We start from the raw sequence: 57,131 nt of genomic DNA, 5'->3' as shown, positions 1-57,131 counted from the left end.
TTGGCAGCCCCGCTCGCCTGCGGCTCGGACAGGGCACGCTGTACCTCGTGGCTGGAGTCGACGGCCTGGTTGAAGGAGAACAGATCGTTCTCCAGCGCTTCCAGCCCGGTGATTCCTGAGGCAGAGACTGCCGACTTGTTCTCAGCAACGGCGATGACCACCGAAGCGGCAAGCGTCTCGAGTGCATCGCCGATATCCCGGGCCGCTGCCCAGCGTGAACCGGCCAGTCCGCTCGCGATTTCCACAGCATCAGCGGAGACTTTTCCGCCGAAGAGCTGCCTGACCAGCGCGGACTTGTCGTCATTGCTGCGCGACGGGTCAGTCAGGGCGCGGCGCAAGCCGGCCGAGCTGTCCACAGTTGCCAGGATTCCGAAGAGTTCTTTAGCCAACTGCAGCGAAGCGTTGGGAAGCTTGGCTTCCAGCGCCACCAGCGCCGCGGTCAGCGATCCGCTCGATACACCTGCCATTACTTAGCTGCACCTGCGTTCTGGTTCTCCAGATCTGCCAGGAAACGGTCCACCACACGGGCTGAACGGGCGTCATCGCTGAGCGCCTCGCCAACGATGCGGCCGGCCAGGGTGGTGGCAAGCGTGCCAACCTCTGCGCGCAGGGACACAACGGCCGCCTGACGCTCGGACTGGATCGCCGCGTGTGCCTGGGCCGTGATGCGGGCAGACTCGGCGGCTGCCTTCTCCTTCAGGTCCGCAAGGATCTGGGCGCCTTCGGCACGGGCTTCCTCGCGGATGCGGTTGGCCTCGGCGCGGGCGTCGGTCAACTGCTGCTTGTACTCTTCGAGAGCTGCGGAAGCCTCTGCCTGGGCCTTTTCAGCCTTGGCAATGCCACCTTCAATGGCCTCGGCACGCTCTGCAAACGTCTTCTCGAACATCGGGACAACAAACTTGACCACGATGAAGAAGAGGACAGCAAAGCCGACGAGGACGACGCCCATTTCCCAGACGTTGGGAACGAGCGGGTTGGCCGCTTCGGCGCCAGCGGCTGAAATGATCGTTTGATGCATGATTCACCCGTCCTTATCTACTTGGTTCTGGATGTTCGCTAAGTTCTGAAGGTTTACTTGAGAACAAACGCGAAGACCAGGCCGAGGATGGCGAGGGCTTCAGTCAGCGCAAGGCCGAGGAATGCGATCGGCTGCAGGACGCGCTGCGCTTCCGGCTGGCGTGCCACACCGTTGATGTAGGCAGCGAATACGAGACCAACACCGATACCACCGCCGATGGCGGAGAGGCCGTAGCCGATGAGGTTGAGGGAGCCGTTGATGGAGCCTTCCATTTTTTTCCTTTCAAGATGCCACCCATGTGGCAGGTTGTTTGGTTTGCTTCATCCCCGCGAGGGGAAGATTTGTGGGTGCCTAGTGGCTGTCCGCGTGCAGAGCGCCTTCGATGTAGATGGCAGTCAGCAAGGTGAAGACGTAGGCCTGCAGCGCCATGATCAGCGCTTCGAGCATGTACATGGCTACGGAGCCTGCAAGCACGAGTACGGAGGCGCCCTTCAGGAGCACGTTTTCCTGCATGACGAGGAATTCGATTCCGGATCCCGCGATCATGACGATGAGGTGGCCGGCCAGCATCGTGGCAAACAGACGGAGGCTGTGCGTCACGGGACGGACCAGGAAGTTGGAGATGATCTCGATCGGAATGACGATCGGCAGGATGTAGATCGGGACGCCGCTCGGCACGGTGGCCAGCTTGAAGTAGCGGAGACCGTTCTTCTTGATGCCGATCGCGATCCAGGTGACATACACGATCGCTGCGAGGACATAGGCGCCGCCGACGTGGGAGAAGCTCGGGAGCTGGATCACGGGGATGGCGCCGTAGATGTTGTTCACCAGGATGAAGAAGAAGAGGCTGAACAGCAGCGGGACGTACTTCATGAAGTCTTTGCCGCCGATGATGTCCTTGGCAATGCCGTTACGGACGAAGCCGTAGGCGGCCTCGCCTGCAAACTGCAGCTTGCCGGGAACCAGCTGCTGCTTCCGCGCAGCCAGCAGAAAGAATGTAGCGATTATAATGACCGACAGGATTACCAGCAGCATCTGCTTGGAGAATCCGTCGGCTGCACCCCACGGCAGGATTGCCGGCAGGTGCAATTGTTCAATTCCAGGAGGAGTGAAATCTCCTGAATCTTGGGCCGGGAGCGCAAGCGCGATCAACGCGTTTCCTCTCTGCAGTGTCCATCATTGGGCGTTGGTCGGAGAACGGCGACATTTCTGCCGACCTTTCCCCCTGTGAAATTGTTTGGCATTACTGTTCCTCGTCCTCGGACGGGCCACGTGCAGCATTGCCCTCGCCAGTTGGTGTTCTGGAACTGGTGAGGCCGTGCATATGAGAAAGATAGAACCCTCCCGCAGCTCCAAGCAGAGCGCCTGCGAGCACAATCCAGCGGGTTCCCCACAGATTATCCAGACCCCACCCTATCAAACTCCAGACGATGATTCCGCCAACAATGTAGCTGAAGACGGCGATCCCGGCGTTGTATCCGCCGTCGTTCCCGTCCTCGGATACACCGGGCGCACCGCCGGTGGTTTTGGGGGTCCTGGGAGTGGTTTTGCGTCCGGCTTTGCGGCTAGACATCGGTGCCGCCTTCCCTGGTTTCGGGGTCGTTGTAGATCTGGAGACGGGCCCGGCTGAAGCCATAGATCTCGGCGGCCTGCCAGAACACCACGGTCACGACGGCACCGAGCAGGAACCAGCGGGCGTGCAGCCAGTCCGGGGCCCCGAGAATAAAAAGAACAACGGCAAAACCGACAACTTTGACGAAATACATAGCAACAAACAGCCCGATTGCTCCGGAGGGGTTGTTCCGGCCGACCAGATGGCCGACCAACAAACTGATGGCGAAAAAGACCATCACCAGGGCTCCCCCGAAAATGCAGGACAGGATGCCGGCCGCCCCGTTGAAGAGGAGTGCGGCCACGCCGGCGAGCAGCAATGCGCCCCCGGCGGCCGCCGAACTCATGCCGAGCAACCTCAGCCACAAAGACTTTGTGGGGCCCGAAACACCAACGGGTCCGGTGCCGGACGAAGGTCCGGGATCGGCGTTGGAGGTCATGGGATCCCAATCGTCGGGGGTGGGGCTGCTTGGAATGGCGCGGCGATCGGCCGCCCCTGAATTCTACAATAGATAGAAATTATTCGGAAAAGGGCGTCATCAGCGCCGCCCCGGTGGAACACACGCTCACTCCGGGGTCCCCGCCGGCCGTCCGGGAGTCCGCCGGCGGAAGTAGGGCCATGCTGTCACGACGGCCATGACGACGGTGGCGGCCAGGTCCAAAGGCAGGACGGTTTGCCACGGGTACACCACGAAGGCCAGGCCGCCGAAGGCCAGCACGCAGGTCCACAGGTACATCAGCACCACGGCGCCCCGGTGCGAGTACCCGATATCCAACAGCTTGTGGTGCAGGTGTCCCCGGTCGGCGGACCACGGCGAACGGCCCAGTGCGGTGCGGCGCACGACGGCCAGGGACAGGTCCAGCAACGGCAGGAAGAGCACCGCGAAAGGCAGCAGGATCGGGATGATCGTGGGGATACCGTTGAGCCGGTCGTAGAGCCCGGACGTGATCTGCCCCGTGGACACGATGCCGGCCGAAGCCATGAGCAGCCCGATCAGCATCGCACCGGAATCGCCCATGAAGATCTTCGAGGGAAACCAGTTGTGCGGCAGGAAGCCGAGGCAGCTGCCCACCACCGCTGCCGTCAGGAGTGTTGCCAGGTCCGAGCGGTCCAGCAGGACGGCGGTCCGGTGCACCCAGTAGGCCGTCAGGAAGAACGCCGCTCCCCCGATGATCGCGACGCCCGCGGCCAGGCCGTCCAGCCCGTCGATGAAGTTGAAGGCGTTCATGGTGGTGACAATGAGTCCGGTCGTCAGGACAATGCTCGTGGCCTCGTCGTGAATAATGAACGGTTCCGGGACGAAGGGAACAATCGTCACGCGCACACCCCAGAGCGCCACCACGAAGGCAGCGGCGCTCTGGCCGATGAGCTTTACCCACCAGCGCAGGTCCAGCAGGTCGTCGGCGAGGCCAACCACAACGATCAGTACCGCCCCGGCAAGGACTCCCCAGGGCGCGGCGTTGTTCCGGAAGATGTCCTTGACGAAGAAGGATTGGCTCGCAACGGCCAGCGCCACCAGCACGCCGGCAAAGATCCCCAGCCCGCCGAGCCGGGAGACCGGCGTGGTGTGCATGTCACGGCTGCGGATCGGGGAAAACAGTTCCAGCCTGTTGCCGACCAGCCGCGCACCCCACGTCGCCGCATAGCTCACGATTGCCGCTGTCAGCATCATGAGCAGGTACATAATCACCGGGAAACCCCCCGCCCGGAGACCCCGGCGCAAGCAGGCCCCGGCGCCACATTCCGCGGCCAGGGGGTCCGTTGCGGGCTGTGGGAGCGGGGTGGACTAAATTGCCGTGGAACTGACTTTCGATAAATGAAACTTCTCCGTCGCCGTGCGCAGGGCAGGCAGTGCGTAGTGCCTGACAGGGCTGTATTACAGTGGACTCTAGTCAAGATACTAATGCCAACGGCCACCTGTCTTCGCGTCACACGGCCCATCGCCGGCGGGAAAATCACTGACGGCCGTGCTGAAAGGACCCCCGCGATGACCCTGTCGGTTGCAGTTGCTGCCGTGACGTTTGACCGTCCCCGGGAGCTGGCCGTCCTGCTGGACGCCATCAACAACCAGACCGCGCCGGTCCGCTCCATCTGCCTTGTCGACAGCGGCACGGTGCCCGCCAAAGACGTTGCGGACCAGCACGGAAACGTGGACTATGTCCGGTCCGAGGCGAACCTTGGCGGTGCGGGCGGTTTTTCCCTGGCGATCCTCAAGGCGGTGGCCAGCGGGGCGGACTGGATCTGGATGATGGACGACGACGCCGAACCCGGCGACCCGGAATGCCTCGCCACCCTGCTGCGCGAGGCGCAGGCCCGCGGCCTCGACGCCGTCGTCCCCCTCGTGGTGGCCCCCGGCCACCCGGAGCAGCTGTCCTTCTTCTTCCGCCTCGACGGGAAGGTCACCCACGACCGCGCCGCTGTGGAGAAGCTGGAATTCCTGCCGGACGACGGGCACTTCTTTAATGGCGCCCTGATCCGCTCCGACGTCTTCTTTAAGGTCGGCCTGCCCGACATGCGTCTCTTCATCCGCGGTGACGAGGTTGACTTCACCCTCCGCCTGCGGAAGGCCGGCATCCGTTTCGGCACAGTGACGACGGCCGCCATCACCCATCCGCACGCCTTTTCCGAGACCAAGCATGTTTATGGCGCCAGGTGGCACGTGATCGTGCCGGACAGCGCGTTCAAGCGCTACTTCTACTACCGGAACCGCGGTTACATGATCCGCCGCCATTTCCGGGTCAAGTCCTTCATCGCGGATGTCGGCGGCTATCTGGGGTACTTCCTGCGCCGCGGCGACTTCCGCGGCCTGGCGGACTGGTTCGGCGCGTTTTCGAAAGGTCTCCGCGGCAAGGGATTCGGCCCCCTCAAGGACCAGAAGTTCTAGCCGTTCCCGCCGACGGTTCTCTTTGGCTGTCTTCCCTTGCGCCGTGTCTTAGCCCTTCTGCCTAAGGCGGCGCCGGAGCAGCAGCCCGAGCAGTACCCACGGCTCTCCGAAAACCCGGTAGGCCACCCGCTGCGGATGGAGCATAAGCCGCCACGCCCATTCCAGGCCAAGACGCCCGATCCAGCGCGGTGCCAGTTTCTGCACGCCCGCCATCTGTTCAATGGCCCCGCCCACGGCGCAGTAGACGGCAGGCGGCAGGGTTGCCAGCCTTCGTCCGAGCACCTCTTCCTGCAGCGGCATGCCCAGTCCCAGCAGAACCAGCTGCGGGGCCAGCGCGGACAGCCATGCGACGGCCTTCTCCTCGAGTTCCTCGTTCCAGCCCTCCCCGGGCATCCCGTCGACCCGGGCGTGCGGAACGATGTCCCTGAGCCGGGCCACGGCGCCCGCGTTCGCCAGGGCGCCGGCACCGATCACCGCGATCCGCTCCAGCCCTTCCACGCCGGCCAGCGCAGGAATCCAGTCGGTCGACCCCAGCCGGTAGTCCATCAGCTCCGACGCGGCACCCTTGGCTTCGCCGCCCTTGGCCCAGAGCCACAGCACCGGCGCGCCGTCGATGAGCACCACATCGCTTTGCTCGTAGAATGAACGGAATCCCGGGTCCGAGTGCAGCAGAGTCACGCTGTGAAGGTTGTGGCCCACCACCGTGCGGGTTCCGCCGTCGGCGATGTATCGGTTGAGGACCTCGGTCAGTCCGGGCACAGTCAATGGTGTCGCGTCCACGTCGAGCACGGGGACGCGCTGCCGCTCCAGGGTCATTCGGCGACCGGCCCTGCGGCAGGTTCTGCGGCTGGAGCCGCGCCGTCGGCGTTGCCGTCCAGATCCAGCAGTCCGGGGACCACTTCACGCAGGCGCGCCAGGCTGATGGTGCCCTGGCGGACAATCCGGAGCGGGAGTGCCGTGGCGTCGATGATCGTGGAAGGCAACGAACCTTCGCCGTCAACCGGCCGGTGTCCGTCTTCGAGGTAGACCTCCACGGATTCCGCCAGCTGGGCCTGCGCATCGGCGGCGGTCTGCGCGGCGTCCTGTCCGGTCCGGTTCGCGGACGAAACGGCCAGCGGTCCAGTGAGGGTGAGCAGGTCCTGGGCGATATCGTCGGCCGGGATCCGCAGGGCCACCGTGCCCCGGGTTTCGCCGAGATCCCAGTCGAGGGAGGGCTGGGCATGCAGGATGAGGGTCAGCCCGCCAGGCCAGAAGGCCTCGGCCAGGCGCCGGGCCTCGGCCGGCACGTCGGTAGCGAGGCCGTCGAGGGCATTGAGCCTGGGGATCAGGACCGGCGGCGGCATCTTGCGGCTGCGGCCCTTGGAGGCGAGCAGCAGGGTCACGGCCTGCGGCGAGAAGGCATCGGCCGCGATGCCGTACACAGTGTCCGTGGGGAAAACCACACACTTGTGCTCCCTGATGGCCCGTTGGGCGTGCTCAAGTCCTGCGGCGCGCTGCTCGGCCGCCGTGCAATCGTAGCTGGTCGTCACTGCCCTATTCCTTCGTGCGGTGTTTGTGGGTTTGTCCGTGTCCGGTTTCCGGTGGCCGGTTTTCGGGGTCTCCGGCCTTCCGGACCGCGCTGGTGGCCCGTTCCTTGCCGTTGAGGTCCCGGTGCGTTGTCACGTCGGACCAGAGTCCGGTGCGGTCGAGTATGGACGCGATCCAGGCCGACTGGACTTCCGCGTGTTCCATGATGAAGTAGCCGCCGGGCACCAACAGCCGTGCGGCGGACGCCGCCGCCGCCGTCGGAAGTTCCATGCCGTCCGCCCCCCCGCCGTACAGTGCCTCGGGTGGATCGTGCAGCGCGACTTCGGGTTCGTTCGGGACGGCTTCGGCGGGGATGTAGGGCGGATTGGAGACCACGACGTCGAAGCTGCCGTTGTGTTCAGGCAGCGCGTCGCGCAAGTCACCGCGGACGAGGTGGACGCCGAGCGGCCCGAGGTTCTTCGCCGCCCAGGCATGCGCGAACCCGCTGAACTCCACGGCATGGACCTCGGCGCCGGGGACCTCATGGGCAATCGAACCTGCGATTGCACCGGAACCGGTGCCCAGGTCCACCACCTTGGGGTGCGCCATGCCCTGCAGCCGGTCGATCACCAGCTGCACAACGGACTCGGTTTCCGGGCGGGGAATAAAAACCCCGGGGCCCACCGCCAGTTCCAGGTACCGGAAATGCGCGACGCCGGTGAGGTGCTGCAGCGGGATCCGCTGCGCACGCTCGGCGACGAGATCGGCGTAGCCCTCCGGAGCGGGCGAGTCGCCCAGCAACAGCGCACGAAGCCGGCCAAGTCCCACGCCGAGCAGGTGCTCGGCCAGGAGTTCGGCGTCGACCCGCGGGCTGGGCACGCCGGCCGCGGCCAGCACGGCCGTCGCTTCGCGCACCGCCTCGGCAAGGCTCATCCCTGCGCCCAGTGTCATAACAGCACCAGCCCGGACTACTCGCCGATGGCGTCGAGGCGGGACTGCTCATCCATCTCGATGGCCGACTGGATCACCGGTTCAAGGTCGCCGTTCATGACCTGGTCCAGGTTGTACGCCTTGTAGCCGGTGCGGTGGTCCGCGATCCGGTTTTCCGGGTAGTTATAGGTCCGGATCCGCTCGGAGCGGTCCATGGTGCGGATCTGGGACTTGCGTTGTGCCGAGTTCTCGGCGTCGATCTGCTCCTGCTGGTGCGCCAGGATGCGGGCACGCAGCACGCGCATGCCGGCTTCACGGTTCTGCAGCTGCGACTTCTCGTTCTGCATGGCCACCACGATTCCGGTGGGAAGGTGGGTGATGCGGACGGCTGAGTCGGTCGTGTTGACCGACTGCCCGCCGGGGCCGGAGGAACGGTAGACGTCGATCTTCAGATCGTTCGGGCTGATGTCGAGTTCTTCGGGCTCGTCCACTTCGGGCAGCACCAGCACGCCGGCCGCCGAGGTGTGGATCCGGCCCTGGGACTCGGTTACGGGCACGCGCTGCACGCGGTGCACGCCGCCCTCGAACTTGAGCCGCGCGTAGACGCCCTCCGCCGGGTCGTTCGAATTGCCTTTGACGGCCATCTGGACGTCCTTGTACCCGCCAAGATCGGACTCGTTGGCCGAGATGATCTCGGTCTTCCAGCCGCGGGATTCCGCGTACCGCGAGTACATCCGCAGCAGGTCGGCGGCGAACAGGGCGGCCTCGTCGCCGCCTTCACCGCCCTTGACCTCGAGAATCACGTTGCGGGCATCGTCCGGATCGCGCGGGATCAGCAGCCGGCGCAGCTTCGCGGCCGCCGTATCCAGCGCCGTCTCCAGTTCAGGAACCTCCGCGGCGAACTCAGGATCGTCGGCAGCCATCTCCTTGGCAGCGGCGAGGTCATCCTGGATCGCATGCCACTTGTGGTAGGCCTCCACGATGCCATTCAGCTGAGCCGAACGCCGCCCGAGTTTCCGGGCCAGCCGCTGGTCAGCATAGACAGCAGGATCCCCAAGCTGAGCCTGGATGGCATCATGCTCATCCAGCAGGCCCTGTACGGACTCAAACATTTTCAAAACCTCTTTCGACTCTTACAAGTCTAGTTACTGCAACGCGGGGTCACTTACGGCCCATTCGACCCGCTCTGATGGGCGCTAAGTGACCCCGAGTTGTTTTCGGCGGGCGGCCAATCCGGTTAAACCAGGAACCGCTCGAGAAATTGGCGGCCAGGGAATGGCCGCCAATTTTCGAGCGGTTACGTGACGCTACTTGTCGTTATCGGACTTCGCACCAAGCGTCGTCTTCTGCACCTGCATGAGGAACTCGACGTTGCTCTGGGTCTCCCGGATCTTGTTGGTCAGCAGCTCAAGGCTCTGCTGCGTTTCGAGTCCGGAGAGGACGCGGCGCAGCTTCCACATGATCTTGACTTCCTCGGGGGAAAGCAGGTTCTCTTCGCGGCGGGTACCGGACGCGTTGACGTCCACAGCCGGGAAGATGCGCTTGTCCGCGAGCTGGCGGGACAGGCGGAGCTCCATGTTGCCGGTGCCCTTGAACTCTTCGAAGATGACCTCGTCCATCTTGGAACCAGTCTCGACGAGCGCGGTTGCCAGGATGGTCAGCGAGCCGCCGTTTTCGATGTTGCGGGCTGCACCGAAGAAGCGCTTCGGCGGGTACAGCGCTGCCGAATCGACGCCACCGGACAGGATACGGCCGGAGGCCGGTGCTGCCAGGTTGTAGGCACGGCCCAGGCGGGTCATGGAGTCGAGCAGGACCACAACGTCCATGCCCATTTCCACGAGGCGCTTGGCACGCTCGATGGAAAGTTCGGCCACGGTGGTGTGGTCGTCGGCCGGACGGTCGAAGGTGGAGGCAATGACCTCGCCCTTGACGGTGCGCTGCATGTCCGTGACTTCTTCGGGACGTTCGTCAACAAGCACCATCATGAGGTGGACCTCAGGATTGTTGGTGGTGATGGCGTTGGCGATGGACTGCAGGATGAGCGTCTTGCCGGCCTTCGGCGGCGAAACGATCAGGCCGCGCTGGCCCTTGCCGATCGGGGCAACCAGGTCGATGACGCGGGGGCCGATCTTCTTGGGGTCCGTCTCGAGGCGCAGGCGCTCGGAGGGGTACAGCGGGACCAGCTTCGCGAATTCGACGCGGTCCTTGAGTTCCTCGGGGTTCTTGCCGTTGACCGAGGTGACGCGGACCAGGGCGTTGAACTTCTGGCGGGCGGACTGCTGGCTGCGATCCTCGCCTTCACGCGGTGCACGGATGGCGCCGACGACGGCGTCCCCCTTGCGCAGGTTGTACTTCTTGACCTGGGCGAGGGACACGTACACGTCGTTCGGACCCGGCAGGTAGCCGGAGGTGCGGATGAACGCGTAGTTCTCGAGCACGTCCAGGATGCCTGCGACCGGCAGCAGGACGTCGTCCTCGGTGACCTCGACGTCGTCGACGTCCGGACCCTGGGCGCGTCCCCGACGGCGGTCGTTGCGGTCGCGGAAACGGTCGTTGCGCGAGTCGTTGCGCGAGTCGTTGCGCGAATCGTTGCGCGAGGAGTTGTCGCGGCTGTCCTGCTGACCCGGACGGTCGTTGCGGTCGCGCCGGTTGCGGCGGTTCCGGCGGCTGCCGCCGTCGCTGTCATCAGTGTCGCGGATGTCTTCGCGGCGGTTGCTGTCGCGGGTGACTGTATTTTCGCGGTTCTCGCGGACCTCCGCGGTGTCGCGGCCACCGCGGGTGCGGGTGTTTTCACGGCGGTCGGTGCGCTGGCCGCCTTCTTCACTGCCCTGCTCAGCGGTGCGCTGCTCGGCCTGGCGGTTTTCTGCGCGCTGCTCGGCTGCGGGCTGCTCGGCGGCAGCCTGCTCGGCCTCGCCGGCGCCTGCGCTTTGGCCTGCGGCTTCGCCGCGGCGGCGGTTGCGGGTCCGCGGCTGGCGGGTGCGTTCGCCGCCTTCACCGGCAGCACCGGACTCGGCGCCGGATTCAACCGGGGCTGCCGCTGCCGGAGCCGCTGTGGCGGGAGCCGCCGCGGCGGAAGCCTCAGGGGCCGGCGTCGTGATGACGCCGTCACTGCCGGCACGCCGGCTGCGTCCGCGGCCACGGGCCCGGGGGCTTTCCTGGATCTGGCCGTCGCCTTCCACGGCGGTGGCCACGGCGGCGGCCGCCGGTGCCGCGGCGGGGGCCGCGGCACCGTTCTCGCTCGCCTTGGCGGCAACGCGGGCCGGAGCCTTGGTTACCGGAGTTCCCGCACGGTGGGCGGAAATGGCCGAGACCAGATCACCCTTGCGCATCCGGGAACCGCCGGAGATACCCAGCTGGCTGGCAAGAGCCTGCAGCTGGGCGAGCTTGAGGCCTGCAAGGCCGCTGCTCTTGGCGGGTGCTGCCGTTGACGATCCGGCAGCAGAAGATGATGTTTCCACAGCTGAAGACAGCTCAGTGGTTTCGGTCACGAAGGATCCTTCCCCCTCGACGGCGTCCAGACTGGGAGCTGGACGCGATGATTTGATCTGGGCTGCAGTTCAGATCTGCAGCCGGGATTTCGGCCATGCCGGATGGATATTGGCCAGCAGGACCGGATACTGCAACACCGGCCGCGTTCCGAACATGAGGAGCGGCGGGCTGACACTTCAGGGGTACAGAGAAATTCTGCTGAATCCTGCGTCAGACCGAAAGCAGGTGGCACCGGAGAATATTGCGCAGTGAGAGATGAGAGAGGCAGCTTGGCCAACATCGCGGTCTTATAACGGTTACTGATTTACCGCCTGCGTGATTACCGCCGGTGCACTTCCACTTTAGCACCTTCAACGTCGACGGCCAGCTTCATCACGCGCCAGCCCACCTCCGGCGTGTTGCCGGCCGTGTGGGATCCGATGAAGTCGACGACCGTGGCGGCCTCCGCCTCCCCCTCGGCGAGTACCAGCACGGTGGGCCCGGCGCCGGAGACGACGGCGGCGTACCCCGCCCCCCGCAGCGCGGCGATCAGCTCCGCGCTGGGCCGCATCGCCTCGGCACGGTAGCTCTGGTGCAGGTAGTCCTCGGTGCCGGGCAGCAGGAACTCGGGCTTCGCCGTCAGCGCATGGATCAGCAATGCGGCGCGGCCGGAGTTCATCGCGGCGGCGTGGTGGCCCACGGAGGCGGGAAGCAGGGCGCGCGCGGCTTCGGTGGACAGCTCGAAATCAGGCACGGCGACGACGGGAATGACCGAGTCAACGACCGTCGCGCAGGTGCTCCTGTACTGGTCACTGTCCTGCCATGACAGCGCCAGCCCGCCGAAAATGGCGGGTGCGACGTTGTCCGGGTGGCCTTCCATCTCGGAAGTGAGCTGCAGGATCCAGTCCTTGCCGCGCCGGGCTGCTTCCGGGACCAGGGCATTCGCGGCGGATACGGCCGCGACGACGGCCGAGGCCGATGACCCCAGGCCCCGGCCGTGCGGGTTGACGTTGTCCGCCGTGATCCGCAGGCCATCGTGCCGGAACCCGAGGCGGTGCAGGGCTTCGGTGATGGCCTTGACCACGAGGTGGCTCGCGTCCCGCGGCAAGGTTTCCGCGCCTTCGCCGCTGAGCTCGAATTCAAGCTCACCGCTGGCCAGCGTCTCCACCGTAAGGGTGTCATGCAGCGACAGTGCCAGGCCGAGGCTGTCGTAGCCGGGCCCCAGGTTGGCGCTGGTGGCCGGTACGCGGACCGTCACCAGCTGCCCGGCCGGGACCGCCGGCCAGGCGGCAGCGGAATCGGCCGGGACTTTGAGCGTGGTTTCCAAGGCTATTTTTCTTCCAGTCCCAGGGCGGCCGCAACCGTGACGACGTCATTGGAGACCTTCAGGGGCTGCACTTCGCTGCCGTCCTCGGTGCGCAGGGCCCACTGCGGGTCCTTGAGTCCGTGGCCCGTCACGGTGATGACGATGGTCTTTCCGGCGGGCACCTCACCGGCCGCGTGCTTCTTGATCAGGCCCGCGACGCCGGCGGCGGAGCCCGGCTCCACGAAGACCCCTTCGCGGGCGGAGAGCCAGCGGTGGGCGGACAGGATTTCCTCGTCCGTCACGGCTTCGATCACGCCGCCGGACTCGTCCCGGGCAGCAACGGCGGTGTCCCAGGAGGCGGGATTTCCGATCCGGATGGCCGTCGCGATGGTGTCCGGTTCGCTGATCGGGTGGCCTGCGACAAACGGGGCGGCCCCGGCAGCCTGGAAGCCCCACATGACCGGCGTCTTCGTCGAAACCGGGGGCAGCGTGCCGGCGGTGGCGGACTCGAACGGTGCGGAGTATTCCTTGTAGCCCTTCCAGTAGGCGCTGATGTTGCCGGCGTTGCCGACCGGGAGCACGTGGAAGTCGGGGGCGTCGCCGAGCGCGTCGACGACCTCGAAGGCGCCGGTCTTCTGGCCCTCGATGCGGGCCGGGTTGACCGAGTTCACGAGGAACACCGGGTAGGACTCCCCCAGCTTGCGCGCGATGTCGAGGCAGTCGTCGAAGTTGCCGTCGACCTGCAGCAGCGTGGCGCCGTGCGCAATCGCCTGGCTGAGCTTGCCCATGGAAATCTTGCCCTCGGGCACGAGCACCGCGCACTTCAGGCCCGCCGACGTCGCGTAGGCCGCGGCGGAGGCGGAGGTGTTTCCGGTGGAGGCGCAGACCACGGCCTTGGCGCCGGAGGCGACGGCGGCCGTCATGGCCATGGTCATGCCGCGGTCCTTGAAGGATCCGGTCGGGTTCATGCCTTCGACCTTGAGGTAGACGGCACAGCCGGTCAGCTCGGAAAGGTGCCTGGCGTGCACGAGCGGAGTGCCGCCCTCGCCAAGGGTGATGACCTTCGTGGCCTCGGTGACAGGAAGACGTTCAGCGTATTCGCGGATGACGCCGCGCCATTGGTGAGCCACTTAGACTCCTTCTACCCGCAGTACGGATGTAACGGAATTGATGACGTCCAGGCCCTTGACGGCCTCGACGGTTGCTGCCAGTGCAGCTTCGCGTGCACGGTGCGTGACGATCCGCAGTTCGGCTGATTCCAGCTTGGAATCGGCGCCGCGTTGGATGGTCTGCCGCATGGTTTCAATGGAGACGCCGTGCTCGGCGAAGAGCTGGGCGATCCTGGCCAGGACGCCGGGCTCATCCGCGACGTCGAGCCCGATGTAGTAGCTCGTGGTGGCGGCGTCGATGGGCAGCGCGGGGACCTGCCCGGTGGTGGTTTCGGCGCGGCCGGGACCCCCGAGCACAATGCTGCGGGCCGCCGACACGAGGTCGCCCATCACCGCAGAGGCGGTCGGGGTGCCGCCGGCGCCCTGGCCGTAGAACATCAGCTCACCAGCGTTTTCGGCCTCGATGAACACGGCATTGAATGCACCGTGGACCGCGGCCATCGGGTGTTCACGCGGGAGCAGGGTGGGGTGGACGCGGACGGAGACGCCCGTGCTGCCGTTGGTGTCGGTCAGCTTCTCGGCGATCGCCAGCAGCTTGATCACAAACCCGGCGTCCTTCGCGGCAGCGATGTCCGCGGCCGTGACGGAGCTGATGCCTTCGCAGTACACGTCTTCGAGGGCGAAACGGGTGTGGAAGGACAGCGAGGCGAGGATGGCGGCCTTCGCGGCGGCGTCGTGGCCTTCGACGTCGGCCGTGGGGTCCGCTTCGGCGTAGCCGAGTCGCTGGGCCTCGGCCAGGGCGTCGGCGAACTGCGCGCCGGTCGAGTCCATCTGGTCCAGGATGAAGTTGGTGGTGCCGTTGACGATGCCCAGCACGCGGGTGATCCGGTCGCCGGACAGGCTGTCCCGGATGGGCCGCAGGATCGGGATGGCGCCGGCCACGGCGGCCTCGTAGGACAGCTGCACGCCGGCCTTGTCCGCTTCCTCGTGGAGGGTCGGGCCGTCCTGCGCCAGCAGCGCCTTGTTGCCGGTGACGACGCAGGCGCCGTTCCGCATCGCGGTCAGGATCAGGGTCCGGGCGGGTTCGATCCCGCCCATCAGCTCGATTACCAGGTCGGCGTCCTTGACCAGGGTCTCGGCGTCGGTAGTGAACAGCCCGTGCGGCAGTTCGACGTCGCGGGGGGCATCAACGTTGCGCACGGCGATGCCGCTCAGCTCGAGCCGGGCGCCGGCGCGGGACGCCAGCATGTCGGCATCGTCGAGGAGGATCCGCGCAACCTGGGCCCCGACATTGCCACAGCCCAGCAGGGCTACTTTCAGGGTTCGCAATTCGGTCATTCAGACTCCCATGTCGCGGTTGAGCAAATCTTGTTCGGTTTCCCCGCGGACAATCAGCCGGGATGATCCATCGCGCACAGCGACAACGCCCGGCCGGGCCAGATAGTTGTAGTTGCTTGACAGGGCCCAGCAGTAGGCGCCGGTCCCCGGTACAGCGAGCAGATCACCGGCTGCCACGTCCTCGGGCAGATATACATCTCTAACAACTATGTCGCCGCTCTCGCAATGTTTGCCCACTACTCGGGACAGCTGTGGAGCCGCGGCGGAGGTCCGGGAGGCCAGGATCGCGGAATAATCCGCGTCGTACAGCACCGGACGGGGGTTGTCGCTCATGCCGCCGTCCACCGACACATACCGGCGGGGGTACGTAACGTCTTTCGCCGCCGTTGCGCCGGTTCCGGCTGCCTGGCCGGCGCCGGCTCCTTCTGCCCCTTCGGCGGCCGCGTCGACCCGCACCGTCTTCAGGGTGCCCACCTCGTAGAGCGTGAAGGTGGTGCTGCCCACGATCGCGCGGCCCGGTTCGATCGAAATCCGCGGGGCCGTGATGCCGAGTTCGGCGCATTTGGTGCGGACGACGGCGGCCATCGCCTGCGCGATCTCGGCAGCCGGGCGGGGGGTGTCCACCGGCGTGTAGGCGATGCCGTAGCCGCCGCCCAGGTCCAGTTCGGGCAACACGATGGAGTACTTCGCCTGCATCGCGGCGAGGAAGTCCAGCAGCTTCTCCGCGGCAACGGCGAAGCCGTCAGGCTCAAAGATCTGCGAACCGATGTGGCAGTGCAGGCCCAGCAGTTCGATGCCCGGATGGCCCGCTGCCGCGGCGACCGCTTCCTCGGCCGCGGACAGCCCGGCCTGTTCGGTGGAATCGGGCGCCATGGAGAGGCCGAACTTCTGGTCCTCGTGCGCGGTGGCGATGAACTCGTGGGTGTGGGCGTGCACGCCCGGGGTCAGCCGCAGCATGACCCTGGCGGTTTCGCCGCGGGCCGCGGCGATCGTGGCGACGCGTTCCAGTTCGGCCAGGCTGTCCACGACGATCCGGCCCAGCTGCATGTCCAGGGCCCGGTGGATTTCGGCGTCGGACTTGTTGTTGCCGTGCAGGGCGACGTCGGCGCCGGAAATGCCGGCCAGGGCGGCGACGGCGAGCTCCCCGCCGGAGGCCGTGTCCAGGCGCAGCCCTTCTTCCTCCACCCACCGGACGACGGCGGTGCAGAGGAAGGACTTCCCGGCGTAGTACACATCCACTCCGCCGCAGATGTCCGCGAAGGCATCGTTGAAGGCATCCATGAAGGCCCGTGCACGGGCCCGGAAGTCCGTCTCGCTCATCACGAACAGCGGCGTGCCGTACTCGCGCTGCAGCTCACTGACCGGGATGCCGTCGATGGCGAGTTCGCCGTCGCCGTTGCGGCCGACGCCGTCCGCCCACAGGGGCTCGTGGAGGACGTTCAGGTCCGCGGGGAGCTGCAGCCAGTCCGGGGCAAGCGGGGAAGCGGATCCGGTTGGGGTTTGTGCCGGGGTTACCGGGTTTTCTGGGTTCTGCCACATGGCGGTTACATCCGTTCCGGCGCCGAGACGCCCAGCAGTTCCAGGCCGTTGGCCAGCACCTGGCTCGTGGCGTCGTTGAGCCACAGCCGGGTGCGGTTGAGGTCGGTGATGGCTTCGTCGCCGAGCGGTGCCACGCGGCAGGCGTCATACCAGCGGTGGTAGGCGCCGGCGATGACCTCGAGGTGGCGGGCGACGCGGTGCGGTTCGCGCAGTTCGGCGGCCTTGGCCACGATCGAGGGATAGCTGCCGAGGTAGGACAGCAGCTCGTTTTCCGTCGCGTGATCCAGCAGGGAGGCGTCGAAGCTGTCTTTGCCGTCAACACTGCGCTCCACGCCCGCGGCCACCGCGTTGCGGGCCGTGCCGCGGGAGCGTGCGTGGGCGTACTGGACGTAGAACACCGGGTTCTCGTTGCTGTGCTTCTTCAGCAGCTCGGGGTCCAGCGTCAGCGGCGAATCAGCCGGGAAGCGCGCCAGCGAGTAGCGGACCGCGTCCTTGCCCAGCCAGTCGATGAGGTCCTTGAGTTCGATGATGTTCCCGGCGCGCTTGGACAGCTTGGCGCCGTTGACCGAGACGAGCTGGCCGATCAGGACCTCGATGTTGACCTCGGGGTCGTCCCCGGCGGCGGCCGCGATGGCCTTGAGCCTGTTGATGTAGCCGTGGTGGTCGGCACCGAGCAGGTAGATCTTTTCTGTGTAGCCGCGGTCCTTCTTGGACAGGTAGTACGCGGCATCGGCGGCGAAGTAGGTCGGCTCGCCGTTCGCGCGGATCATCACGCGGTCCTTGTCGTCGCCGAAGTCGGTGGTGCGCAGCCAGACGGCGCCGCCGTCGTCGTAGACGTGTCCCTGTTCGCGGAGGCGCGCGACGGCGTCCTCGATCGCGCCGGCGTCGTGCAGCTCCTGTTCGGAGAAGAAGACGTCGAAGTCGACACCGAACCCGGCCAGGGTCTGCTTGATGTCGTGCATCTGCGCCTTGTAGGCCGCGCCGCGGATCACCGGCAGTGCCGCCACATCGGTGAGTTCGCGGATGTCCGGGTGCTGCGTCAGCACCTCGTGGCCCAGGTCTGCGATGTACTGGCCCGGGTAGCCGCCCTCGGGAACGTCGCGGCCGTGCAGCCGGGAGAGCACGGAGTGGGCGAAGACGTTCATCTGGGATCCGGCGTCGTTGATGTAATACTCCGCCGTGACGTCCGCCCCGGAGGCCCGGAGCACACGCGCGATCGAGTCACCCAGGGCCGCCCAGCGGGTATGGCCGATGTGCAGCGGCCCGGTGGGGTTGGCCGAGACGAATTCCATGTTGACCACGTGGCCGGCGAGCGCGGAGTTGGTGCCGTAGTCCGCGCCGGCTTCGACGATGGCTTTGGCCAGCGTTCCGGCGGCGGCGGCGTCCACTGTGATGTTCAGGAAGCCGGGGCCGGCGATGTCGACCGCGGACACGCCGTCGATCGTCTTCAGCCGGGCGCTGAGGATGGCGGCGAATTCCCGCGGGTTGGTGCGGGCGGCCTTGGCCAGCTGGAGGGCGATGTTGGTGGCCCAGTCGCCGTGTTCCCGATTCTTCGGCCGCTCGACGCGCACCTCATCCGGGAGCTCGGATGCGGAAAGCGCGATGTCACCGGCGGCGACGGCGTCTTTCAGGCAGGCGGATATGGCGAGGGAGAGTTCTTCTGGGGTCACAGTCCCAGCCTACCGGTGGGCCCGCGGTGTGGCGGAATTTGGCCCCCGCCATGACGGCCCGGCTGGCGTCCGGCGCACTTCACGGTTTTCCCGGCTGCGTTTCAGGATGAACCATTACCCTGAAGTCAACGTTGTTATGGGTAGCTGTCCCGAGCCGCTTTCGCCTTGGCTCCGCACCCTCCGTTTTTCTCAATCGAAACGAGTCCCTGCATGAATGCCTCCTTCCGCAAGAGCGTCCTCGTCGGAGTCGCCGGACTGTCCCTGGCCGGGACCGCGGCGGGCTGTGCCCCGGCGGCGCAGTCCACAGCCGCACAGGGTGCCGCACCGGCCCCGGGCACAGCATCTTCCGCCGCCTCTGCCGCCGGGACCGGCGCCTACAAGGACGGTACGTACAGCGCCGACGGCAACTACGTCTCCCCCAACGGCACTGAGACTGTGGGCGTGGAGCTGACGCTGGCCGGCGGGACCGTGTCCGACGTCAGGATCACCCAGCACCCCTCCGATCCCAACACCAAGAAGTTCCAGGGCGAGTTCGCCGGCGGCATCAAGTCCCAGATCGTCGGCAGGAAGCTCGACGAGATCAACGTGTCCAAGGTGGCCGGGTCCTCCCTTACCAGCGGCGGTTTCAACCAGGCCGTGGCCAGGATCAAGTCACAGGCGCAGTAGGCCTGACGGCACCGCAAGCGCAGACGAAGGAGACCACGTGCCGTATCCGGGCTGGACGGATTTCAGCTTCGACGGAATCGGGACCCGTTGGGAGGTTTCCACGCCGTCCCCGCTGTCCGGCGCGCACCGCCGCCGCCTGCTTGACGCCGTGGAAGCCTACGACGCCGCCTGGTCCCGCTTCCGGCCGGACTCCCTCGTGGCGGATGCGGCCAGGGCCCCCGGCCGCTATGAACTTCCTGCCGAAGCCGCCGGCCTGGGGCAGATGTACAGCACCCTGTACCGGCTCAGCGGCGGGGCCATGACCCCGCTGATCGGCGCCAGCCTGGCGCGACTCGGCTACGGCGCGGGCTACTCCCTGCGGCCGGACGGTCCCCCGCTGCCCGCCCCGCGGTGGGAGGAGGTGCTGGCCTGGCAGGGGACTGTCCTGACCACCACGGAACCTGTGAGGATCGACATCGGGGCCGCCGGAAAGGGGCAGCTGGCCGATCTGCTCTCGGCCGAACTCCGCGCGTGCGGCATCGGGGAGCACTTCATCGACGCCAGCGGGGACCTGCTGAACTCCGGCCCGGGCACCGGCCCCATACCGGTCGAGGTCGCGCTGGAACATCCCTACGATCCCGGCCGGGCGATCGGAATCATCCGGCTCGGTTCCGGCGCCCTGTGCGCCTCCGCCGCCAACCGGCGGGCGTGGGGCGACGGGCTCCATCACGTTCTGGATGGCACCACCGGGGCCCCGGTGCGGACCGTCGTCGCAAGCTGGGCCATGGCCGCGACGGCGATGGTGGCCGATGCGCTCGCCACCGCCTTGTTCTTTGTGGAGGGTGCCCGGCTGCAGCAGGAGTTCGATTTCTCCTGGCTCACCGTCTACTCGGACGGGCACGCGGAGTATTCGGCGGATCTTGAAGGGGCGCTGTTCTGATGACTGCCATGGTTTCCACCTCCATCGGCTCGAGGCTGGACACGGCCCTGGGCAGGTTTGCGATGTACCGCCTGGTGCTGTGGGTCCTGGCCGTGCTGGCCGCCTACAGCATGCTGCTCGATGTGCTCGGCTGGCTGACCTTCGGGCTGCCGGAGATGATCGCTCACCTCGCGTTGTGTCTGGGGCTCACGTACGCATCAAACCGGGGACTGGCAGCCCTGTTCCGGGTGCGTCCGCACACCGAGTCCTCCCTGATTACGGGCCTGCTGTTGTACTTCCTCTTCTGGCCCACGCAGCTGACGTCGGGCGTGCAGTGGCTGGAGCTTTCCGGGGTAGCCCTGGCCTGTGTGCTGGCCTCGGCCTCGAAGTACGCCCTGGCCTGGCGCGGCCGGCACGTCTTCAACCCGGCGGCGGCCGGCGCTTTCGTCACCGGGCTGACCGGGCTCAATATTGCCACCTGGTGGGCCGCCACGCCTGCCATGCTCTGGCTCCTGCTGCCGGGGGTACTGCTGGTGTTGTACCGGCTCCGGAAACTGCTGATGGCGGCCGTCTTCACGGGAGTGGCCTTGTCCGTCGTGGCCGCACAGCTGCTGCAGGCGGGGTGGGATCCTGGCGGGGCCCTCTGGCAGCCGCTGGCCCAGCGTCCGGTGTTGTTCTTCGTGGGCCTCATGCTCACCGAGCCGCTCACGCTGCCGCCGCGCCGGTGGCAGCAGCTGGCGCTGGCCGCCGTCGTCGGGCTGCTGTTCGCGGTCCCCTACAACCTGGGTTTCTTGGCCGGTTCACCGGAGCTCGCGCTGCTGGTGGGGAACCTGATCGCTTTCGCCGCCGGGCAGCGCCGCGGCATCCGGCTGCGCTTCGAGGGCTCCCGTCCGTTGACCCGGACGACGACGGAATTCAGCTTCCGCCCGGAGCGTCCCGTCCGCTTCAGCGCGGGCCAGTACCTGGAATTGCACCTGCCGCATGGGAAGGCCGACGAAAAGGGCCAGCGGCGCGTCTTCAGCCTCACGAGTCCTCCCGAGTCCCGCATCCTGACGATCGGGGTGGGAACCGCCGCGCCCGTATCGTCGGCCAAGCGCTCACTGCTGGCCCTGGAGCCCGGCGACGGGCTGACTGCCACGACGGTGGGCGGCGATTTTGTCCTGCCCCGCAAATCCGACGCGCCCGTGCTGCTCATTGCGGCCGGAATCGGTATTACGCCTTTCCTGGCACAGCTGGCCGCCGGCTCGGCACGGGACCGGGATGTGCTCCTGCTCTACCTGGCACGGAATGCCTCCGAGCTGGCTTACGCGGAGGAGCTCGAGCGCTCCGGAGCCCGCGTCGTGGCCCGGCTCGCGGACGGCTCCGTACCGCCGTCGTTCATGCATGATGCGGGCGCGGCGGGACAGGCCCGGCTGGACGGGGCCGCACTGAAGGAGCTGGTTCCTGACATCGCCGGCCGGGAAGTTTACGTCTCCGGTTCGCCGGCCAGCGTCCGCTCCCTCCGGGCCGCGGCACGCGGCGCCGGGGCGCGGCGGGTCCATGTGGATTCCTTCGCGGGCTACTGAGCAGGGCCGCCACCGGCGACCGGAGGCGTGCCGATTTTCCCTTCGGGGCCACCTTCCTGCTAAGCTCTAGGACGTCCCGCCGGTAACGGCAGGATTCCTGACTGCCCTCGTAGCTCAGGGGATAGAGCGTCTGCCTCCGGAGCAGAAGGTCGTTGGTTCGATTCCAATCGAGGGCACCGAGAAACCCCGCCGTTTCAGTGAAACGGCGGGGTTTCTTGCTGTCCTGGCCTCAGGCTTCGGCGATCGGCGTGGCCGGCTCGGGGCCGAAGCCCAGGCTGGGCTCATCGGGGGTCGCGAGGGTCAGCACCGCTTCCTCGACCGTCTCATGGTCCTCAAGTTCCCGCTCTATCCGCCGCAGTGTCACGGCAACCTCGTGCTCGGGGTGGTCGCCCAACAGGTCCACCGCCGCGACGAGGTAGAGCTTGCGCGGGCCCACAAATTCCAGGTGCAGGTAGGTGAGGCGCTCTATCTCACGGTGCTCCAGAACCCGCGCCGCGATGGACTTCTCGATATCCGCGGTGACGCCCTGCCCCACGAGGAAACGCCTGTTCCGGTCAATGAGCACGACGGCGACAACCGCCAGCAGGACGCCCACGACGATCGAGCCGACCGCGTCCGGAACCGGCGATCCGGTGAGCTGACGTAGGCCGATCCCGGCATAGGCAACGACCAGGCCGATCAGGGCTGCGGCGTCCTCGGCAAAAACGGCACGCAAGGTCGGATCGGAGCTGATGAGGACCTGTTCCAGGGTGTGGCGATGCAGGCTTTGCGCGGCTTTCCTGCTCTGGCGGAACGCCTGTGCGAAGGAGAATCCCTCGAGGACGAAGGCAACAGCCAGGACGATGTAGGCGACCATAAAGTCACCGGCCGGCTCCGGGGCCAAGATCTGCTGGATTCCATGCATGACCGACACGACCGCCCCGGCGGTGAACAGGCCGAAGGCAGCAAACATCGACCAGACATAGGCTTCGCGGCCGTAGCCCATGGGGTGGCCCGCGTCGCGTTTCCTGCCCGATTTCCGTTCGGCGATGAACAGGAAGACCTGGTTGCCCGTGTCGGCCCAGGAATGCGCGGCCTCGGCAGTCATGGAGGCAGAGCCCGTGATGAGCGCGGCCACCGTTTTTGCACCGGCGACCGCGGCGTTCGCAACAAAGGCGATGATGACCGTCAGCAATGTGGGTCCTTCCCCTGTGTCCGGGTTGTGCCCGTGTCCCGCCGGCCCGTGGATCCCACCGTATCCAATATCGGCCGTTCCGGCCCGCATGCGCCGGGACAATCCGCGGGGGTTCCGCGGATTGTCCCGTCAGATCCGGATTACTTGACACTTCAACCATTGCGACGCGCGCCCTCGCCGGCGGCCAGACGGTCCAGATCCTTGGGCAGGACGTGGCCAAGGCGCAGGCCCTGGCCAGCGAACTGGGCAGCGGCGTCCTTGTCGGCACCACCGCCGAGGCCCCGCAGGGATCGATCGTTGTCCTGGCTGTCCCGTTCGACGCCGCCAAGTCCATCGTGACCGGGTACGGGAACGCACTCTCGGGCAAGACCATCGTGGACATCACCAACCCGGTGAATTTCGAGACCTTTGACTCCCTCGTGGCGGAACCGGGCACCTCGGCAGCCGAGGAAATCGCCGCGCTCGCCCCCGCCGATGCGCCCGTGGTCAAGGCCTTCAACACGACCTTCGCCGGGACCCTCGTGGCGGGCGAATCCAGCGGACTGCCGCTGGATGTCTTCATCGCCGGCGACGATTCTGCAGCCAACGCTTTCGTGGGCGCCTTCGTGGCTGCCGGCGGCATGCGCCCCCTCGTCGTGGGTCCGCTCAAGCGCGCCCGCGAACTCGAGGGCTTCCAGTTTGTCCTCATGACCATGCAGGCCAACCCGGAATTCGCGGACTTCAACTGGGACACCGGACTCAAGGTCACCAGCTAGCCCCCACCCCGGGGCCGGTGCCGCCGGAGTCCGCCCGCAGCAAATCTGCCGGTGGACTCCGGCGGTTTTCATCGTTGGGGACCGGAAAGCCGGCCCGCCGGACGAACCCTGCCATTTGTCGGCGCCCGATCGTGCGATGTTTCCATCGGCAGCGGGGTCCACCCGGCGGCCGGCCGCCGATGAGGCTTACGACGGGCTGGGAGACACCCACCGGCTTTACGCGGAGGCCTTCGGCCGCGACTCCATCGACGGCAACGGACTCCCGCTCGATGCCACGGTCCACTACGGTGAACGCTATGACAACGCCTTCTGGGACGGTCAGCAGATGGTCTTCGGCGACGGTGACGGCCAGATATTTCAACGGTTCACGAGATCCCTGAGTGTGATCGGCCACGAGCTCACCCACGGCGTCACCCAATATTCGGGGGGCCTGGTCTACCGGAACCACGCCGGCGCCCTCAATGAATCGCTGTCCGACGTCTTCGGGGCGCTTGTGGAGCAGTATGCGAAGCAGCAATCCAGCACCGAGGCGAGCTGGCTCATCGGTGCCGGGCTGTTCACGGACCAGGTCCAGGGCGCCGCATTGCGTTCCATGAAGGCGCCGGGGACTGCCTACGACGACGACGTCCTCGGGAAGGATCCGCAGCCGGACTCGATGGATTCCTATGTGCACACGAGCGCCGACAACGGGGGCGTGCACATCAATTCTGGCATCCCGAACCGGGCGTTCTGCCTGGTTGCCCTGGCTCTTGGCGGCAACGCCTGGGACGCGCCGGCCAGGATCTGGTACGAGACGCTGACGGGCGGATCCTTGAAACCGAACGCCACGTTCGGCGCCTTTGCCAGGGCCACCGCAGCTTCGGCCGGGGAACTCTTCGGGGACGGGTCCGCGGAGCATGACGCCGTGCGGTCGGCGTGGGAAACTGTGAAGGTGAAGCTGTGACCCCAACGCAGCAACCATGCCGTGAGGATCGCAGGCTCATGAAAATCACCGTCCAGCGCAGCGGAGGCGTGGCCGGAACGAAAAAGACGTGGACCATCCGGCCGGAGCCGCCTGAAGACACGGACCGGTGGCAACCGCTGATTGAAGCGTGCCCCTGGGACGCGGCGGCCGCGACCGGCGGGGCAACCGGCCAGCCGGACCGGTTCATGTACAGCATCCGGGCCGATCAACGCCGTGCGGTCCTGCCGGAGCATGAACTGACGGGCCCGTGGCGCGACCTCGTCGAAAGCGCCCGGGCCGCGGCCGAGGAGGAAGCGCCACCCGAGCTCACCTAATGCTTTGACCGTAATGCCCCGACGTTTCCGGCCACCGCGCGGGTTGCCTCAGACCGTGGCCAGATGGCCCCGGAAGGTGCGCCGGTAGGATTGCGGGCTGGTGTCCAGCACCTTGGTGAAGTGGTGCCGCAGCAGCACCGAGTGCCCGAAGCCGGCTTCCCGGGCGATTTCGTCGATGGTGAGTTCCGTGGTCTCCAACAGCTCCTGGGCGCGGAGCACGCGCTGTGAGTTGAGCCAGGCCGCCGGAGTTGCGCCCGTCTCGGACCGGAAGCGCCGGGCGAAGGTCCGGGGCGACATGTGGACGCGGGCGGCCAGTTCGTTGACGGAATAGTCCTCCCCCAGATGCCGCACCATCCACTGCAGCAGTTCCTCCATCGGCTCGGAGCCGCAGGCAGGGATGGGCCGGTCGATGTACTGGGCCTGGCCGCCGTCCCGGTGCGGGGGGACGACCATGTCACGGGCGATGGCGGCCGCTACGCTGGCCCCGAATTCCACCCGGACCAGGTGCAGGCAGGCGTCGATGCCGGCGGCCGTCCCGGCGCTCGTGATGATCCGGCCGTCCTGGACGTAGAGCACGTCCTCATCGACCAGCGCCGCGGGGTACCTGGCCGCCAGTTCCTGTGAGTAGTGCCAGTGCGTGGTGCACCGCCGGCCCTCGAGCAGGCCTGCCCGCGCCAGGGCGAAGGCCCCGGAGCAGATCGACATGACCCAGGCCCCGCGCCCATGCGCCGCCCGGAGCACGTCCAGGACAGCCTCGGAGACGTCATCGTCCCGCCCGAACGGAGCCATGATGACAAGGTCCGCGTCCGCGGCGGCTTCCAGCCCCAGGCCCACATGCATGGACAGGCCCGACTTCATCGGCACATCGCCCGGCTCCGGGGTGCAGACCCGGAAATCGAAGGCGGGGACGCCGTTTCCCCGCGCCGAGCGGTCTATGCCGAACACCTCAAATGCGGTCCCGAACTCGAAGATCGAGAAGTTGGGGACCACGACCATGGCTACTGATGTGATCATGAATCCATTGTGGCAGAAATTAGATCTTTTTGGGCATTTCTGCCACTTCTTTTGGCTCCCGGAACGGAGAACCATGAAGGTATGGAATTCATCGGATTTGCCCTCATCATCCTCATCAGTGCCGCTGTTTCAGCCACCATCTCGGGGCTGCGCAACGATGGACGGGGCCACACCCCGCCGGTCCGCTCGGAAAACGAATGGTCAGCCCTTGACCTGCCCAGCGTCAACTACACCCTGCGGATCTTCTGAACCCCGGACATCCACCCCGGGCCCGGCTCATGCAGCCGGGCCCCCGGCATGTGCCAGGCTCCGCCCCCAGTAGACTGAGTCCAGCCATGACACTGCATATTTCCTACCCCGCCGAGCTGCCGGTCTCCGAGCGCCGCGAAGATCTGATGGCAGCCATCGCGGCCAACCAGGTGACCATCATCGCCGGCGAGACCGGCTCCGGTAAGACCACCCAGATCCCCAAGATGTGCCTGGAACTGGGCCTGGGCGAGAACGGCCTGATCGGGCACACCCAGCCGCGCCGGCTGGCCGCCCGCACCGTCGCCGAACGCATCGCGGAGGAGCTCGGCGTCGAGATCGGCCAGGAGGTCGGCTTCCAGGTCCGCTTCACCGGCGAGGTCGGCCGCAACACCAAGGTCAAGCTCATGACCGACGGCATCCTGCTGGCGGAAATCCGGCGCGACAAGCTGCTGCGCAAATACAACGCCATCATCATTGATGAGGCGCACGAGCGCAGCCTCAACATCGACTTCATCCTCGGCTACCTCAAGCGGATCCTGCCGCAGCGCCCGGATCTGAAGGTCATCATCACCTCGGCGACCATTGATCCGCAGCGCTTCGCCAGGCACTTCGGCACCGAGGAAGAACCCTCGCCGATCATCGAGGTCTCCGGCCGCACCTACCCGGTGGAAATCCGCTACCGCCCGCTCTCCCAGCCCGCGGGCGGCGCGGGCGCTGGCGCCGAAGAGGGAGACGGTGAAGTCGCCGCCTCCGACGACGAGCTGGAGGAGGACCGCGATCCCCTCGACGCCGTGTGCGACGCCGTCGACGAACTCGCGCTCGAAGCCCCCGGCGACGTGCTGATCTTCTTCTCCGGCGAGCGCGAAATCCGGGACGCGGCCGAGGCGCTGGCCGCACGGATCCAGACGAACCGCCGGCTGGCCGGCACCGAGATCCTGCCCCTGTTCGCCCGCCTGAGCCTGCAGGAACAGCACAAGGTCTTCCACCCGGGCAGCAAACGCCGGATCGTGCTCGCCACCAACGTCGCCGAAACCTCGCTCACGGTCCCCGGCATCAAGTACGTGATCGACACCGGCACGGCCCGCATCTCGCGCTACTCGCACCGCACCAAGGTCCAGCGGCTGCCGATCGAGCGGGTCTCGCAGGCCTCCGCCAACCAGCGCTCCGGCCGCTGCGGGCGTGTGTCCGACGGCATCGCCATCCGGCTGTACTCCGAGGAGGACTTTGAGTCCCGGCCGCCGTTCACGGACCCGGAGATCCTGCGCACCAACCTCGCGGCCGTCATCCTGCAGATGACCGCCATGGGCGTGGCCCGCGGCCCCAAGGACGTGGAAAACTTCCCGTTCGTGGAGCCGCCGGACTCCCGCGCCATCAACGACGGCGTCAGCCTCCTCCGCGAGCTCGGCGCCCTGAACGCCGCGGGCGCCGCGGCGGGAAGAAACGCCGGCGGGCTCACCGCCGTCGGGCAGCAGCTTGCCCAGCTGCCCGTGGACCCGCGGCTGGGCCGGATGATCGTCGAGTCCGGCAAGCGCGGCTGCGTCCGCGAGGTCATGATCCTGGCCGCGGCGCTCACCATCCAGGACCCGCGCGAACGCCCGAGCGACAAGCAGCAGCTCGCCGCGGAGAAACACGCCCGCTTCCGGGACGAGAACTCGGATTTCACCGGCTTCCTGAACCTTTGGAACTACCTCCAGGAGAAGCAGCAGGAACTCTCCTCCACCGCGTTCCGCCGGCTCTGCCGGAACGAGTTCATCAACTACCTGCGCGTCCGCGAATGGCAGGACCTCTTCGCCCAGCTCCGCCAGCTCGCCCGGCCGCTGGGCATCAGCCTGGACAACAACCGCCTGACCGACCCGGTGGGCCACCACGAGGGCATCCACATCAGCCTGCTCTCGGGCCTGCTGAGCCACATCGGCATCCTCGATGAGCGCAAACGCGAGTACGCCGGCGCCCGCGGCAGCCGCTTCGCGGTCTTCCCCGGCTCGGCGCTTTTCAAGAAGTCCCCCACCTTCGTGATGGCCGCCGAACTCGTCGAGACGAGCCGGCTCTGGGCCCGCGTCGCGGCGAAGTTCGACCCTCTCTGGGTGGAGCAGGTGGCGCCGGACCTGGTCAAGCGCAGCTACAGCGAACCGCACTGGTCCAAGAAGATGGGCTCGGTGATGGCCCACGAGAAGGTCACCCTGTACGGCGTGCCCGTCATCCCGAGCCGCCGGATCAACTACGGCCGGGTGGATCCGGAGCTGTGCCGCGAACTCTTCATCCGGCATGCCCTGGTCGAGGGCGACTGGCAGACACACCACAAGTTCTTCCACCGCAACCGGGCCCTGCTCCAGGAAGTCGAGGAGCTCGAGGCGCGGATGCGACGCCGCGACATCCTGGTGGACGACGAGACGCTCTTCGAGTTCTACGACGCACGGATCGGGCGGGATGTCGTGTCCGAGCGGCACTTCGACAAATGGTGGAAGGAAGCCCGGCAGCAGGATCCTGCCCTGCTCGACTTCGACCAGGCGCTGCTGATCAGCGAGGATGCGGACGCGCTGGATGATTCGGCGTACCCCAAGACCTGGCTGCACAAAGGCTTCGAGCTGCCGCTGAGTTATGAGTTCCATCCGGTGGCGCCGGGCTCCCCGCCCAACCCCTCCGACGGCGTCACCGCCGAGGTACCGGTGCTGTTCCTGAACCAGCTCGACGACGCCGCCTTCCGCTGGCTGATCCCCGGCCAGCGGGTGGAACTCGTGACCGCGCTGATCAAGTCCCTGCCCAAGCAGGTGCGCAAGAACTTCGTGCCGGCCCCGGACGTGGCGCGGCAGGCGGTGGCAGCCCTCGAGGCCGGCTTCGATCCTGCCACCGATGAGCTCGAGAGCTCGCTCGAACTGGTGCTGCGCCGGATCCGCGGCCAGGTGATCCCGCCGGGTTCCTGGAACTGGGACGCCGTGCCGCCGCATCTGCGGGTCAGCTTCCGCGTGGTGGACTCCCACGGCCGCGTGCTCGATGAGGGCAAGGACCTCGCCGGGCTGCAGGAACGCCTGGCGCCGGCCACGCGCCGCGCGATCGCCGAATCCCTCGGCGCCACCCCGGGGACCACAGCGCCGAAGTCACCGGGGCGGGCAGCCGCCGCCAGAGACGGCCGGGGACGCACCGGGGCGGGTGCTGTCCCGGCAGTGGCACCGGCCGGCTTCGCCGAGAAGTCCGGCCTCACCCAGTGGTCCTTCGGCGCCATCCAGCGCCAGGTCCAGGGCACCGTGACGGGCCACACCGTCACCGGCTACCCTGCCCTCGTGGACGAGGGCAGTTCCGTGGCGCTGCGGCTCTTCCAGACGGCCTCCGAGCAGGAGCAGGCCATGCGCGGCGGCGTCATCCGGCTGCTGGCACTGAAGGTTCCGCCGCCGGACCGCTATGTCCTCGAACACCTGAACAACACCGAGAAGCTGACGTTCAGCCAGAACCCGCACGGTTCCGTCTCGGCCCTGATTGCGGACTGCGCCCTGGCCGCGATCGACAAGCTCACGCCGGCCGAGGTGCCCTGGGACGAGGCGTCCTTCCGGGCCCTCTATGAGCAGGTCCGGGCCGAGCTGATCGACACGGTGTTTACCGTCACCGCCGTCGTCGAGCGCATCCTCGCCAGTACCCGCCGGATCGAAAAGCAGCTCAAGGGCACCACGAGCCTGGCCCTGATCAGCGCGCTCAATGACATCAAAAGCCAGCTGGAGCAGCTTGTGTTCCCCGGTTTTGTGGCCCGCACGGGCTACGCCCAGCTCAGCCAGCTGCCGCGCTACCTGGCCGCGATCGAGAAACGCCTGGAGAAACTGCCCGGCAATGTCCAGCGCGACGCGCAGCACATGGCGGCGGTGCAGGCGCTTGAGGATGAGTACGACGACGCCGTCGCGGCCCTGCTGCCGGGCCGCCGCGCCGGAGCCGAGCTGGCCCAGGTCCGCTGGATGATCGAGGAGCTGCGCGTGAGCCTGTTCGCCGTCGAACTCGGGACCGCCTACTCGGTCTCCGAAAAGCGGATCCGGGCGGCACTTAACAAGGCGCTGGCGCCGGCCTGACCCCCGGGCAGGGCAGCCAGGCCGGCGCCGGCGTTGATCGGCAACGGTTGGGCAGCCCGCCTGGCTCAGGCGTCCGGGACGTGCGCCGCGTGGCCCGCCTTGCGGAGGCCTTCGCGGAGCTTCTCCGCGTTGGCGTCAAGCTTCGCCGGATCGGGGTGCTGGTCCACCGAGCCGAAGTCGAAGTCCGCCATCGAGTTCGAGGGCCACACATGGACATGCATGTGGTTGATTTCGTAGCCCGCCACGATCAGGCCGGCGCGCGCGGCTTCGAATACCTCCACCTGGACGGCGCCGATCTTCCGGGCCACTTCCATCACCCGGGCCAGGACCTCCGGGGGCGCGTCCGTCCAGCGGTCCACTTCCTCGGTGGGCACCACGAGGGTGTGGCCGTCGGCGAGCGGGCCCAGCGTCAGGAACGCCACGACGCCCTCCCCGCGCCAGACGAAACGGCCGGGGATCTCGCCGTTTATGATCCTGGTGAACAGCGTGCTCATACATCGGCCCTTTCCGAAGGTGACCCCAGGGTGCTGGCGTCCAGGACAAAACGGTACTTCACGTCTCCGGCCACCATGCGGTCATAGGCCTCGTTGAGCTGGTCCGCCCCGACCACCTCGACATCGGACGCCACACCGTGTTCGGCGCAGAAGTCCAGCATTTCCTGGGTTTCGGCGATGCCGCCGATCAGCGAGCCTGCGTACGCGATCCGGCGCCGGATCAGCGCGCCCGGGTTCACCGGCGGCATGGCTTCGGAGGGCAGGCCCAGCTGGAACAGGGCCCCGTCCAGGCGCAGGGTGCGGAAGTAGGGGTTGAGGTCGTGCGGCGCGGCGACGGTGTCGATGATGACGTCGATGCTGCGGTCGGCGGCTGCCATGGCGGCCTCGTCGCGGGAAAGGATGACGTCATCCGCGCCGAGTTCCCGGGCGGCGGCGAATTTGGACTCCGAGGTGGTGAAGACCTTCACTTCCGCGCCCATCGCCTTGGCGAGCTTCACGGCCATGTGGCCCAAGCCGCCGAGTCCGATGACGCCCACGACGTCGCCCTCCTCGACTTCGAAGTGCCGCAGCGGGGAGAACGTGGTGATGCCGGCGCAGAGCAGCGGCGCGGCGGCGGCGGGGTCCAGGCTCTCCGGAACGCGCAGCACGTAGCGGCGGTCCACGACGATCGAGGTGGAATAGCCGCCCTGGGTGATGGAACCGCCGTTGCGGGCATCCTTCGAGCCGTAGGTTCCGGTCATGCCGTTCTCGCAGTACTGCTCCAGTCCGTCCAGGCAGCTGTCGCACTCGCGGCAGGAATCCACGAGGCAGCCGACGCCGACGCGGTCACCGGGGGCGAAATCGCCGACGGCGGAGCCCACACGGCTGACGCGGCCCACGATTTCGTGGCCGGGCACCAGCGGGTAGCTCTGGCTCCCCCATTCGCCGCGGGTGGCATGGACGTCCGAGTGGCACAGCCCGCAGAACTCGATGGCGATCTCGACGTCGTCTTCCTTCGGCGCGCGCCGGGCCACGGTCAGGGGAACCAGCCCGCTGTCGGCGGCGGTCGCGCCGTAGGCGGCGGCAAGGGTGGGGCCGGCGGTTCCGGCGTCGGTGACGTCGCCGACGTCGGGGAGCGGCTTGGCAAGGGGCGGCGGTACGGGGCGTCCAGGAGTCATGCCTCGACGCTACCCCCGGTCCCGGAGCATGGCCAATCCTTGGCCCCTCGCGCGCGGATCAGCCGATGCCCGCCTCCAGGGCCTGATGTCCGATCCGGGCTGCCCGGCCGGACATGCGGCGTTCCAGGTACCGCGCCAGATGGGAGATGAGGACGTTGGTGGCCACGTACACCGCGGCGATGACCAAATAGGTCTGGATCAGGTGGTTGGGTGTAGGCCGTGAGATTGTTGGAGGTCTTCATCAGCTCCGGATAACTGACTGCGTAGCCGAGGGTGGTGACTTTGAGCAGGATCACCAGTGGGGCCAGGGACTACGCCGGCGGTGGTTCTGCGTTCGTCGTGTCGGTCGGGGCGTTGGCCTGATCGGCCAGATGGCGTTGCCGGCGGCTCGCCAGCAGGAAGGGAACCGCGATCGAGTCGATCACGCCGCCGATCGCCAGCGAGGCCGGGTAGCCGTACACATCGGCCGCCCGGCCGAGCAGCGGCTGCACGGCCACGCCACCGCTTGAGCCCATGAGGGAGTCGAAGCTGAGCACTGTTGCCCGTTGCTTCGAGGGGATCATGTCGTTCAGGTAGGCCTGCCGCACCGGCGTGCCCGCCGAAGAAACCAGGGCCCAGAGCGCCAACAGCGCCAGGGCCACCGAGAACACTTGAGTGAACCCGAGCATGGCCAGGATCACTGCGCCCATAATGCTGCTCGGAATCAGCGCCGTCGTGCGCTGGCGGACCAGGCGCCGGACGCGGGGCGCCACCCAGCCGCCGAGCACCTGCGCACCGGCCACGATGGCCGCCGCCAGTCCCGCGACGGAATACGCGTGAGGGTCCCCGAACAGCTCAAGCAGGTACGGCTGCAGGGCGTAGAACACATAGATCCCGACACCGGCGCTGAACGGCGCGGCCAGCATCACGTAACGTACCGGCGGGTTCTTCAATCCGTTCCCGATCGAGGCGGAAAGTACGGCACGGATCGCCTGCAGGGGATGGGTCGAGCGTTCGGGCGTGAAACCGACATCGCGCATGAGCCAAAAGGCGACGACGAACATGGCTACCAGCACGCCCACGCGCAGCAGGAACGGCACGCCCAGGTTCGTGGCCTGCGCGATCACACCGCCGGCCACCGAGCCGACGAGCATCGCCACGCCGGACACCATCTGCCCCCGCCCGAGCACGGCCTCCAGCCCGAGCACGGCCTCCAGCCCGCCGTCGTACCCCAAGAAGCGCAATGCGTCGACGAGCCACGCCTCCACCGCACCCGAAAAGAAGGTGAAGCCCAGACCGAGCAGGACCGACACCACAGCCCACAACCAGAACGGGGCGGAGAGCTGCCAGAGCACGTAGTAGAGGTAGGTCGATACGGCCAGGTCATGGTGCCGAGCAGGAAGGAAACACGGCGGCCCCGGCCGTCGGCAATCACTCCGGTGGGCACCTCGAACAGCACCATACCGGCGGTGAAAAAGGCGTTCGCGGCAAAGGCCTCCAGGTTGCTGAGTCCGGCATCCAACAGGAAGAGTGTGTTGATTCCCCAGATGAACGAGGCAGCAAGCGTATTGCCTAGCGTCAACGTGAAATAGATGCGCTGGATCTTCCGGGCGCCGGCGATCATCGAACCGCCGTCCCCGCCAGGGCCTGGGGGGATCACGAGCCCATTCTCGTCCGGTTCGTCGGCGCCCGCCAGGGCAGATTCCAGGCTGAAGGAAGGACGCCGACGGCTGGCCGCGGAGTGGTGCGGCTACCGGCGCTGGAAGAGGTTGAGGATATTGCCCTCGCTGTCGGTGAACCAGGCAGCCTTTCCCACTGGGGTCGTGGCGATGCCGTTCTCAGTCTTCAGGCCGGGAAAGTCGTACTCCTCGAACACGACGCCGCGGCCGCGCAGTTCCTCCGCCTCGGCCTCGAGGTTGTCGGTCGCCCAGCCCATTTGGGTGTTCTTCGCGGTACCCGCGTTGTCGGTCTGGTACAGCAGGAACGCCGTTCCGTTCCCGCAACGGTAGAGCAGATTCTGCTCGTCCATGGCGTCCGCGGGCTCAAGTCCAAGCACGTCCCGATAGAAGTCCTTCGCCCTGGCCATGTCCTTCGCGGGCAGGACAGCGATGATATCCAGATCCTTAAGCATGTCCGTTTCTCCTTCGTGCAGCGATGCCGGAGCTCTCCCCCGAATCCGGCGCGAGAGTCTCCACAGCGCTCATATCGCCATTATGGCCACAGACAGGCACTCGGGGATATAGGGAGGACGAAGCTTCAGTCCCCGCCGCCGGTGCCATCGGCATAGGGCTCCGCACCGGTGACCACCTCGCTGGCGGCGTTGTTGGACCATTGGGAGAACGAGCCGGGATACAGCGCGGCCGGGAATCCGGCGATCTCCAGCGCCGCGATTTCGTGGGCCGCCGTGACGCCGGAGCCGCAGTAGACAGCGACAGGGACGCCGGGCCGGACACCCACCGCGCTGAAGCGTTCCCGCAACCCATCGACCGGCAGGAACCGCCCGTCCGCGCTGAGGTTCGCTGTGGTGGGCGCACTGACCGCGCCGGGGATGTGGCCGGCGCGCGGGTCCACCGGTTCGATTTCGCCGCGGTACCGCTCCCCCGCCCGGGCATCGAGCAGGAGGCTCTGCCGGCCCCAGGATGCCGCCTCCCCGGCGTCGATCACCGGCATCGCCCCGTCGGCCAGTACGACGTCGCCGGTCTCCGGCTGCCGTTCGCCGCTTTCGAGCTCAAAGCCGGCGTCACGCCAGGCCGACAGGCCGCCGTCGAGCAGGTGCACCGAGCCGAGACCGGCGTTCCGGAGCATCCACCACAGCCTGGCGGCGGACTGGTTGCCGGCGTCGTCGTAAGCCACCACAACGTCGCCGCCGCGGACTCCCCACCGGCGGGCGGAGGCCTGGAACTGCTCCAGCGGCGGGAGCGGGTGGCGGCCGCGGCCGGGGTCGGGAGGGCCGGCGAGTTCGGCGGCGAGATCCACAAAGACGGCGCCGGGAAGGTGTTCCTTGAGGTAGTGGTCCCGGCCGTGCGGGTCGCCGAGCGCCCAGCGCACATCGAGCAGCACGGTTCGATGCCCGGCATCCAGCCGCTGCTTCAGTTCCGCCACATCCATGATCGTCTGCATCCGCCAACTCTATCCGCGGAGAAGTGCCGCTCGGGCTAGGCTGGGACGGTGATCAGAGCGCGCACGCAGGACCGGGCCTGGGCCGAGGAGGCCATCCGCAGGATCCATGCCGAGAACAACCGTTCCGCCGATACCCACCTGCATGCCATCCCGCTCCCGGAGCACTGGGGCGTCCAGCTGTACCTCAAGGACGAGTCCACCCACCGCACCGGAAGCCTCAAGCACCGGCTGGCCCGCTCGCTCTTCCTCTTTGGCCTGGTGAACGGCTGGATTGCCGAAGGCACCACGATCGTCGAAGCCTCCAGCGGGAGCACGGCCGTCTCCGAAGCGTACTTCGCGCAGCGGCTGGGGCTGCCGTTCATCGCTGTAATGGCCAGGACCACGAGCCGGGAAAAGATCGCCCTGATTGAACAGTTCGGCGGCTTCTGCCATCTCGTGGACGACGCCTCCGAAGTCTACGAGGCCGCGGAGGAGCTCGCCCGGAGCACCGGCGGACACTACATGGACCAGTTCACCTACGCCGAGCGCGCCACCGACTGGCGCGGGAACAACAACATCGCCGAGTCGATCTTCGGCCAGCTGGCCCTGGAGGAACACCCGGTCCCCGAATGGATTGTGGTGGGCGCCGGCACCGGGGGCACGAGCGCCACAATCGGCCGGTACCTCCGCTACCACCGGCACGCCACGGAGCTGGCCGTGGTGGACCCGGAGAACTCCGCGTTCTATCCGGGCTGGCTGGAGTCCCGCGACGGCGGTGGCGTCAGCCACGCCGGTTTGCCGTCGCGGATCGAGGGCATCGGCCGGACGAGGATGGAGCCGAGCTTTGTCCCCACCGTGATCGATCACATGATCCGGGTCCCGGACGCGGCATCGGTCGCCGCCATGCGGCAGCTCCGGGATTTCGCCGGACTCCATGCCGGCCCGTCCACCGGGACAAACCTGTGGGGCGTGTGGCAGCTCATCGCCGGGATGATCGCCGAGGGCCGCCGCGGCAGCGTCGTCTCGCTGATGTGCGACGGCGGCGAACGCTACGCCGGCAACTACTACAATCCGGAATGGCTGCGCTCCCAGGGCCTGGACCCCGCGCCCTACGAGGCCACCATCCGCGCGTTCTTCGCCAGCGGCGCGTGGCCGGACTGAACCGCCAACGGGCCTAGACCTCCACCGAATCGCCGCTGGAAAGGTGCCGGTACTCCGTCCCGTACCTGGCGCCGATCCGGGTCACGTGACCCTCGACGAGCCCCTGCCCGTTCGGAGTGAGCAGGGCGTCATGGACCGGGAAAGCCCTCGCCGCGCGGACGCCGATCACAAAGTCCACCACCTCGCCCACCTTGTTCCACGGGGCGTGGATGGGGACCAGCAGGGTCTTCACATCCACGCCGTCGGGAACCACGAAGGAATCCCCGGGATGGTAGACGTTCGAGTCGACCAGGTAGCCGATGTTGGCCACCACCGGGATCGTCGGATGGATCAGGGCGTGCTGGCCGCCGAAACTCCGGACCGCGAAGCCGGCGGCGTCGAAGTCCTCGCCGGGGCCCACGGCATGGATCCGTCCGGCCGCCTCGGGCGCCGTGCCGCGAAGCTGGGCGGCCACTCCCTCCGGTGCGAACAGCGCCAGTGAGCCGTTGCCCAGCAGCGCTGCGCTGACGGCGTCGACGTCGACGTGGTCCGCATGCTCATGGGTGATAAGCACGGCGTCCGCGCCGGCCAGGGCCGACTCCGCCTCCGAAAAGGTCCCCGGATCCAGCACCAGCACCCTGCCGTCCTTCTCGAGCCGGACACAGGCATGGGTGAATTTCGTCAGCTTCATCCGGCCAGCCTAGGGATCCGCGATCGCGGTGTCCACGGACCCCGGCTGGTAATCTTGGACATTGCCACCCCCTTGGCGAGACCCACCAGCGAAGCGAGTTCCACAATGTCCCAGGGCGCCCCCGCCGGCAGCAGCCGGATACCGGCCCCGGCTCCCGCCGCAGGCAAGGAGCAGCGCGTCACCAAGCAGCGCCTCGCGGTCAGTGCCGCCCTGGACGAGCTGGCGGACTTCGTCAGCACGCAGGAGCTGCACCGCATCCTGCAGGAGCGCGGCACCGCCGTGTCGCTCGCCACCTCCTACCGGATCCTTCAGTCCCTCGCCGACGACGGCCTGGTGGATGTGCTGAGGAACGCCGACGGCGAGGCCGTGTACCGGCGCTGCGCCGTCACCGGCCACCACCACCACCTGCTCTGCCGGAATTGCGGCAAGGCTGTCGAAGTGGAAGCCCCGGCGGTCGAGGCCTGGGCGGCGCGGATCGCGAAAGAGCACGGCTTCACCGCCGTCGAGCACACCGTGGAGATCTTCGGGCTCTGCCCCGACTGCACGGCCAAGGCGTAACGGGCGCTGATTCTCCCCGGCTTTGCCGCCGGGTCGCCGGAACTTACCGGCGGTTCGGCCCGACACGCCGGAACCGCGCTCCAACAGCGGGGGATTCCGCCGTGGCCAGGGCCCTCAGGCCGCCGACGCCGGCGAGGCCCGCAGCACCCGCCCGTTGATCCCCCGCCTGGCCCGGAAGCCGCCGATCCCCCGGCACACCACGTAGATCAGGAACGACAGCGTGGTCACGTAGGGGCTGATGGGAAGCCGTCCGCCGAGGGCCAGCAGGATCCCGCCCACCGTCGCGGTCATGGCAAAGACAACGCTCAGTGTCACCACGAGCCGGGGCGAGGAGGTCACCCGCAGGGCGGCCGCCGCCGGGGTTATGAGCAGGGCCAGCACCAGCAGGGCGCCGACGATCTGGATGGAGAGCGCCACGCTGACGCCCAGCAGCACCATGAAGCCGATGGAGAGGGCCCGGACGGGGACGCCGCGCGCGGTGGCGACCTCCGGATCCACGCTCGCAAAGGTGAGCGGCCGCCAGATGGCGACCAGTGCCAGCATTACGAGCACGGCGACGCCGGCCAGCACCTGCAGCTGGACCGTCCCGACGGACACGATCTGGCCCGTGAGCAGGCCGAACTTGTTGGCCGCCCGCCCCTCATAGAGCGAGAGGAAGAGGATGCCCAGGCCCAGGCCGAAGGGCATGATGACGCCGATGACCGAGTTCTTCTCCCGGGCGCGGATGCCCATCAGGCCCAGGACCAGGGCCGCGATCACGGACCCCGCGAGGGAGCCCAGGACGATGTCCGCGCCGATCAGCAGGGCGAACGCCGCCCCCGCGAAGGAGAGTTCGGAGATGCCGTGGACGGCGAAGGCAAGGTCGCGTTTCATCACGAAGGTGCCCATCAGCCCGCCCAGCAGGCCCAGGACCGCCCCGGCCCAGATGGAGTTCTGCACCAGGACCAGCAGTTCCCCGTAGTTCTCGAAGTTGAAGATGGAATGAAGCACGTTCTCCAGATCCACTCAGCCCACCTCCCCCGCCACCGCGTGCGCGTCCTCATGGTGGTGGGTCGTGGCGTCCGGCAGGCCCACGACGATCATCCGGCCGTTTGCCTGGATGACCTCGACATGGCTGCCGTAGAGATCGGACAGCACCTCGGTGGTCATGACCTCTTCCGGAGTGCCGACGCGGAACCGTCCCCCGGCCAGGTACAGCACCCGGTCCACATAGTCCATGATCGGGTTGATCTCGTGCGTCACGAACACGACGGCGCTGTCCCGCTCATGGCATTGCTTGTTGATCAGCGCGCTGACGGCCTGCTGGTGCTGCAGGTCAAGGGACAGCAGGGGCTCGTCGCACAACAGCACCTTCGGGTCCGCCGCGAGGGCCTGGGCCACCCGCAACCGCTGCTGCTCACCGCCGGAGAGCTGGCCGACCGGCACCCTGGCATAGTCGGCGGCACCCACGAGCTCGAGGAGTTCATCGATCTTGCGGTTGACTTTCGCGGCCCCGAGGCGGACCCCCCAGCGGTGGCCGTCGACACCGAGTCCCACCAGGTCGCGGGCCCGCAACGGCGTGTCCGGGTCGAAGGATTTCTGTTGGGGGACATAGCCGATCCCCCGGCTGCCCCGGACAACGGGCCTGCCGTCGAGCACGGCGGTGCCCGCGCTCAGCTCCTGCAGTCCGAGCAGGACCTTGAGGAAGGTGGTCTTGCCGCTTCCGTTGGGGCCGAGGACGGCGAAGAATTCACCCGGGTTGATGTCCAGGTCCAGGTCCTGCCAGAGCTTCCGCCGGCCGAACTCCAGGGAGGCACCGCGGAGGCTCACTACGGGTGTCAAGGCGGCTTTCCTCGGTTTCCTGCGGGGCGTGGCCCGCACTCTCATGCCTGCTGGGGTTCTTTGCGGCGGCCTCCGGGCCGGAGGCCTGGGAGGCCGCCGCTGATGCGATTATCTCAGGCCAGGGCCTTGGCGATGTTCGCCACGTTGTCGGTCATCCATTGGAGGTAGGACTTGCCCTCGGGCAGGGTCTCGCTGAAGTCCACCACCGGAACATGGGCGCTCCCGGCGGCCTTCTTCAAGGCCAGCGTCTGTGGTCCTTCGGTCTGCAGGTTGTAGGCCAACAGCCTGATGCCGCCGGATTCCACGAGCTGGACAGCCGCCCTGAGCGCCGCGGGCGGCACGTCGGCGCCTTCTTCGATCGCGGCGGTGTAGGCCGCCGGCGTCTTGTTTTCCAGGCCGGCAGCCTCCAGGAGATACAGCGGCACGGGCTCGGTGACGGCTACGGGCGCCTGCCCGGCCGAAGCCTTGATCGCGGAGAGCCTGGTTTCGAGCGCGCCGAGCGATTCCTTGAAGGCCGCCGCGTTGTTCCGGAAGGTTTCGGTGGAAGCGGGTTCCAGTGCCCCGAGCCTGGCGGCGAGGGCGTCGGCCAGGCGGGTCATGGCCGGCAGGCTGTACCAGACATGCTCGTTGAAGCCGCTTCCGCCCTGGCTGTCCTTCGGAAGTCCGGAAGCGTCTACGACGTTGAGGACATCATTGTGGTCCAGTCCGGTGTCATCGGCGAGCTTCTGGATGAAGTCGTCGTAGCCTCCGCCGTTTTCCACCACGAGCCCGGCCTTGGAGACGGCGAGCTTGTCCTGGGTGGTCGACTCGTAGGAGTGCGGGTCCTGGCTGGTGCGCGAAATCACGGACGTGACGCTGACCTTGTCTCCGCCGATGCTGCGCACGATGTCGCCGTAGACACTCGTGGAGGCGACCACCTCGACGATGCCGGCTCCGGCGGATCCCCGGGAGCTGCCCGACGTCGGAGCGCAGCCGGTCAGCAGCAGGCCGAGGCCTGCTGAGGCGGCCACCAGGGCCAGGGCGGCAGGATGGCGCACGAAAAAACCTCGGATCTGTTATTGAGAATCAGGAGCATTAGCAACAGCTCGAGTGTAGCCCTAAATGGGAATCATTCCTATTTGTGCGCAGCCGTGCCCGACGGCGGGCCACGCCCGCGCCTCGGGCACGGCCGCCTATGCCTGGCCCAGCCTGCGGTAGCCGGTGGCCTGCGTGGCGTCCCGGATCTCGCCGACGAGCTGCTCGATCACGTCCTCCAGGAACAGCACCCCCTGGGTGTTGCCGTCCGGGCCAATCACGCGGGCCAGGTGGGATCCGGACCGTTGCATGACGGACATGGCCTTCTCGATTTCATCGTCCATCGCGAGGTTGGCCATGGACCTGATGCGGCTGTCCGGAATCGGTTCGAGGTACCCGCCGTTGGGGATGGAGAGCACATCCTTGATGTGGAGGTAGCCGGAGAGCATGCCCTCGTCGTCGAGCATCGGGAAGCGGGAGAAGCCGGTCCGGCTCACGGCCTTTTCGAATTTCGCCGGGGTGGTAGCGGCCTTGAGCATCACGAGCTTATCCAGCGGGACCATCACCTGGGACGCGGTGCGCTCCGAGAACTCGAGCGCACCGGTGATCAGCCCGGCGTCGTCGTCCACGAGGCCGTGGCGGGTGGATTCCTGCACAATCGACTGCACTTCCTCAAGGGTGAAGGAGGAGGTGACCTCATCCTTCGGCTCGATCCGCATCAGCTTCAGGATGTGGTTCGCGCACCAGTTGAGGGCCACGATCACGGGCTTCACCGTCCGTGCGATGAAGATCAGCGGCGGCGCCAGCAGCAGGGCCGCCTTGTCCGCCATGGAGACGGAGATGTTCTTCGGGACCATCTCGCCGAAGGTGACGTGAAGGAAGGTGACCGCCAGCAGCGCGACGGCGAACGCCACGATGTCCGCGATTTCCATCGGCAGGCCGACGGCATGCAGGGGCACCGCCATGAGGTGGTGGATCGCCGGCTCGGCAACCTGCAGGATCAGCAGCGAGCAGACGGTGATGCCGAGCTGGGCGCAGGCCAGCATCAGGGAGACGTTCTCCATAGCGCGCAGGGTGGTCTGCGCGCGCATGGACCCTGCGTCCGCCAGCGGTTCGATCTGGCTCCGGCGGGCGGACATGACCGCGAATTCGGCGGCCACGAAGAAGGCGTTGCCGAGCAGCAGCACGGCGAGCCAGAGAATTCCTGCCCAGTCGCTCATGCGGCACCGGTCCGGCTGCCGGCGTCATCGCCGCCGGGCGTGCGGGCTGGCCTGAAGCAGATCCGGTCGATCCTGCGCCCGTCCATGCGGGTGACGCTAAGGGTGCCGCCGCCGACGTCGACCGTGTCCCCCACTGCCGCGATGCGGCCGAGCTGGCTCATGACGTAGCCGCCCACCGTTTCGTAGGCAGCCTCGTCGGGCACGGTCAGGCCCGGGATCTGTTCGGAGAGTTCATCGGGGCGGAGCAGCCCGGGGAAGTACCAGTCCCCGGAGGCGCTCTGCAGCAGCCCTGGCCTGACCTTGTCGTGTTCATCGGCGACCTCGCCGACGATTTCCTCCACGAGGTCCTCCAGGGTGGCGATGCCGGCGGTTCCGCCGTACTCGTCCAGGACCACGGCCAGCTGCAGGTTTCCTTCCCGCAGTTCGGCGAGCAGGGCGTCGAGGTGGATGGTTTCCGGCACGCGGAGCACATCGGTCATGATGGCGCCGGCTTCAAGGTTGGCGCGCCGGTCGGAGGGAACGGCGATGGCCTTCTTGATGTGCACGACGCCGCGGATGTCGTCGGAGGACTCCCCGATGACCGGGAAGCGCGAGTAGCCGGTGCGCTTGGCAGCCTCCACGATGTCGGAGACGGGCTGGTCGGCGTCGATCGTCTCCACGCGGATCCGGGGCGTCATAACGTCGGCGGCTGTCCGTCCGGAGAACTTGAGCGTCCGGTTGATGAAGTTCGCGGTTCCGGCGTCGAGTGTGCCCATCGCCGCCGAGCGGCGCACCAGCGAGGCCAGCTCGGCCGGGGTGCGGGCGCCGGAGATCTCTTCTTTGGCCTCGAGCCCGAAGACGTTGAGGACCTTGTTGGAGAAGCCGTTCAGGACCACGATGGCGGGCTTGAAGATGGCGGTGAAGACCAGTTGGGGGCGCGCGACGGCCTTGCCGATCGGAAAGGACAGCGCGATGGCCATGTTCTTGGGCACGAGTTCGCCGATCAGCATGGACAGCAGGGTGGCCAGGGCCATCGCGATCACCAGCGACACGGATGCTGCCGCGGCCGCCGGGAGCCCGACGGCGGCCAGCGGCCCCTCGAGCAGCTTGCCGACCGAGGGCTCCATGACATAGCCCGTCAGCAGGGTGGTCATGGTGATGCCCAGCTGGCAGCTGGAGAGCTGGGTGGACAGGGATTTGACGCACCTGAGCAGGGGTGCGGCGGCGGTGTCGCCGTTGTCCACGGCACGTTGGACGGTGGCCTGGTCCACGGCCACCAGCGAGAATTCAACGGCTACGAAAAAGCCGGTGCCGAGGATGAGCAGGAGGCCGGCGCAGAGCAGGATCCACTCCATTCAGCAGCCTGCTTCCGCAGCGCGGAGCCGGGCGGAACAGCCAGGCGGAGGATGGTCAGCGGAGGCCGACCCTCTTTCCTGGAAGGCTCCGGGCTGTGCGGCCGCCGGAGAGCAATGGGCGCGTGAACGGGGTTTGCCGGCTCTGCGGGTGGACTGCGCGTGAACGGTTTCTGTTCTCCGCTGACAGCCCCCAGGCCGGCACCTAGATTTACTCTCCATAAGGATTCCAGTCTACAGGAGCAGCCGCCGCGGGCCGGCGCCGTGACGCTGCACTGCGGCGTCCGGCCGGCCCGGCCGGCGGCTACCAGCTTTGCGGGACCGGGCGGCCCTCCTCGTAGCCGGCCGCCGACTGGATGCCCGCCACGGCCCGTTCCCGGAACGAGGCAAGGTCCGCGGCACCGGCGTAGCTCATGGAACTGCGCAGCCCGGCGGTGATCATGTCCAGCAGGTCCTCGACGCCGGGCCGGACGGGGTCCAGGAACATCCGGGACGTGGAGATGCCCTCCTCGAACAAGGCCTTGCGGTCCTTCTCGAACGCGCCCTCGCGCTGGTTGCGGTTCTGGACCGCCCGCGCCGAGGCCATGCCGAAGCTCTCCTTGTATTGCCGGCCGCCGGCGTCCTGCTGCAGGTCCCCCGGGCTCTCGTGCGTGCCGGCGAACCAGGAACCGATCATGACCTGGCTGGCCCCGGCAGCCAGGGCCAGGGCCACGTCGCGCGGATAACGGACTCCGCCGTCGGCCCAGACCCGGCCGCCCGCGTCCCGTGCGGCGGCGGAGCACTCCAGGACGGCGGAGAACTGCGGGCGGCCGACGGCCGTCATCATGCGGGTGGTGCACATCGCGCCCGGGCCGACGCCGACCTTGACGATGTCCGCCCCGGCCTTGATGAGTTCCCGGGTCGCGTCGGCGGTCACGACGTTCCCGGCCACGACGGGGACACCGGGGTCCAGGCTCTTCACGGCGGCCAGGGCGTCGAACATCTTCTGCTGGTGGCCGTGCGCCGTATCCAGGACCAGCACGTTCACGCCGGCGGCGAGCAGTTCGGCGGCCCGGCCCGCGACGTCGCCGTTGATCCCGACGGCGGCTGCCACCTTGAGGCTGCCCGCCCCGTCCAGGGACGGGCGGTACAGGGTGGAGCGCAGGGCGCCCTTCCGGGTCAGGACGCCGACCAGGGCGCCGCCCTGCTGCACCGGCGCGTAGTCGGTGCCGGCGGCGTCCATCGTGTCAAAGGCGCGCCGGAGGACCGCTTCCGTTCCGGCGTCGAGCGTTTCAGCGTCCAGCACGAGCGGCTCATGGCGGATGACGGAGGCCAGCGAGGCAAAGCGGTCCTGGCCCTCGAAGTCGGCGGCGCGGACCACTCCGGTGACGGCGCCCGACCCGTCGACCACAACGACCGCCCCGTGCGGCCGCTTGCCCATCAGGTGCAGCGCATCAATCACGGTGTTCGACGGCGCCAGGCTGACCGGGGTCTCCAGGATCCGGTGCCGGGTCTTGATCCAGGCCGTGACATCCCGGAGCACCTCGAGCGGGACATCCTGCGGCAAGACGGCCAGACCGCCGCGGCGGGCCATCGTCTCCGCCATCCGCTTTCCCGTCACCGCCGTCATGTTCGCCGCGACCAGGGGAATGGTGGAACCCGTCCCGTCATCCGCGGCCAGATCCACGTCCAGGCGCGAGCTGACGTCGGAGCGGGACGGCACCAGGAAGATGTCCGAATACGTCAGGTCGGTGGTCGGCTCATTCAGAAAGCGCACAGCTGCCCCTCATTAGGATTTCTCAGTGTCAACAGGAATTCCCAGCTTACGGACGAGCTGATGATTTGAGTCACGCTTATTGGCGGTTTGGCAAGAACCGTCACTAGACTGGCATGGGTCTGGGTTCACTGGACGCAGAGAATGGTTCGATCGTTGTGCAGAGGCACCGTGGAAACCAGAGGGAATCAAACTCATGGAAGAGGCGTATTTCAAGTGCCAGAGCAGCCCAGCCACCGTCTACCAGAGGAATTTGGCGGAAACGAGTGGCTCGTTGACGAACTGTACGAGCGTTACCAGCAGGACAGGAACACGGTTGACGCCAAGTGGTGGCCCCTGTTCGAATCCTTCGGTGCCGGTGACAACTCCTCCAATAACGGGACCTCGGCCGTGGCGTCCGTTGTGCGCCCGGCCACCCGAGAACTTCCCCTGGTAGCTCCGGCTGCCGCCGTTGCCCCTGCGGCTGCCGCCGTTGCCCCTGCGGCTGCCGCCGTTGCCCCTGCGGCTGCCGCCGTTGCTCCTGCGGCTCCGGCTCCCGCCGCGCCGAAGGCTCCGGCCACCGTCGCCCGGGACGGCGCCAAGACCCCGGAAACCGGCCCCGGCACCACGCCGATCCCGGCCCAGCTGCCCAAGAACATCAAGGCCCCCACGGCTCCCGAAGAAGACGTTGTCTCCATCCTCCGCGGGCCGGCCAAGGCCATCGCCACGAACATGGTCACCAGCCTGGAAGTTCCCACGGCCACGAGTGTCCGTGCCATCCCGGCCAAGCTGCTGATCGACAACCGCGTGGTCATCAACTCCAATCTGGCCCGCGCCCGCGGTGGCAAGGTCTCTTTCACGCACCTGATCGGCTACGCCGTCATCCGCGCCCTGGCCCAGTTCCCCTCTATGAACGTCTACTACGACGTCGTCGACGGCAAGCCCGTGGCAGTGCAGCCCGCGCATGTGAACTTCGGCATCGCGATCGACATGCCCAAGCCGGACGGCAGCCGCCTGCTCATGGTGCCGAACATCAAGAAGGCCGAGACCCTCAACTTCTCCGAGTTCTGGCACACCTACGAGGACCTGATCAAGCGTGCCCGCGCCGGCAAGCTGACGGCCGACGACCACGCCGGCACCACGGTCTCGCTGACCAACCCCGGCGGCATCGGCACGGTGCACTCGGTGCCGCGCCTGTCCAAGGGGCAGGCCGCCATCATCGGCGTCGGTGCACTGGACTACCCCGCGGAGTTCCAGGGCGCCAGCGAAAAGATCATCGCGAAGAACGCCATCAGCAAGGTCCTGACACTGACCTCCACCTATGACCACCGCGTCATCCAGGGTGCCGGCAGCGGCGAGTTCCTGAAGCTGGTCCACCAGCTCCTGCTCGGTGCCCAGAACTTCTACGACGAGATCTTCGAGTCCCTGCGCATCCCCTACGAGCCCGTGCGCTGGAGCCTGGACCTGCAGGTGGACCCGGCCGACGAGATCAACAAGGTCGCCCGGATCCAGCAGCTGATCCATGCCTTCCGTGTCCGCGGCCACCTGATGGCGGACACCGATCCGCTGGAATACGTCCAGCGCAAGCACCCGGACCTTGACGTCCTGACCTACGGCCTGACCCTGTGGGATCTGGACCGCGAATGGCCCACCGGCGGCTTCGGCGGCAAGCCGATGCTGAAGTTCCGCGACATCCTCGGCGTCCTCCGCGATGCCTACTGCCGTACTGCCGGCATCGAGTACATGCACATCCAGGACCCGGCCGAGCGCAAGTGGTTCCAGGACCAGATCGAGCACCCGTACTCCAAGCCGAGCCGCGACGAGCAGCTGCGGATCGTCTCCAAGCTCAACGCCGCCGAGGCCTTCGAGACCTTCCTGCAGACGAAGTTCGTCGGCCAGAAGCGCTTCTCGCTGGAAGGCGGCGAGTCGCTGATTCCGCTGCTGGACGCCATCATCTCCGATGCGGCCGACGACGGACTCGACGAAGTGGCGATCGGCATGGCCCACCGCGGCCGCCTCAACGTGCTGACCAACATCGCGGGCAAGACCTACGCACAGGTCTTCCGCGAATTCGAGGGCACCCAGGATCCCCGCTCCGTGCAGGGCTCCGGCGACGTGAAGTACCACCTCGGCACCGAAGGCATCTTCACCTCGGACAACGGCAAGGAGACCAAGGTCTACCTTGCCGCCAACCCGTCCCACCTTGAAGCCGTTGACTCGGTCCTGGAGGGCATCGTCCGGGCCAAGCAGGACCGCCTGGACCGGGGCGAGGCCTTCCCCGTGCTGCCGATCATGGTGCACGGTGACGCCGCCTTCGCAGGCCAGGGCGTTGTGGCGGAGACCCTCAACCTCTCCCAGCTGCGCGGGTACCGCACCGGCGGAACCATCCACATCGTGGTCAACAACCAGGTCGGCTTCACCACCGCCCCGTCCGCGTCGCGTTCCTCCACCTACGCCACGGACGTCGCGAAGATGATCCAGGCACCGGTGTTCCATGTGAACGGCGATGACCCGGAGGCCGTGGTCCGCATCGGCCAGCTTGCCTATGACTTCCGCCAGCGTTTCCACAAGGACGTTGTCATCGACATGGTCTGCTACCGCCGCCGCGGGCACAACGAGGGCGACGACCCCTCGATGACCCAGCCGCTGATGTACAACCTGATCGAAGCCAAGCGTTCGGTCCGCAAGCTGTACACCGAGTCGCTGATCGGCCGCGGTGACATCACCGAGGAAGAGGCCGAGCAGCTGCTGCGCGACTACCAGGAGCGCCTGGAGCGGGTCTTCGCCGAAACCCATGCTGCCCAGACCTCGCCGATCCCGATCATCACGGCGGATTCCGCCGCGGTGGCCGATATCGAGCGTCCGAAGGCCCAGCAGACCGATTCGACCGTCAGCACCCCGGCCTCCACGGCGATTTCCGCCGCGATGCTCGCCCGCATCGGCCAGGCCCATGTCCAGATCCCCGAGGGCTTCACCGTCCACGCCAAGCTCAAGCAGCTGCTCGAGAAGCGTGAAGCGATGTCCCGCGAGGGCGGCATCGACTGGGGCTTCGGCGAGCTCGCGGCCTTCGGCTCGCTGACCATGGAAGGCGTTCCCGTCCGGCTCGCCGGCCAGGACTCGCGCCGCGGCACCTTCGTGCAGCGCCACGCCGTCTTCCACGACCGCGCCAACGGCGACGAGTGGACGCCCCTGGCCCACCTCTCCGACGACCAGGCCAAGCTGTGGATCTACGACTCCCTGCTCTCGGAATACGCGGCGATGGGCTTCGAATACGGCTACTCCGTCGAGCGCCCGGACGCCCTGGTGCTCTGGGAAGCGCAGTTCGGTGACTTCGTCAACGGCGCGCAGACCATCATCGACGAGTTCATCTCCTCGGCCGAGCAGAAGTGGGGCCAGCGCTCCTCGCTTGTGCTGATGCTCCCGCACGGCTATGAAGGCCAGGGACCGGACCATTCCTCCGCCCGCATCGAGCGCTTCCTGCAGCTGTGCGCCGAGGAGAACATGATCGTGGCGAACCCCACGACGCCGGCGTCGCACTTCCACCTGCTGCGCCGCCAGGCGTACAGCCGGCCGCGCAAGCCGCTGATCATCTTCACACCGAAGCAGCTGCTCCGCCTCAAGGCCGCGGCATCTTCGGTGGAGGACTTCACGACGGGCACCTTCCTGCCCGTGATCCCCGACCACGAGCCGCTGCAGGCGGACGCCGTCGAACGCGTCCTGCTGGTTTCCGGCCGCCTGTACTACGATCTCCTGTCCACCCGGCAGAAGACCGAGAACAACACGACGGCGATCGTCCGCGTCGAGCAGCTCTACCCGCTGCCCGCCGCCGAGATCGCCGCGGAACTTGCCAAGTACTCGAACGCCGAGGTGGTCTGGGCACAGGACGAGCCCGCGAACCAGGGCCCGTGGCCCTTCGTCGGCCTGAACCTTCCGGATGCGCTGGACCGCCGGGTGCGCCTGATCTCGCGGCCCGCCTCGGCTTCCACCGCGGCAGGATCGATGAAGCGCCATGCAGCCGAGCAGGACACCTTGCTCAAGCAGGCGTTCGCGCGTAAGTAGGGTCATAGCTGCCCGGCCGGAGACTGAAGTTGCTACTCCGGCCGGGCAGCCCTGTTTAATGGGCAGGTCTGCATGGCAGTGTTCAATGGACAGCTTTGAAGTGAAGAGGTAGTCGTGGAAGATCGGAAGCTGCGGATCGCAGCCGTTGGGGACGAGCTGTTGGCCGGGCTTGGTGATCCCCGCGCGCTGGGCTGGCTGGGCCGTGTGCTGGCCCGCACGCCGCAGGACGGCATCGCCCTTGAGAGCTACTCGCTGCCCTGCCCGGAGGAAGGCACCGAAGGGCTCGCCGCACGCTGGCTTGAGGAGGCGGGCCGCCGCTACAGCGCCCTGCACGAGAACCGCCTGGTGATCGGGCTGTCCGGACGCGACATCGAGTTCGGGCTGTCCACGGCGCGCAGCCGGCTGAACCTTGCCAACATCCTGGACTCCGCCACCCAGAACAGGATCGAAGTCTTTGTCGTCGGGCCGCCGCCGACGCTTGACCCGACGCAGAACCGCAGGCTCGGTGAGCTCAACGCCGCCTTTGCCGATGTCACGACCCGCCGCAAGCACCTGTACGTGGACACCTTTTCCCCGCTGCTGAACCACGAGCAGTGGCGCCAGGACCTGGCCGCCAATGGCGGCACCCCCGGCCAGGCCGGCTATGGCCTGATGGCCTGGCTGGTGCTGCACCGGGGCTGGTTCCAGTGGCTCGGAGTCGACACCCCGGAGTAGCCCGCGCCAGGCGGTGACGCCTCGGCTGCGCCGCCGTTCCCCGGGGAATTTCGCGATATATCTTGACGGAGACCCTGATGCGATATATCGTGAGTCCGGAAGTCGCGATATATCGCAACCATCCCGCGTCGCACCCTCGGAGGAACCATGGCAGAGAACGCATGGACCGTCACCGGTCCGCAGACCATCGACGTCGACGGCGTCAGCTCACTCAAGCTCGGCATCGTCCGCGGGCGCTTTGACATCGTCACCCACGATGAGGACGTCGCCCGGATCGAGGTCTCCGAAATCCACGGCGACCCGCTCTCCGTCAGCCTGGTCAACGGCCGGCTGGAAGTCCGCCACCAGCTGCACGGCGCGCAGGGCTGGTTCAAGAACCTCATGGGCACCGTCAACAACAGCAGCAGCAACTCGGTCGTCGTCAGCATCGCCCTGCCGGCCGGTGCAGAGGTGGAGGCGGGCACCGTCAGCGGCGACGGCATGGTGGCCGGGGTCAGCGGCCGGATACGGCTGAACACGGTCTCCGGCTCTGTCCTGGCCGACGAAACGTCCGGTGACCTCGCCGTCAACACGGTCAGCGGCGAGGTCATCGCCCGGAACCACCACGGCGTGCTCACGGCCAGGAGCGTATCGGGGGAAGTGACGGCCTCGGGCGAGTTCACCAACATCCGCGCCAACACCGTCAGCGGCGAACTAAACTTCGACCTGCACGGCTTCACCCAGGACTTCGGCTCGAATTCGGTGTCGGGAGACGTCACCATCCGGCTGCCGCACGACGTCGGCGTCGACATCATCGCGAAGTCCGCCACCGGCGCCGTCGTGATCGACGACCAGCAGTACGCCCAGCCCGGCGGCAGCGTGCAGACCATCGCCGGGCCCGACGCCAAGCTGATGCTGGTCCGGACCAACACCGTCTCGGGGAAGACCTCGATCTTCCACGGCCGGCCTGCCGCGGACGCCGAAACGGGGCTCTGATGGCTCCCGTCTTTGCCCACGGCGCACTGCGGCTGTATCTGCTCGCGCTGCTCGAGTCCGGGTCCAAACACGGCTATGAACTCATCAAGGCCCTCAGCGAACGCTTCGGCGGCACCTACTCCCCCAGCGCCGGCACCATCTATCCGCGCCTCGCCAAGCTGGAAGAGGAAGGGCTCGTGGCGACCCGCACGGAGGGCCGGCGCACCAACTACAGCATCACCCCGGCAGGCCTGCAGGAGCTGAACAGCCGGCGGGACGAACTCGCCGGGGTCGAAGCGGACATCTCCGCCTCGGTGCGGCGGCTCGCCGACACACTGCGCCAGGACATCCGTGCCAACATGCGCGGGCTGCGGGCGGACCTCGCGGCCACAGCCGAGGCGGCACGCTCCACGGTCCGCGCAGCGGGAAGAACGGCAGGCGCCGCCGCGGAAGCACCCGCCGGAACCGCCGCGGGCCAGCGCTACTCGCAGGAGGGCGAGGCCCGCCTGCGTGAAGCCGAAATGCTGGTCCAGGCCTTCCGCGACGACATCCGCATTGAGCTGCGCCGCCATGCCGGCCGGCGCGCCGTCGCCCCGGTCACCCTGGAAACGGTCAGGACGGTGCTGGACCAGGCCCGGATCTCCATCCGCAACTCGCTAGATGACTGATCCGGTTCGCGGCAGCTGCCCCGATGTGGGAGACTTGAGGGCAGCTCTTTTGAGTACCAACATTTAAGGAGGCCAGCTATGAGCAAGCGTGCACGTAAACGTCGTGACCGTAAGCGTGGCGGCGCGAACCACGGCAAGCGCCCCAACACCTAAGCCACGGCTTGGATTGACAGCTTTAAGCGAATGACCCCGGAAACCTGATGGTTTCCGGGGTCATTCGCTTTGCGCCGCCCGCCTGGCGGGCGTCAGGCCTCCACCGGCCGGATCGAGTGGATCCGGCCGAGGATCGAGTTCTTGAGGTTCTCGGGAGCCGCCTCCGTGCACGAACGCTTCACCATCACGCGGATGACACATTCAAGGTCATACTGCTCGAAGCACTCCGGGCAGCCGTCCAGGTGGTCCTTGATCTCCGCGATGTCATCGTGTGTGAGTGCGCCGTCCAGGTACTCGTAGATACGTTGCATCCGGACGTCGTCGCAGTCGCCCAGTCCCTGGCAGTCGCTCATTTCCCGTTCTCCTGTTTCTTGCTTTCGGCCGCGGCGGTGGAATCTGCGGCCTTGAATCCCCGCTCGGAGGCGTAGTCGGCCAGCATATCCCGGAGCATCTTCCGGCCTCGGTGCAACCGGGACATGACCGTCCCGATCGGCGTGTTCATGATGTCTGAAATTTCCTTGTACGCGAAGCCCTCGACGTCGGCGAAGTAGACGGCCAGCCGGAACTCCTCCGGGATCGATTGCAGGGCCCGCTTGACATCGGAGTCCGGCAGGTGGTCCAACGCCTCGGCCTCGGCGGAACGCAGCCCCGAGGAGGTATGGGACTCGGCCCGCGCCAGCTGCCAGTCCTCGATGGTGTCCGAATTCGATTGCAGCGGTTCGCGCTGCCGCTTGCGGTACAAGTTGATGTAGGTGTTGGTGAGGATGCGGTACAGCCAGGCCTTCAGGTTGGTTCCCGGCTTGTACTGGTGGAAGGCAGAAAACGCCTTTGTGTACGCCTCCTGGACCAGGTCCTCGGCATCCGAGGGATTCCGTGCCATCCGCATGGCGGCGGAATAGAGCTGGTCGACGTACTGCATGGCGTCACGCTCGAACCGGATCCGGCGCTCTTCCGGCGTTTCGGCGGAGACGTCCAGCGGCTGATCGGCCGCCCCGTCCACTGCCGCCCCATCGGCCGGCTCCGGTTCCGCGCCAAGCCGTGTCCGGGAGGATGCCGGTGCGCCGGCCTTGCTGGCGACGGGCGTCCTGGCGGGATCGGCGTCGTTTCCGGCAACCTCGTGCATGGCCGTAACGGCCGGGTCCATGGTGCTCATTGCCTTCAAGTCTACTGTCACCTTCCGGCGGCCACCCGAAACTCCCTCCGCAGCTTCCGCTGCGGGTCCCGGCAGCGTCATGGTCCAGGGGCCAAGGGGACGGGTGTTCAGCGCTATGCTGTCCTTCACCAAAATCAAATCTCTGCCTCCCTTTGTCGCTGTCTGCCTGCAGGCCCGTTGTGACGGACTGAGCCAACCCGTAATACAGCCATTTAAAGCAGCTGGAACCTGCCATTGACAACCACGGGCAACACGCAAATATTCCGCAAAAGTGCAAGACTAGAACCGGTTCTCCCGCACAGATTCCGCGGTTCATCCATCCAGGAGGAAATTCATGTCCGCTGTCCGCTTTCTCGCCCGTCCCATGCTCGCCTCCAGTTTCGTCCTCGCAGGCATGGACAAGCTTAAGAATGCTGATGACACTGCGGCCCAGTTGTCCCCCCTGCTGCGCCGCGCGGCTGAATCACTGCCCTTCCAGGCCAACGAAAAGGTCCTGGCACGCGTCATCGGCGGGACGCAGATCGGCGCCGGGGTGTGCTTCGCCCTCGGCAAGTCCGCCCGCCTCGCGGCCACGGTCCTGGCCGTCATCTCGGCGCTCAACGGCTACGTTGAATGGCGCAGCGCGGACATCTCTTCGAAGCAGGGCCGCGATGCCCGGCGCAAGCAGCTGCTCAAGAACGTCTCGCTGACCGGCGGCGTGCTGCTGGCCTCCGTGGATACCGCCGGCAAGCCCAGCCTGGCCTGGCGCGCCGAACACCTCGCCGCGGACGCCCGGAAGACCGCGGGGCACTTCGCTGCGGATGCCCGGAAGAGCACCGGCAAGCGGCTGAAACAGGCCGACAAAGCGGCCCGCAAGGCCGTAGACCACGCCGTCGGGGCCTAAGACGGCGATGACTGGCGCCACCTCCACCGCAGCAGCTTCCCGCTTCCCGGCCGACGGCGGACCGTACTGGCGGGCACCGTTTGCCGGACGGCCCGTTGACGCCACCGTCACCGTGCCCGGGTCCAAGTCCCTGACCAACCGGTACCTTATCCTGGCGGCCCTGGCCGACGGCCCGTCCCGGCTGCGCGCTCCCCTGCATTCCCGGGATTCCGCCCTCATGATCGAGGCACTGCGCCAACTCGGCGCCACCGTCACCGAGGTCCCCGGCGACGGCGCCTTCGGCCCCGACCTCGCGATCACCCCCATCCCCCTGGCGGCACCCGCGGCACGCACCGCGATCGACTGCGGCCTCGCCGGCACTGTCATGCGGTTCGTCCCCCCGGTTGCCGCCCTTCGTGAGGGCATCACGCTGTTCGACGGCGACCCGCATGCCCGGAAGCGTCCGATGGGAACCATCATCGAAGCCTTGGGCGGGCTCGGCGTCGCGGTGGCCGCTCCCGACGGCGGCACGGCGTCCTCGCTGCCCTTCACGGTGCAGGGCACCGGCGAGGTCCGCGGCGGACACCTCGTCATCGATGCCAGTGCCTCCTCGCAGTTTGTCTCCGCCCTGCTCCTGGCCGGGGCACGCTTCACCGAGGGCCTGCACCTTGAGCACTCGGGCCCCCCGGTCCCCAGCCTTGACCACATCACCATGACGGTGGCCGTCCTGCGCGGCGCCGGCGTCAGCGTGGACGATTCGCGTCCGGACCATTGGATCGTTTCGCCCGGCACGATCCGGGCCTTCGATCACCGGATCGAACAGGACCTCTCCAACGCCGGCCCGTTCCTGGCGGCGGCCCTGGCCACCCGCGGCACCGTGCGGATCCCGGACTGGCCGGCCGGGACAACCCAGGTCGGCGACCTCTGGCGCGGCATCCTGGCAGCCATGGGCGCCACCGTCACGCTGGAGGACGGCACACTGACCGTCACCGGCGGGCCGGAGATCAGGGGCGGCGACTTCGACGGGACCAGCGAGCTTGCGCCGACCGTCGCCGCGCTCTGCGCCCTGGCTACGAGCCCCTCGCGCCTGAGCGGCATCGCCCACCTCAGGGGGCACGAAACGGACCGGCTCGCCGCCCTCGTGGCCGAGATCAACCGGCTCGGCGGCGATGCCGAGGAAACCTCCGACGGCCTCATCATCCGGCCCGCCGCCCTGCACGGCGGCGTCGTGCACAGCTACGCGGACCACCGGATGGCCACCGCGGGCGCCATCCTGGGCCTGGCCGTGCGCGGGATCGAGGTCGAGGACATTGCGGCCACGGCGAAGACGATGCCGGACTTCCCCCGGCTGTGGGCCGGGATGCTGGCGCAGGGCTCCCCTGGTGACACTGCAGGCACCGCAGGCACCGCAGGCACCGGAGACGAGGACACCGCCGGTGGCACGCAGCACTGATTCCTGGGACGAATCCGACGCCCGGATCCGGCCCAACAAGAAGGGCACCCGCCCGCGCACCAAGGACCGGCCCAGTCATGACGACGCCGTCACCGGCCGCATCATCACCGTTGACCGCGGACGTTACACGGCCGTCGTCGGCGAGGGCGCCGGGAATGAACGCAAGATCATCGCCGCCCGGGCCCGGGAACTGCGCCGCAACCCGGTGGTGGCCGGCGACTTCGTCTCCCTTGTCGGGGATGTCAGCGGGGAACCGGACACCCTGGCCCGGCTCGTGAAGATCCAGGACCGCAGGACCCTGCTGCGGCGCAGCGCCGATGACACGGACCCCATTGAACGCGCGGTCGTCGCGAACGCCGACCAGCTCGTGATCGTGGTCGCAGCCGCCAACCCCGAACCGCGGACCGGCTTCATCGACCGCGCTCTGGTGGCCGCTTACGACGCCGGGATCGAGCCGCTGCTGCTCGTCACCAAGGCCGACGTCAAGGATCCCGCCGAGCTGTTGTCCAACTACCAGCACCTCGATTTCCCGGTCATCATCAGCCGCACTGCAGACTCAGACGCCTCCGGGATCGACGCCCGCTCTGACGACGGGCTCTCCGCCCGGCTGGACCGGGACGCGGTGTCACAGCTGCGCGGCTACCTCGACGGCAAGGTCACCGTCATGCTGGGGCATTCCGGCGTCGGGAAGTCCACCATGGTCAACGCCCTGACCGGTGCCGAGCGTGCCACCGGCGGCGTCAACGCCGTGACCGGCCGGGGACGCCACACCTCTTCCTCGGCCCTGGCCCTGAAAGTCAACGGCGCCCCGGCCGGCAGCTGGATCATCGACACTCCCGGCATCCGGTCCTTCGGGCTGGCGCACGTGGACCCGGACCGGATCCTGCACTCCTTCCCGGACCTCGCGCCGGGCACCGACGACTGCGAGCGGGGCTGCAAGCACGACTCGAGCGCCGTCAACTGCGGCGTCGACGCCTGGGTGGCGGCCGGCCATGCGGGGCCGTCGGGACCGGCCCGGCTCGCCTCGCTGCGCCGGCTGCTCGGCACGGACCCGCGGATGGAAGCCCAGGAAACCAAGGAGCTGGGCAGCGTCTCCTGACCGGTGGGCGGGACAAAAAATGTGCAGGCGCCGGCACCCGTTGCAAACGGGTACCGGCGCCTGCACAAACCCCGGCGGACGTTGTCCTCTAGCCGGCGCGTCTTCAGCTTCCGAACGACGGTGTCGCCGGGACCTCCGGCCGCTTGGCTGCCGGCCGCTCGTTCGGGACCGTGACCATGATGGCGATGATGGCGATAACCACCATCAGGAGGTTGAACAGGATTCCGACGGCACCGCCGAACCGCAGGCCGACATTCTCCTGGTTCCCGATGAACAGGCCCCACGACCGGATGGTGGCCGGGTCCATCGACTGCGCCGCCACGTACAGCGCCGCGGAGATCGCGACGCCGATCGCGTTGCCGAGCGAGGAGGCCATCTTGTAGATGCCGGCGGCGGCACCGGCCTCATCATCGGGCACGTTCGAGAGTGCGGCGTCCGTGGACGGTGTCGCATAGAAGCCAAGACCGATGCCGAACAGGGTGAAACCGATGACGGCCAGTACGATGTATTGCCCGATCAGGGTGAAGGTCATTGACGTCAACAGGATTCCGACGCCGGCGATGGCGCTGCCCCAGATCATCGGCCGCTTCGGTCCGAAGCGCTGGAGCAGTTTTTCCCCGACGCGGATGGTGGCAAGGATGGCAACCAGGTAGCCGAGGGTCAGCAGGCCGGACTGCAGCGAGGACAGGCCCGCGGCGACCTGGACCAGGCCGAGGGAGACGATCAGTGTCCCGGCCGCGCCGTTGAGCAGGAAATTCGACAGGGTGGCGCCGGCGAAGGTTGCGTTGCGGAACAGCTTCAGGTTCAGGACCGGGTTGGTCCGGCTGGTCTCGATCCCGAAGAACACCAGCGCAGCCACCACTGCGACGGCGATGAGCCCGATGCCTGTCCAGCTGAGCCAGCCGATCCGCGGGCCCTGCGAAATGTACACGTTCAGTGCCACGAGCGCGACGATGAGGCTTACCATGCCGCCCCAGTCGAAGGTGCCGCCGGCTTTCGCCGCCGACTTGGACTCCGGGGTGCCGCGCAGCAGGAACAGCGCGACGATCGAGAGCACGATCGAGATCCAGAAGATGGACCGCCAGCCCAGGAACGACGTCGCCATCAGGCCGCCGAAGAGGGCGCAGAAGCCCGAGCCGCCCCACGAGCCGATCGACCAGAACGACAGGGCGCGCTGGCGGTCCTTGCCCTCGTAGAAGTTCTTCACCAGGGCCATTGTGGAGGGCATGATGCACGCCGCCGAAAGCCCCTGGACGACCCGGCCGCCGAGCAGCGCGGCCGCCGTGAGGCCGCCGGCGTTCTCGGGGGTGAGGGCGATCAGGAGGGATCCGAGGATGCTCAGGTAGATGCCGACGTACATGATTTTGACGCGGCCCAGCCGGTCGGCGAGGCCGCCGGCAACCACAATGAAGATCCCGGAGAACAGCGAGGTGATGGACACCGCGAGGTTGCCCAGCGTCCGCTCGATCCCCAGCGACCCCTGGATGCCCGGGATGACGTTCAGCAGGGTCTGTGCGAACAGCCAGAAGTTGATGACGGCCAGGACGATGCCGATCAGCCATGCATCGTTCGGCTTCCACTGGGTTTCGGTCTTGGCCTGGAACTGGGCAGTACTCATGGTGCTACGCCTTCCTTGGCTAGGTAAGACAGTGCCGCGACAACATGGGCTTGGACACCCATGGCCAGGGTCGGGTCGATCACGGGGGCAAAGAACGGGGAGTGGTTGCCCGGGATGTCCTGGGCCACTGTTCC

53 protein-coding genes, 1 tRNA gene and 1 pseudogene (2 of these 55 only partly in view) are annotated in these 57,131 nt (G+C 67.4%); 19 read left to right on the top strand and 36 right to left on the bottom strand.

What is annotated here, in order from left to right; all coding sequences use genetic code 11:
• The 7 genes from E5206_RS08875 to E5206_RS08845 all read right to left on the bottom strand — a co-directional run.
• Positions 1-467 carry the 5' portion of a F0F1 ATP synthase subunit delta gene (locus E5206_RS08875; protein ID WP_136322168.1) on the bottom strand. Its footprint begins 358 nt before the window's first position, so the window shows 467 of its 825 coding nt (coding positions 1-467); its start codon is at positions 465-467; its stop codon lies beyond the left edge, outside the window.
• Positions 467-1,018: a F0F1 ATP synthase subunit B gene (locus tag E5206_RS08870; protein WP_136322167.1), complete on the bottom strand. Its 552-nt coding sequence runs from the start codon at positions 1,016-1,018 to the stop codon at positions 467-469. Before E5206_RS08870 ends, E5206_RS08875 begins: the two co-directional genes overlap by 1 nt.
• Positions 1,019-1,071: 53 nt before the next feature.
• On the bottom strand, positions 1,072-1,290 hold the full coding sequence (gene atpE / locus E5206_RS08865; protein ID WP_003804776.1) for an ATP synthase F0 subunit C: 219 nt from the start codon (positions 1,288-1,290) through the stop codon (positions 1,072-1,074).
• A gap of 79 nt (positions 1,291-1,369) precedes the next feature.
• On the bottom strand, positions 1,370-2,170 hold the full coding sequence (gene atpB / locus E5206_RS08860; RefSeq protein WP_136322166.1) for a F0F1 ATP synthase subunit A: 801 nt from the start codon (positions 2,168-2,170) through the stop codon (positions 1,370-1,372).
• Positions 2,171-2,261: 91 nt separating this feature from the next.
• Positions 2,262-2,591, bottom strand: a complete 330-nt coding sequence (locus E5206_RS08855; RefSeq protein ID WP_136322165.1) for a hypothetical protein — start codon at positions 2,589-2,591, stop codon at positions 2,262-2,264.
• Positions 2,584-3,069: a hypothetical protein gene (locus E5206_RS08850; RefSeq protein ID WP_136322164.1), complete on the bottom strand. Its 486-nt coding sequence runs from the start codon at positions 3,067-3,069 to the stop codon at positions 2,584-2,586. Before E5206_RS08850 ends, E5206_RS08855 begins: the two co-directional genes overlap by 8 nt.
• 126 nt (positions 3,070-3,195) lie before the next feature.
• Entirely contained in the window at positions 3,196-4,320 is a 1,125-nt protein-coding gene (locus tag E5206_RS08845; protein WP_136322163.1) for an MraY family glycosyltransferase, read from the bottom strand.
• Positions 4,321-4,617: 297 nt separating this feature from the next.
• Here E5206_RS08845 and E5206_RS08840 point away from each other — a divergent pair, with 297 nt between their 5' ends.
• Positions 4,618-5,514, top strand: a complete 897-nt coding sequence (locus tag E5206_RS08840) for a glycosyltransferase (RefSeq protein WP_136322162.1) — start codon at positions 4,618-4,620, stop codon at positions 5,512-5,514.
• Between the two features lie 48 nt (positions 5,515-5,562).
• On the opposite strand, the gene E5206_RS08835 is transcribed toward E5206_RS08840, so the two are convergent.
• From E5206_RS08835 to argS, 10 genes are all read right to left on the bottom strand, one after another.
• Positions 5,563-6,330 (bottom strand): WecB/TagA/CpsF family glycosyltransferase, encoded by a 768-nt coding sequence (locus E5206_RS08835; RefSeq protein ID WP_136322161.1) that lies wholly within the window; start codon positions 6,328-6,330, stop codon positions 5,563-5,565.
• On the bottom strand, positions 6,327-7,043 hold the full coding sequence (locus tag E5206_RS08830; RefSeq protein ID WP_136322160.1) for an L-threonylcarbamoyladenylate synthase: 717 nt from the start codon (positions 7,041-7,043) through the stop codon (positions 6,327-6,329). Before E5206_RS08830 ends, E5206_RS08835 begins: the two co-directional genes overlap by 4 nt.
• A gap of 4 nt (positions 7,044-7,047) precedes the next feature.
• The gene (prmC, locus tag E5206_RS08825; protein WP_136322159.1) at positions 7,048-7,971 is read right to left on the bottom strand and encodes a peptide chain release factor N(5)-glutamine methyltransferase; all 924 of its coding nucleotides are present in this window, start codon (positions 7,969-7,971) and stop codon (positions 7,048-7,050) included.
• 17 nt (positions 7,972-7,988) lie between these two features.
• Positions 7,989-9,062, bottom strand: coding sequence for a peptide chain release factor 1 (gene prfA / locus E5206_RS08820; protein ID WP_136322158.1), 1,074 nt, complete (start codon positions 9,060-9,062; stop codon positions 7,989-7,991).
• A 195-nt stretch (positions 9,063-9,257) separates the two neighbouring features.
• The gene (rho, locus tag E5206_RS08815) at positions 9,258-11,438 is read right to left on the bottom strand and encodes a transcription termination factor Rho (RefSeq protein WP_136322157.1); all 2,181 of its coding nucleotides are present in this window, start codon (positions 11,436-11,438) and stop codon (positions 9,258-9,260) included.
• A gap of 320 nt (positions 11,439-11,758) precedes the next feature.
• Positions 11,759-12,745: a homoserine kinase gene (gene thrB / locus E5206_RS08810; protein WP_136322156.1), complete on the bottom strand. Its 987-nt coding sequence runs from the start codon at positions 12,743-12,745 to the stop codon at positions 11,759-11,761.
• 2 nt (positions 12,746-12,747) lie between these two features.
• Complete coding sequence (gene thrC, locus E5206_RS08805) at positions 12,748-13,854, bottom strand: threonine synthase (RefSeq protein WP_136322155.1); 1,107 nt, start codon at positions 13,852-13,854, stop codon at positions 12,748-12,750.
• Complete coding sequence (locus tag E5206_RS08800) at positions 13,855-15,171, bottom strand: homoserine dehydrogenase (protein WP_136322154.1); 1,317 nt, start codon at positions 15,169-15,171, stop codon at positions 13,855-13,857.
• Positions 15,172-16,710, bottom strand: coding sequence for a diaminopimelate decarboxylase (locus E5206_RS08795; protein ID WP_136322153.1), 1,539 nt, complete (start codon positions 16,708-16,710; stop codon positions 15,172-15,174).
• Positions 16,711-16,715: 5 nt separating this feature from the next.
• Positions 16,716-18,380, bottom strand: coding sequence for an arginine--tRNA ligase (argS, locus tag E5206_RS08790; protein WP_136322152.1), 1,665 nt, complete (start codon positions 18,378-18,380; stop codon positions 16,716-16,718).
• Between the two features lie 210 nt (positions 18,381-18,590).
• Between argS and E5206_RS08785 the strand changes: the two genes are divergently transcribed.
• The 4 genes from E5206_RS08785 (at position 18,591) to E5206_RS08770 (ending at position 21,685) form a co-directional block, all read left to right on the top strand.
• On the top strand, positions 18,591-19,046 hold the full coding sequence (locus E5206_RS08785) for an FMN-binding protein (protein WP_136322151.1): 456 nt from the start codon (positions 18,591-18,593) through the stop codon (positions 19,044-19,046).
• A 37-nt stretch (positions 19,047-19,083) separates the two neighbouring features.
• Positions 19,084-19,965: an FAD:protein FMN transferase gene (locus E5206_RS08780; RefSeq protein ID WP_136322150.1), complete on the top strand. Its 882-nt coding sequence runs from the start codon at positions 19,084-19,086 to the stop codon at positions 19,963-19,965.
• An 8-nt stretch (positions 19,966-19,973) separates the two neighbouring features.
• Entirely contained in the window at positions 19,974-21,509 is a 1,536-nt protein-coding gene (locus E5206_RS08775) for an oxidoreductase (protein ID WP_136324045.1), read from the top strand.
• Positions 21,510-21,612: 103 nt separating this feature from the next.
• Positions 21,613-21,685 (top strand) — tRNA-Arg (locus E5206_RS08770).
• Positions 21,686-21,738: 53 nt separating this feature from the next.
• On the opposite strand, the gene E5206_RS08765 is transcribed toward E5206_RS08770, so the two are convergent.
• Entirely contained in the window at positions 21,739-22,683 is a 945-nt protein-coding gene (locus tag E5206_RS08765) for a cation transporter (protein ID WP_240690062.1), read from the bottom strand.
• Between the two features lie 212 nt (positions 22,684-22,895).
• Between E5206_RS08765 and E5206_RS08760 the strand changes: the two genes are divergently transcribed.
• The 3 genes from E5206_RS08760 to E5206_RS08750 all read left to right on the top strand — a co-directional run bounded on the left by E5206_RS08760 (position 22,896) and on the right by E5206_RS08750 (position 24,716).
• The gene (locus tag E5206_RS08760; RefSeq protein WP_240690061.1) at positions 22,896-23,438 is read left to right on the top strand and encodes an NAD(P)-binding domain-containing protein; all 543 of its coding nucleotides are present in this window, start codon (positions 22,896-22,898) and stop codon (positions 23,436-23,438) included.
• 136 nt (positions 23,439-23,574) lie between these two features.
• Positions 23,575-24,381, top strand: coding sequence for a M4 family metallopeptidase (locus E5206_RS08755; RefSeq protein ID WP_346763471.1), 807 nt, complete (start codon positions 23,575-23,577; stop codon positions 24,379-24,381).
• Between the two features lie 38 nt (positions 24,382-24,419).
• The gene (locus E5206_RS08750; RefSeq protein ID WP_136322147.1) at positions 24,420-24,716 is read left to right on the top strand and encodes a protealysin inhibitor emfourin; all 297 of its coding nucleotides are present in this window, start codon (positions 24,420-24,422) and stop codon (positions 24,714-24,716) included.
• Between the two features lie 48 nt (positions 24,717-24,764).
• Here E5206_RS08750 and E5206_RS08745 read toward each other — a convergent pair whose 3' ends face one another.
• Complete coding sequence (locus E5206_RS08745) at positions 24,765-25,730, bottom strand: helix-turn-helix domain-containing protein (protein WP_136322146.1); 966 nt, start codon at positions 25,728-25,730, stop codon at positions 24,765-24,767.
• A gap of 81 nt (positions 25,731-25,811) precedes the next feature.
• Between E5206_RS08745 and E5206_RS19230 the strand changes: the two genes are divergently transcribed.
• Together E5206_RS19230 and hrpA are read left to right on the top strand one after the other, a co-directional pair.
• Entirely contained in the window at positions 25,812-25,979 is a 168-nt protein-coding gene (locus E5206_RS19230) for a hypothetical protein (RefSeq protein WP_168709292.1), read from the top strand.
• A gap of 86 nt (positions 25,980-26,065) precedes the next feature.
• Positions 26,066-30,028, top strand: a complete 3,963-nt coding sequence (hrpA, locus tag E5206_RS08740) for an ATP-dependent RNA helicase HrpA (protein WP_136322145.1) — start codon at positions 26,066-26,068, stop codon at positions 30,026-30,028.
• Between the two features lie 65 nt (positions 30,029-30,093).
• On the opposite strand, the gene E5206_RS08735 is transcribed toward hrpA, so the two are convergent.
• The 6 genes and pseudogenes from E5206_RS08735 to E5206_RS08715 form a co-directional block, all read right to left on the bottom strand.
• The gene (locus E5206_RS08735) at positions 30,094-30,522 is read right to left on the bottom strand and encodes an HIT family protein (protein WP_136322144.1); all 429 of its coding nucleotides are present in this window, start codon (positions 30,520-30,522) and stop codon (positions 30,094-30,096) included.
• Positions 30,519-31,679 (bottom strand): NAD(P)-dependent alcohol dehydrogenase, encoded by a 1,161-nt coding sequence (locus tag E5206_RS08730; protein ID WP_136322143.1) that lies wholly within the window; start codon positions 31,677-31,679, stop codon positions 30,519-30,521. Before E5206_RS08730 ends, E5206_RS08735 begins: the two co-directional genes overlap by 4 nt.
• 58 nt (positions 31,680-31,737) lie before the next feature.
• A complete protein-coding gene (locus E5206_RS19725) occupies positions 31,738-31,866 on the bottom strand; it encodes a hypothetical protein (RefSeq protein WP_276605957.1) in 129 nt (42 codons plus the stop codon).
• Between the two features lie 124 nt (positions 31,867-31,990).
• A pseudogene (locus E5206_RS08725) lies at positions 31,991-33,282 on the bottom strand (MFS transporter).
• A gap of 126 nt (positions 33,283-33,408) precedes the next feature.
• Positions 33,409-33,789 (bottom strand): VOC family protein, encoded by a 381-nt coding sequence (locus E5206_RS08720; RefSeq protein WP_136322142.1) that lies wholly within the window; start codon positions 33,787-33,789, stop codon positions 33,409-33,411.
• A gap of 125 nt (positions 33,790-33,914) precedes the next feature.
• A complete protein-coding gene (locus tag E5206_RS08715; RefSeq protein ID WP_136322141.1) occupies positions 33,915-34,778 on the bottom strand; it encodes a sulfurtransferase in 864 nt (287 codons plus the stop codon).
• 48 nt (positions 34,779-34,826) lie between these two features.
• Here E5206_RS08715 and E5206_RS08710 point away from each other — a divergent pair, with 48 nt between their 5' ends.
• Complete coding sequence (locus tag E5206_RS08710; protein ID WP_136322140.1) at positions 34,827-35,918, top strand: PLP-dependent cysteine synthase family protein; 1,092 nt, start codon at positions 34,827-34,829, stop codon at positions 35,916-35,918.
• A gap of 13 nt (positions 35,919-35,931) precedes the next feature.
• Here the strand turns inward: E5206_RS08710 and E5206_RS08705 are convergent, their stop codons facing one another.
• A complete protein-coding gene (locus E5206_RS08705; RefSeq protein ID WP_136322139.1) occupies positions 35,932-36,588 on the bottom strand; it encodes an MBL fold metallo-hydrolase in 657 nt (218 codons plus the stop codon).
• A 105-nt stretch (positions 36,589-36,693) separates the two neighbouring features.
• On the opposite strand from E5206_RS08705, the gene E5206_RS08700 reads away from it, so the two are divergent.
• Complete coding sequence (locus tag E5206_RS08700) at positions 36,694-37,146, top strand: Fur family transcriptional regulator (protein ID WP_136322138.1); 453 nt, start codon at positions 36,694-36,696, stop codon at positions 37,144-37,146.
• Between the two features lie 114 nt (positions 37,147-37,260).
• Here the strand turns inward: E5206_RS08700 and E5206_RS08695 are convergent, their stop codons facing one another.
• From E5206_RS08695 to E5206_RS08670, 6 genes are all read right to left on the bottom strand, one after another.
• Positions 37,261-38,151 (bottom strand): metal ABC transporter permease, encoded by an 891-nt coding sequence (locus E5206_RS08695; protein ID WP_136322137.1) that lies wholly within the window; start codon positions 38,149-38,151, stop codon positions 37,261-37,263.
• A complete protein-coding gene (locus E5206_RS08690) occupies positions 38,152-38,967 on the bottom strand; it encodes a metal ABC transporter ATP-binding protein (protein ID WP_240690059.1) in 816 nt (271 codons plus the stop codon).
• Positions 38,968-39,080: 113 nt separating this feature from the next.
• On the bottom strand, positions 39,081-40,004 hold the full coding sequence (locus E5206_RS08685) for a zinc ABC transporter substrate-binding protein (protein ID WP_205760030.1): 924 nt from the start codon (positions 40,002-40,004) through the stop codon (positions 39,081-39,083).
• A 135-nt stretch (positions 40,005-40,139) separates the two neighbouring features.
• A complete protein-coding gene (locus E5206_RS08680) occupies positions 40,140-41,201 on the bottom strand; it encodes a hemolysin family protein (RefSeq protein ID WP_136322136.1) in 1,062 nt (353 codons plus the stop codon).
• A complete protein-coding gene (locus E5206_RS08675) occupies positions 41,198-42,535 on the bottom strand; it encodes a hemolysin family protein (RefSeq protein ID WP_136322135.1) in 1,338 nt (445 codons plus the stop codon). The genes E5206_RS08680 and E5206_RS08675 overlap by 4 nt, the downstream gene beginning before the upstream one ends.
• A 301-nt stretch (positions 42,536-42,836) precedes the next feature.
• The gene (locus tag E5206_RS08670; RefSeq protein WP_136322134.1) at positions 42,837-44,288 is read right to left on the bottom strand and encodes a GuaB1 family IMP dehydrogenase-related protein; all 1,452 of its coding nucleotides are present in this window, start codon (positions 44,286-44,288) and stop codon (positions 42,837-42,839) included.
• A 213-nt stretch (positions 44,289-44,501) separates the two neighbouring features.
• Here E5206_RS08670 and E5206_RS08665 point away from each other — a divergent pair, with 213 nt between their 5' ends.
• From E5206_RS08665 to E5206_RS08650, 4 genes are all read left to right on the top strand, one after another.
• Positions 44,502-48,323, top strand: a complete 3,822-nt coding sequence (locus E5206_RS08665) for a multifunctional oxoglutarate decarboxylase/oxoglutarate dehydrogenase thiamine pyrophosphate-binding subunit/dihydrolipoyllysine-residue succinyltransferase subunit (protein ID WP_136322133.1) — start codon at positions 44,502-44,504, stop codon at positions 48,321-48,323.
• Between the two features lie 114 nt (positions 48,324-48,437).
• On the top strand, positions 48,438-49,037 hold the full coding sequence (locus tag E5206_RS08660; RefSeq protein ID WP_136322132.1) for a GDSL-type esterase/lipase family protein: 600 nt from the start codon (positions 48,438-48,440) through the stop codon (positions 49,035-49,037).
• A gap of 147 nt (positions 49,038-49,184) precedes the next feature.
• Positions 49,185-50,012 (top strand): DUF4097 family beta strand repeat-containing protein, encoded by an 828-nt coding sequence (locus E5206_RS08655; RefSeq protein WP_136322131.1) that lies wholly within the window; start codon positions 49,185-49,187, stop codon positions 50,010-50,012.
• Positions 50,012-50,659, top strand: a complete 648-nt coding sequence (locus E5206_RS08650; protein ID WP_136322130.1) for a PadR family transcriptional regulator — start codon at positions 50,012-50,014, stop codon at positions 50,657-50,659. Before E5206_RS08655 ends, E5206_RS08650 begins: the two co-directional genes overlap by 1 nt.
• A 245-nt stretch (positions 50,660-50,904) precedes the next feature.
• On the opposite strand, the gene rsrA is transcribed toward E5206_RS08650, so the two are convergent.
• Positions 50,905-51,165 (bottom strand): mycothiol system anti-sigma-R factor, encoded by a 261-nt coding sequence (rsrA, locus tag E5206_RS08645; RefSeq protein ID WP_136322129.1) that lies wholly within the window; start codon positions 51,163-51,165, stop codon positions 50,905-50,907.
• The gene (locus E5206_RS08640) at positions 51,162-51,965 is read right to left on the bottom strand and encodes a sigma-70 family RNA polymerase sigma factor (RefSeq protein WP_136322128.1); all 804 of its coding nucleotides are present in this window, start codon (positions 51,963-51,965) and stop codon (positions 51,162-51,164) included. Before E5206_RS08640 ends, rsrA begins: the two co-directional genes overlap by 4 nt.
• 334 nt (positions 51,966-52,299) lie before the next feature.
• Between E5206_RS08640 and E5206_RS08635 the strand changes: the two genes are divergently transcribed.
• From E5206_RS08635 to E5206_RS08625, 3 genes are read left to right on the top strand one after another with little or no spacing between them, the layout of a single operon-like run.
• Positions 52,300-52,848: a DoxX family protein gene (locus E5206_RS08635; RefSeq protein WP_136322127.1), complete on the top strand. Its 549-nt coding sequence runs from the start codon at positions 52,300-52,302 to the stop codon at positions 52,846-52,848.
• Positions 52,849-52,855: 7 nt separating this feature from the next.
• Positions 52,856-54,280, top strand: a complete 1,425-nt coding sequence (aroA, locus tag E5206_RS08630) for a 3-phosphoshikimate 1-carboxyvinyltransferase (RefSeq protein ID WP_136322126.1) — start codon at positions 52,856-52,858, stop codon at positions 54,278-54,280.
• Positions 54,264-55,379 carry a ribosome small subunit-dependent GTPase A gene (locus tag E5206_RS08625; protein ID WP_136322125.1) on the top strand — a complete coding sequence of 372 codons (1,116 nt, stop codon included), beginning with the start codon at positions 54,264-54,266 and terminating at the stop codon, positions 55,377-55,379. Before aroA ends, E5206_RS08625 begins: the two co-directional genes overlap by 17 nt.
• A 103-nt stretch (positions 55,380-55,482) precedes the next feature.
• Here E5206_RS08625 and E5206_RS08620 read toward each other — a convergent pair whose 3' ends face one another.
• Positions 55,483-56,997: an MFS transporter gene (locus E5206_RS08620; RefSeq protein WP_136322124.1), complete on the bottom strand. Its 1,515-nt coding sequence runs from the start codon at positions 56,995-56,997 to the stop codon at positions 55,483-55,485.
• A protein-coding gene (locus E5206_RS08615; RefSeq protein WP_136322123.1) for an amidohydrolase crosses the window boundary here: on the bottom strand, positions 56,994-57,131 show its end. It continues 1,104 nt past the right edge of the window; 138 of the gene's 1,242 nt are visible here — the last part of the coding sequence; its start codon lies off the right edge, out of view; it ends in the stop codon at positions 56,994-56,996. The genes E5206_RS08620 and E5206_RS08615 overlap by 4 nt, the downstream gene beginning before the upstream one ends.

The sequence above is a fragment of the Arthrobacter sp. PAMC25564 genome (assembly GCF_004798705.1).
Taxonomy (GTDB): Bacteria; Actinomycetota; Actinomycetes; order Actinomycetales; family Micrococcaceae; genus Arthrobacter.
Note: the sequence above shows the minus strand (reverse complement) of the source record. Positions and strands in the feature narration are given on the sequence as shown.

Coding starts and splice junctions, on each gene's coding strand:
- E5206_RS08700 (WP_136322138.1), top strand. CDS start 36,694: ATGTCCCAGGGCGCCCCCGCCGGCAGCAGCCGGATACCGGCCCCGGCT.
- E5206_RS08675 (WP_136322135.1), bottom strand. CDS start 42,535: ATGGAGTGGATCCTGCTCTGCGCCGGCCTCCTGCTCATCCTCGGCACC.
- E5206_RS08855 (WP_136322165.1), bottom strand. CDS start 2,591: ATGTCTAGCCGCAAAGCCGGACGCAAAACCACTCCCAGGACCCCCAAA.
- E5206_RS08870 (WP_136322167.1), bottom strand. CDS start 1,018: ATGCATCAAACGATCATTTCAGCCGCTGGCGCCGAAGCGGCCAACCCG.
- E5206_RS08655 (WP_136322131.1), top strand. CDS start 49,185: ATGGCAGAGAACGCATGGACCGTCACCGGTCCGCAGACCATCGACGTC.
- E5206_RS08795 (WP_136322153.1), bottom strand. CDS start 16,710: ATGTGGCAGAACCCAGAAAACCCGGTAACCCCGGCACAAACCCCAACC.
- E5206_RS08715 (WP_136322141.1), bottom strand. CDS start 34,778: ATGCAGACGATCATGGATGTGGCGGAACTGAAGCAGCGGCTGGATGCC.
- aroA (WP_136322126.1), top strand. CDS start 52,856: ATGACTGGCGCCACCTCCACCGCAGCAGCTTCCCGCTTCCCGGCCGAC.
- E5206_RS08635 (WP_136322127.1), top strand. CDS start 52,300: ATGTCCGCTGTCCGCTTTCTCGCCCGTCCCATGCTCGCCTCCAGTTTC.
- E5206_RS08745 (WP_136322146.1), bottom strand. CDS start 25,730: ATGATCACATCAGTAGCCATGGTCGTGGTCCCCAACTTCTCGATCTTC.
- E5206_RS08650 (WP_136322130.1), top strand. CDS start 50,012: ATGGCTCCCGTCTTTGCCCACGGCGCACTGCGGCTGTATCTGCTCGCG.
- E5206_RS08840 (WP_136322162.1), top strand. CDS start 4,618: ATGACCCTGTCGGTTGCAGTTGCTGCCGTGACGTTTGACCGTCCCCGG.
- E5206_RS08785 (WP_136322151.1), top strand. CDS start 18,591: ATGAATGCCTCCTTCCGCAAGAGCGTCCTCGTCGGAGTCGCCGGACTG.
- E5206_RS08620 (WP_136322124.1), bottom strand. CDS start 56,997: ATGAGTACTGCCCAGTTCCAGGCCAAGACCGAAACCCAGTGGAAGCCG.
- prmC (WP_136322159.1), bottom strand. CDS start 7,971: ATGACACTGGGCGCAGGGATGAGCCTTGCCGAGGCGGTGCGCGAAGCG.
- E5206_RS08755 (WP_346763471.1), top strand. CDS start 23,575: ATGTTTCCATCGGCAGCGGGGTCCACCCGGCGGCCGGCCGCCGATGAG.
- prfA (WP_136322158.1), bottom strand. CDS start 9,062: ATGTTTGAGTCCGTACAGGGCCTGCTGGATGAGCATGATGCCATCCAG.
- hrpA (WP_136322145.1), top strand. CDS start 26,066: ATGACACTGCATATTTCCTACCCCGCCGAGCTGCCGGTCTCCGAGCGC.
- E5206_RS08720 (WP_136322142.1), bottom strand. CDS start 33,789: ATGCTTAAGGATCTGGATATCATCGCTGTCCTGCCCGCGAAGGACATG.
- atpE (WP_003804776.1), bottom strand. CDS start 1,290: ATGGAAGGCTCCATCAACGGCTCCCTCAACCTCATCGGCTACGGCCTC.
- E5206_RS08680 (WP_136322136.1), bottom strand. CDS start 41,201: ATGAGCGACTGGGCAGGAATTCTCTGGCTCGCCGTGCTGCTGCTCGGC.
- E5206_RS08775 (WP_136324045.1), top strand. CDS start 19,974: ATGGTTTCCACCTCCATCGGCTCGAGGCTGGACACGGCCCTGGGCAGG.
- E5206_RS08835 (WP_136322161.1), bottom strand. CDS start 6,330: ATGACCCTGGAGCGGCAGCGCGTCCCCGTGCTCGACGTGGACGCGACA.
- E5206_RS08850 (WP_136322164.1), bottom strand. CDS start 3,069: ATGACCTCCAACGCCGATCCCGGACCTTCGTCCGGCACCGGACCCGTT.
- E5206_RS19230 (WP_168709292.1), top strand. CDS start 25,812: ATGGAATTCATCGGATTTGCCCTCATCATCCTCATCAGTGCCGCTGTT.
- E5206_RS08800 (WP_136322154.1), bottom strand. CDS start 15,171: ATGACCGAATTGCGAACCCTGAAAGTAGCCCTGCTGGGCTGTGGCAAT.
- rsrA (WP_136322129.1), bottom strand. CDS start 51,165: ATGAGCGACTGCCAGGGACTGGGCGACTGCGACGACGTCCGGATGCAA.
- E5206_RS08750 (WP_136322147.1), top strand. CDS start 24,420: ATGAAAATCACCGTCCAGCGCAGCGGAGGCGTGGCCGGAACGAAAAAG.
- E5206_RS08640 (WP_136322128.1), bottom strand. CDS start 51,965: ATGAGCACCATGGACCCGGCCGTTACGGCCATGCACGAGGTTGCCGGA.
- E5206_RS08730 (WP_136322143.1), bottom strand. CDS start 31,679: ATGACTCCTGGACGCCCCGTACCGCCGCCCCTTGCCAAGCCGCTCCCC.
- E5206_RS08705 (WP_136322139.1), bottom strand. CDS start 36,588: ATGAAGCTGACGAAATTCACCCATGCCTGTGTCCGGCTCGAGAAGGAC.
- E5206_RS08735 (WP_136322144.1), bottom strand. CDS start 30,522: ATGAGCACGCTGTTCACCAGGATCATAAACGGCGAGATCCCCGGCCGT.